Raw genomic sequence first — 56,181 nt, 5'->3', positions numbered from 1 at the left:
AGCTGGACGAGGGCCTCGGCATAAACGCGGGCCAGACGCGGGCTGCGCTCGCTCGACGGCATCTTCTTCAGGTAACCCCGCAATTGCGCCAGATCCGAACTGCGCTGGCGGACGTTCTCCTGATGCGCCTTGAGCTTGATTTCATGGGCCAGCTCCGGCACGAGCGCGTTGCGTTTTTCAAGTACGCGGGCAAGGCGCAAGACCTCGTCCCAGTTGCCGCAGCCCTGCTGGGCGCGCAATTCAAGTCGCAAGGCGGCGATGTGCCGGCCGGCCGTGGCATGCAGGCGCTTGAGAACCTCGGCCGCTTCGGCAAAACGATGCGTTTCGATGAGCATTTCGGCTTCGAGCATCAGGCAGGCCGCCTGCGCCTTCGGATCGTGAGCAACGGCCTTTTCGAGCCATTGCTTCTGCTTCTCGCTCTCGCGCAAGCGCTGGGCGGCACGGGCGGCGAGCAGCGCCGACGTCGCGGGCGCGAAACCGGCGGCAAAGGTTTCGCCAGTCCGCTTCATCGCCTGCGCATAGCGACCTTCAACCAGAAGGCGCACGCCGTCGTCGAGCACCTGCGTCATTTTTTCGCGTTGCCGACGGGCACGGAATTCGCGCACGCGACCGGGCAGCGACATCGTCAGCGCCACGCCGCGCAGCAGCCCGTACATCACGACAAAGCCGCCAACCAGCACGACAATCGCGAGATTCAACGAAATCTCGACGCGATACGGCGGATAGACGAGCAGCAGATAGCCTTCGTTGTAGTAGGCCGCCAGCGAAAGGGCGACGGCGGCGGCGAACAGCGCGAGAACCCAGAGCAGCCCTTTCATTGCTTCGGCTCCTGGCTGGCCTTGTAGCTCTTGATCGCCTCAAGACTGGCGGCGATGTCGGGCAGAGCGATGGCCACTTCCGTTGCCGACAGCTCCTTGAGCGACGCCTGCGCCGTCTGCACGGCATTGTCGCTACCGTTGAAATAGCGTCTCAGCCATTCCGTCGCCTGCCGGATTTCGCCGCGGTACGTTTCCTGATCGCGGGAGAGCAGCGCCAGCCGGGCATTGAGCAAACGCAGCTTGAGGTTTTCGCGCAGGAAGAACGCCTGCTCCGGAGCGAGCAACACCGGCGCCTCGCGGTCGAAACGCTGAACGCGAACCAAGCCGCGCACGTCCGACCAGAAGCCGGACAGCAGTTGCTGCCAGAAACTCAGCGACCCCAGTGACGGTGCCGCCGCGGCCGGAACCGGATCCTTCTTGCTTTCACGCGGCCGGGCATTGACGACGAGCGGCAGCGTATCGATGGCACTGATCACGCTTTCGATGCGCAGGTACAAGCCCTGCATGTCGACCTTCGGCACCGCGCGCAGATGGTCGAGATCGCTCACCAGTACCTTGCGCAATTCAATGAACTGCGGCCGGTTGCTGCCGGCCAGGCGGGAATCGGCGGCCTGCAAGGCCAGCACCGCGCCCGGCACGTTACCGGCCAGTTGCAGTTGCTGCGCGGCAAACATCACGTTCTGTTCGACTTCGGCCAGCACGGCTTCATCGCTGTTCCGCGCCAGGCTTTCGTAGAGGGATTGCAGCGCTTCCTGCTGGCTCTTCGCCACCTCCGCCTGCTCCTTCAGCGTGTCGACCGTCGCCTGCAGCGTCGCGAGTTGCTCCTGCGCCTGCTTGCTCTGGGCTTGCGTTTCCTCGACGACCAGTTCGCTAGCGGTCAGGCGCTTGCTTACCTCAACCCGCGTGTCGGCCAGACGCACCCGCGTTTCGAACCATTGCCAGCCGGCCAGTCCGAAGGCGGCCGCCGCGATGAACGCCCAGGGACTGATACGCATCTTGGTAAACAGCGGCGAAGAAGGCGAAGGCGCCGCGGTGTCGGTGGAAGCGGAAGATTGATCAACATTCTCGTTCATAGCCACGCCACTCAAAATTACACAAACCGTTGATGATACCGGCGTCCGCCGGCCCGGTCAGCACGACCTGCAGCAAGCCGAGCGCGTGCGCCACTTCGACGATGCGCGCATGCGGCACGAAAACGGGGAGCGTTTGCAACTGCGCACGCGCCTCGGCATCGAGCAACGCCAACAGGTTGCGCAGCCCCTCGCTCGACGAAATCGTCGCCGCGTCAAGTTGCCGACGATGCAGCAGCGCCCGAATCGACGCACCATCGGCCGGCGCCGACCGCTGGTAGCAGGTCACGCAGTCGACCTCGGCCCCGCGCTCGCGCAGGGTGTCGGCCAACAATTCCCGCCCGCCGTTGCCGCGCAGGATCAGCACTTTTTGGCCCTGCACGCGTTCGGCCTGCAACGGTGGCAGGTCGAGCAATGCCTCGGAATCGAAGCGCTCGGTCGGTGCGATGACCTTGTCGATACCGAACTGCGCCAGTTTCGCCACCGTACTCTGGCCGATCGCCGCCGCCTGCACGTTGCCCGGCCAGGCCCGCCCCCCCAGAAGCGGCGGCAGGCCATAGTCGACGGCGTTCGGGCTGATAAAGACGATCAGCGAAAATTCATCGAGCCGCGCCGCCATCGACTGTACCGCCCCCGGATCATCGACCGGCGCAATGTCGAGCAAGGGAAAACTGACCGCCTCGCCGCCCTGCGCCGCGATCAGCGCGGCCAACGCGGCCGACTGCCCGACCGGGCGCGTCACGAGGATGCGTTTTCCCTCAAGCGGTCGCATCAGAGGCACGTCGGCGAAGCCAGCGCGGCAAGAATCGCGTCCGCTCCTTGCGCGCGCAGTTGCTGCGCCAACTGCCGACCGAGCGCTTCGTCATCGACGGCGTTGCCGCGAATCTCGCCGCGCACCATCTGCTGTCCGTCAGGCGTCGCCACGAAGCCGCGCAACCACAGTTGATCACCGTCAAGCACCGCATAGCCGCCGAGCGGCACCTGGCAACTACCGCCAAGCGCACGCGAGAAGGCGCGTTCGGCACGCACGCAATGCGTCGTCGGCACATCGGCAAGCAGCGCCACTAAAGCCGCCACATCGGCGCGCCCCGCCGAAATTTCGATGCCGAGCGCTCCCTGCCCCGGCGCGGGCAGCGACTGCTCCGGCGTCAGCACAGCGCGAATCCGCTCGCCGAGCCCCAGCCGAATCAGTCCGGCGGCAGCCAGGATGATGGCGTCAAACTGCCCTTCGTCGAGCTTGCGCAGGCGCGTATCGAGGTTGCCGCGCAACGGCACGATCGTCAGTTGCGGATAGGTCGCGCGCAGGGTCGCCTCGCGGCGCAGACTCGACGTACCGACAACAGCGCCGGGCGGCAGCGCCTCCAGCCCGTCGTAGCGGTTCGAGACAAACGCGTCGCACGGGTTCTCGCGCACCGGGATAGCCGCCAGCACGAAACCTTCCGGCATCTCCATCGGCACATCCTTCATCGAATGCACGGCGAGATCAGCGCGCCCCTCCTGCATGGCGATTTCCAGCTCCTTGATGAACAGCCCCTTGCCGCCGATTTCCGCCAGCGGGCGGTCGAGAATCTGGTCGCCGCGCGTCGTCATGCCGAGGATGTCCACCGGACATTCAGGATGCAGGCCGGCCAGGCATTGCCGGACATGCTCGGTCTGCCACATGGCCAGCCGCGACTCGCGCGAGGCGATGACAAGACGGGGGGGCGAAAAGACATGAGGCTTCTTATTCACGGCAAGACCTGATCGCGGAGAAAAAACGACGGCGATAGTACCACGCAGACTTTTGCCAAGCCTCTCCAAGCCGCGCAGCTTATGGCCGGGCGGGCAAGCAGGCCTTCACCGCGGCAATGGCCTGCGCAACCCGACCGGCACCCTCGTGGGCGGCCAGTCGCAGGCGGCGTCCGCCCACCTTTGCCCGGTCCATATACGCGGCCGCCAGCCACTCCGGCGAAACAACGCTTTCGGCGGCTTCCGGGTTCCACGTATGAACATAAGCGCCGACTTTCGTGCCAACCGCCCCGCTCCCCTTCCCGGCGCGCACCAGGCTGACCGCCGGACGGGCAAAGGCTTCCGCCACGATGCGGCCATGCAGGCTCGATCCGATAAAGCCGGCGCAGCGCGACAGCAGCGCCGCGATATCCCACACATGCAGCGATTCGAAGACGCTCGCCGCAAGACCGGGCGCGACGTTCAGCAATCGCCGATAAACATCCGAACGGTCATGCCACGGAGCGCCACCCGCCCGGAACAGGACGACCCCGCACCCCAGCTTTGCCTGCAGCCGCCGCAACTGCGCGCCGAGAATGCGGAGCGTCGCATCGTCGCCGAAATCGGCGTTGAACTGCACGGCCAGATAACCATCGCCGAAGCGCTGACGAACGTTCGCCGGTTCCCCAGCGCGCGCATGGGCGCGGATAACGGCGCGGAACAGGATGGCGGTCAGCTCGGCCGGATCGGGCGCCAACCGCGGAAGGACGCCGTGACACGCCAGATGGGAACAGGTCTGCCGGTCGCGAACCCAGACAAAATCGGCCTGCCGTAGCCGGGCAATGACCGACGCCTGCGCGGCCTCCGGCAACGCCCCGAACTCGACGCCGCCGACACCGAGAAAGCCGACAAAGCACGCCCCCGCAAACAACTCGCGCGGCACGACATAAGCGATCGGCTGCGCCAGCCCGGTTTCTGCCATGGCCCAGCGCTGCGCCGCCAGAGGATCGGTATCGAAGCGGGCAATCGCCGCGGCGGCCGCCGCATCCGATTGCAGCATGACGGCGGCCTCATAGAGGGAACATGTGAGGATTTCGCCACCCACGTGAATGATTGTCGCCGGGTAGCATCCGGCTTCCCGGGCCAGCGCCGAAATCGCCCGCACCTTGCGTCCGCCATGAACGGACAAATCGCGCTCGGCCAGCCCGGCGAATACGACCGGGCACGGTGCCAGCACCGCCCGCGCCACTTCGCCGAGCAGGATGTCGCCGAAATTGTGACGGTCGAAGGCGCCGAAAAGAATCAGTGGCCTGTACTCATACGCCATGATGTCGGCCCATCGCCTCAGGCCGGGCGTTGGCGAGGCGGCAGGCAACGACCTCAAGCGAGGCCTTCATGCGCCGCCAATGCGAGCCGCGCCAGAAGACCTTCCGGCAATCGGGGCAGCGCCAGAACGCGGCAAAGCCGGCGAGCGTTCCGGGCAGCAGAAGATCCGCCACTTCGCTCCGCGCCACCGGCCGCAACAGCGCATTGCATTCGAGACAGCGACCGGGATTGCCACCCTGCAGATCGAGGCTGTAGCGCCAGGCCACGTCGAGCAACTGCTCAAGCGGGTCTTCGCCACGCACATAACACCCCGCCTGCACCGCGCGGTGCATCAGCAAATCCCGGTCGCGCGTCAGGACGATGCGCCCGTCAGCGGCGGCAAGCGCGACCAGTTCGGCGTCCCGCCAGGCGTTGTGCCAGAGCGTGTCGAACCCGGCAAAGCGCAGGTAGCGCGCCAGACGGCCAAGATGCGCATCGGCGACGAAACTCGGCGCACTGTCTCCGCACGCCGGCGGCGGGAGACAATGCAGCGTCGGCAAAACGGCCACACGGTCAGCCGGGGACAGGCGGCAGTTCAGCGCCGCCGGTTCGCCATTGATCAGCAATAACCCGATTTCCGTATGCGGCACGCCGAGCGCTTCGATCACGTGTTTTGCGGATTGATGCGCCGCCACCTCTCGCGTGAAAGACCGGCCGCGCAAGGCGGGCGGGAGAAAATCGCCGAGCTCGGCATAGAAGCGGAATTCGGGCATCAAGACACTCTCGACGGCTCGCCGCCTCAGCCTTTTTGATACGTTCCGACCAGTTGCGCTTCGGCGACGACATGCCCGCGCATGGCCTGTTCAAGCCGCTTCTTGTCCGGCTTGCCCAGGTCCGGCAGCACGACGTCGAGCGCATAGAGCTTGAAAAAGTAGCGGTGCCGTCCAATTGGCGGACACGGCCCGCCGTAACCCGTCCGCTGCCAGTCGTTCAGACCATCAAGCGTTCCGACGGGCAGCGCGGTAACCGCTTCCGGCAGGGAAGCACTCACCGGCGGCAGGTTGTACAGCAGCCAATGCACCCACGTCATCCGCGGCGCCGCCGGATCGGGCGCATCGGGATCGTCCACGATGAGAACAAGGCTTTGGGCACCGGCCGGGATGTCGCTCCAGGCGAGCGGTGGCGAAACATCCTGCCCCTGGCAGGTATAACGTTTCGGAATAGCGCCGCCGGGCACAAAAGCATCGGACAGAATCTTCATTCCCATTGCCGGATCTCCCTTCAACGCAAGACAGACAGTCCCATTCTAGGCGCCGGCCACGGAGACTGCACGAAATCAGTCCTGGCCGCAAAGGAAATCGCATGAAAACCGAATCCACCACAGAGACACCGAGGCACAGAGATTACGCAGAGAAAAACGATCTATTTTGCTTTGATTCTCCCGCTTCTCTCCGCGCCAACTCTGTGTCTCTGTGACTCTGTGGTGAGTTCTTTGGTTTTATGTGTTGCTTCATGCGATTGCCCTGCCCTGGCCGCCCGCACCCGACTGCCGCGCGTAGCTCCTGACGACCGGCCACTGCCGCCGGCTGACCGGCACGCGTTCGGAGATGCCGTGGAAAAGCGCCTGCCACTGCGCTTCGGCCTCCTCGGTCGCGCACTTTTCGAAGCCGGCGATGGCCAGCTTCGCCGCCAGCACGCTGCGGTGCAGCCGGATGAAACGGGCCGAGAATTCCTGCTCCAGATGCGTCAGCGATTCGTCGAGCAGATACTCGCGGCTGGCAGTACGGGCGACGACATACTTGAGATCGGCCTTCAGATAAAGAATGTCGGCCACCGGCACGAGCAGCAGGCGACCTCGCTCGTGGCATGACAGATGCGTGCGCGCCCCCTCCTGCAGGCTGGCCAGCACCGGTAACGGCGGCGGAAGCCGCTGCTGGCGAACCTTCTGCAGCGCCGTGGCCAGACGCTGCGCCCGGACGGGCTTGACGAGATAATCGATCGCATTGAGCTCGAAAGCCTGCACGGCATGATTCTCGTAGGCGGTCACAAAAATCACGGCCGGCGGTTGCGTCATCCCGCCGAGATGGCGTGCCAGTTCGATGCCATCCATGTCGGGCATGCGGATATCGGCCAGTACGACATCGACCGCATGCTCCGCAACGAGCTTCAACGCCAGCACACCGTTAGCCGCTTCGCCGACAACGGCGTTAGGCACCTCGGCCGCGATATCGGCCAGCAGGTCGCGCAGGCGCGCGCGGGCCGGTGCCTCGTCGTCGACAACGAGAACCGCAAGCGACGACGATACGGAAGTCATCAGCGTCATGAACGAATTCCCCGGCACGGCAGGACGATATGCACGCGAAACTCGCGCCGTCCGTCAGCGAGCGTTTCCTCGCGGACGTCGAGACGCGCTTCGAGATCGTAGTACAAGGCCAGCCGCTCGCGAACATTGTCCAGCGCCATGTGGTTGCCCTCGGAACGCCCTTTACTGGCGAAGCAGGGATTGGCCAGATCGATATGCAACTCGTCGCCGCGGCGCGCGAAGCCAATCCGCACCGTACCGGGCTCGCCGGAAGGTTCGATGCCGTGGTAGACGGCGTTCTCGAGCAGCGGCTGCAACATCAAGGGCGGCACCTTGAGGTCGGCTGGCACATCAACGATGTCCCATTCGACGTTGAGACGTTCTCCCAGCCGCAACTTTTCGAGATCGAGGTACTGGCGGCAAAGAGCAATTTCGTCGGCCAACGGCAGCAGGTCGCGATGGTCGCGCATGAGAGCGCGGAACAGCTCGGCCAGTTCTTCCAGCGCCGTCTCTGCCCGTTTCGGCTCGGCGCGAATCAGCGAGAGCACGGCATTCAGGCTGTTGAACAGGAAGTGCGGCCGGATGCGCGCCGTCAGCGCCTGCAGGCGCGCTTCGCTCAGCGCCGGCGAAAAGGCGCGCGCCCGCAGATCGAAGTAAAACAGCATGACGCCCGCCGCCGCGCCGCCGAGCAGCCCCGCCCGCCAGAGACGCGGCCCGCCGCCCTCGTCGAACCCCATGAACGCGAAAAAATCGAGCAACAGGATCGAAGCGCCCGCCGCCAGCAGCAGCACGAGCGCCTGCCCCAACCTGACGGGCAGCTGCCGCAACACGCGCCCGGACAGGGCCAGCAAGACGACGTCGAGCAGCAGCACCGGCTGCACCCAGGCGGACAGCGCGACGTAACGGTCGATCCATTCGCGCACGCTCGCGCCCTGCACCAGCGCCGCCGCCAGCGCCAGCACGTTCACGCCAAGCAGGATGCGTAGCATGACGCCGAAGTTGAGAAAGTCCGGCAGCGGCCGGGCCACCGGGTTCTGCTTTATACTTGCCATCTGTTTTTTCAAGCCATTCCTGTCGGGAAACCCTTCGACACCTCCCGCATTCTAGCCCACGAACTTGCCTTTATCATGAGCCAAACGACGCCAGCTTCTTCCCAATACACCTGGGCCGGCCGCTTCTCCGAGCCGATGTCCGATCTCGTCAAACGCTATACCGCTTCCGTCGATTTCGACAAGCGGATGTGGCGGCAGGATATCCGCGGTTCGCTGGCGCACGCCAAAATGCTGGCCAAGCAAGGCATCATTTCGGCCGCCGACCTTTCCGACATCGTGCGCGGCATGGCGCAGGTCACCTCCGAAATCGAGTCCGGCGCCTTCGAATGGTCGCTTGATCTCGAAGACGTGCACCTCAACATCGAAAAACGCCTGACCGCCCTTGTCGGCGACGCCGGCAAGCGCCTGCATACCGGCCGTTCACGCAACGATCAGGTGGCGACCGACATCCGCCTCTACCTGCGCGATGCGATCGACGACATTCTGGTGCTGCTCAAGGCTTTCCAGACCAGCCTGCTCGACCTCGCCGAACGCGAGGCGGCGACGCCGATGCCCGGCTTCACCCACCTGCAGGTGGCCCAGCCGATCACCTTCGGCCACCACCTGATGGCCTGGTTCGAAATGACCCGCCGCGATGCCGAACGCTTTGCCGACGTGCGCCGCCGCACCAACCGCCTGCCGCTCGGCGCCGCCGCGCTGGCCGGCACGACCTACCCGATCGACCGCGAATTCGTCGCCGCCGAACTCGGCTTTGACGGCGTCTGCGAAAACTCGCTCGATGCCGTGTCCGACCGCGACTTCGCCATCGAATTCTGCGCCGCCAGCGCCCTCCTGATGATGCACATCTCGCGCATGTCCGAGGAACTGGTGCTGTGGATGAATCCACGCTTCGCCTTCGTCAAGATTGCCGACAGTTTCTGCACCGGCAGCTCAATCATGCCGCAGAAGAAGAACCCGGACGTGCCCGAACTGGCGCGCGGCAAGACCGGCCGCGTCTACGGCCACCTGACCGCCCTGCTGACCCTGATGAAGGGCCAGCCGCTGGCCTACAACAAGGACAATCAGGAAGACAAGGAGCCGCTGTTCGACGCCGTCGATACGGTCAGCGACACGCTGCGCATCTTCGCCGACATGATCCCCGGCATCACCGCCCGCCCGGACAACATGCGCGACGCGCTGCGCCAGGGCTTCGCCACCGCCACCGATCTCGCCGACTACCTGACGCGCAAGGGTCTGCCTTTCCGCGACGCGCACGAAGCGGTCGGCCTTGCTGTGCGCCGTGCCGAAGAATTGGGCGTCGACCTGCCGGAACTGCCGTTCGAAACGCTGAAGAGCTTCTCGCCGCTCGTCGCGGACGACGTCTTCTCAGTGCTCACCGTGGAAGGCTCCCTCGCCTCGCGCAAGCACATCGGCGGCACGGCGCCGGAGCAGGTGCGCGCCGCCATTGCCCGCGCCCGGCAAAGGGTCTGATCGGAACGAGGGCCAAGGCGGTCGCGCTCTTGGTCAGTCATGTTGAAGCGCATGGATGAATGCTTCACCACCAAGACACCAAGGACACAAAGAATCACCAAGAAAACAGAGCGTTAGCTTGGTGCTCTCTTGGTTTCTTGGTGGTTCGCGTTTTTCGCTGACGGACCACTCCGATTTCCGCTCGAGTCGGCAGCTCAGTGGCCGCAACTTACCGGATGCCCGCCGTGGCCAACCAGTTCGGGGCGTTGCGCCGTCGTTCGGACGACGCCCGTCGTCCCATCGAACAAGACGTCGAACCAGGCGACCTGATTCCAGCTGTCGCAGAAGCGCCATTCCCAGACGAGCTCGTTACGCGCCTTGAAATAGGCGGTTTGGGTTGGATTCGACGGACCGAGCAAGCGCAGGACGGATTCCTTGTCGCTCTTGCCCGCCTCGATGCGCGCGAAATGCTCGACGTTCAACACCGGCTCGATGCGCTCCAGCCGCCCGCCTGCCGCCACGAACACCATGAACGTCTGCGTCCCCGCAGGGCCGCGCGGATAGGCCAGCTGTTCGCGCCCGTCCGGATCCTTCCAGCGCATGGCCGGCGAACCCATCGACGCCACGATTTCCGGCAGCGTACTTGCGCCCGGCTTGAGATCACGCCCCGCGTAGCTTGCACAACCGGCCAGCGTCACAAATAACGCCGAAAGCGCAAACAGGCCGATTTGCTTCAGACCCCGCCCATCACGACGTCCCGTTGCCTCGTTGATTTCCTTGTTCATGGTGTCCTCCATTTCGGACGTGGATTGATTCACGATTCATTCTTGGTATTTACATTTTAGATCGCCGCATCGCCAATTCGTTTCTCACGCGCCGGCATAGTCCCCCGAGGGACTCCTCACAGGGACCCTGCGCAGACCCGGCGAGCGGCAGCGAACTCACGGCGGCGAATCGCTCACCTCGAACACGAACTCGACGGGCGGCAAGGTCTCGACAAGCACGTGCAGGCGTCGTGGCCCGGCCGCTTCGTCAGCCGACATTGTCCACTCACCATAGATCCAGCCATCTACGGGCACCAGTTGCCGTTGACTGATCGGGCGCCGCTTCGGCGGCATGACGAAATCCAGAGCCGCCGCCGTCTCCGGCACCGACGGCGGCTCTGCCTGAACATATTCCTCGCGCACGTTCAGGCGGCGTTTCTTCGTATGCACCTCGATCGCCCAACCGTAGCGCTGCCCGGCGCGCCGGGGAACGACCCGCGCTGATTCGAAGATGACTTCACCGTCCGGCCCGGCTTTGAACACGCCAAACTCTGCATCCAGAATTCGCACGTCGTCCGAAGCCGCATACGACGCCCCCGGGAAAAGGACGGCGGCGCACAACAAGATCACTCGCAAGCAAGAAAAAGTCATTTTTTACACCTGACAAGAAACGAAGGGCAAAACGTCCATCGTTGCGGATGGTAGCGCTTCGACACCAGGAACACATTCCGCACCGACACCAACGACGCATCAAACACATCGATTTTTTCAAGGTGTTTTTCCGAAATAATCGATTTGCAAGAGGTAACTGAGTGCTCATACCATCAATCACGTCAGCAACGACAAAGGAGACCTTCTCATGCGAGTCGACATCAAGACCAGTGGAATCGATCTGACCGATGGTTTGCGCGAGCACGCCGAACGGCGCCTGACCTTCGCGCTCGACCGGGCGCGTCACGACGTCAGCAGCGTGACCGTACGCCTTTCCGATATCAATGGCCCGAAGGGCGGCAACGACAAGCGCTGCCAGATCCAGATCCCGCTGCCTCATCACCGCGACGTACTGATCGAGGACACCGCCTCCGATCTCTATGTCGCCATCGACCGGGCCATTGGCCGGATCGGCAACACGCTTGGCCGCCGCCTGTCACGACAGCGCGCCGACCGGCGCCAGCCGCGCCACACGCAGGAAACTGCCTTTGAACCTGACTGAGCGGCCGAGACGGCATCTCAACGCTTGAGAGGGGGCGTATCATGCGCCCCTTACAGAAAACCCGAGAAATCCAATGACCATAACACCCGACAGTTTCGCTACCGGCCCGATGTGGGCCGGTTTTATCGTTTTTGTTCTCGCCATGCTGGCGCTTGACCTGTTCGTCTTCGGCGGGCGCAAATCGCATCGCGTCTCCGTCAAGGAAGCGCTGGGCTGGGTCATCGCCTGGGTTTGCCTGTCCCTGGCCTTCGCGGGCCTGCTCTGGTGGTATCTGAACGATACGCATGGCGCGGAAATCGCACAGCGCAAGACGCTCGAATTCCTGGCTGGCTACCTGATCGAACAGTCGCTGTCGGTCGACAACATGTTCGTCTTCGTCATGATCTTCGGCTACTTTGCCGTGCCGCCCGAACTGCAGCGCCGCGTGCTGCTCTACGGCGTGCTCGGCGCCATCGTCATGCGGGCGGGGATGATTCTGGCCGGGGTCTGGCTGGTCAACCAGTTCGCCTGGATCCTCTATGTCTTCGGCGCCTTCCTCGTCATCACCGGCGTCAAGATGCTGATCTTTGCCGAGGATGAGCCCGATCTTGAACAAAATCCGCTCCTGCGCTGGCTGCGCGGCCATCTGCGCATCACCAGCGGCTTTCATGGCGAATCCTTTTTTGTCCGCCAGAACGGCATACTCTGGGCCACGCCGATGTTCCTCGTGCTGCTGCTGATCGAAGCCAGCGACGTGATTTTCGCGGTCGACAGCATCCCGGCCATCTTCGCGGTTACCACCGATCCGTTCATCGTCTTCACGTCGAACATCTTCGCGATCATGGGGTTACGTGCCTTGTACTTCCTGCTCGCCGACATGGCCGACCGCTTCCACCTGCTCAAATATGGGCTCGCCATCGTGCTGGTATTCATCGGCGGCAAGATGCTCGTCATGCCCTGGTTCCACATGCCGATCCAGTGGTCGCTGTCGATCGTCGGCCTCATCATCGCCGTTTCGGTGGCGCTGAGTTTGATCATGTCGAAGAAGGAAACCGCCGTCACGGGAGAGTCCGAATGAACACCCTGCAAGCGCAAGACCTGCCACAGCCGTCGAGCACCCAACGCGATGCCGATGACCGTCTGATCGCCCTCAGCATCGACGGCAGCCAAGGCTTTCCGGCCCAAGAAGAAAACTCCTGGCTGCTGGCCATCGATGGCTCGGACTACTCGCTACGCGCGGCCAGCGAGGCGCTCCGTCTCTCGTGCCAGAGCGGCGATTGCTCGTTCCATGTGGTCAACGTGCAACACTGGTTGAGCAAGGAGGCGGCGGAGTCGGAACTGCTGCATCGGGGCTGGGCCGCCACAAAGGGCGCGCGCGCCCTGCTCGATCAAGCCGGCAAGCCGTGGCGACTGCACGTCCTCATGGGCGACGCGGCCGAACACATCGTCAACCTGGCAAAACGTCTGGGCGTACGCGGCATCGTCGTCGGCAGCCGCGGCCTCGGCGCCACCGAGAACCTGCTGATTGGCTCGGTCGCCTACAAGGTCATCCACCTTAGTCCGGTATCTGTTCTGGTAGCGCGTTAATTCGTTGCCTGCCGTGTTCGGCCAGCCAATCCCTGGCCGAACACACACGAAAGGCGGACAAGACCGTCCGCCTTTCCTCCCCTCCTTCCGCAGCCGAGACACATCCCTGCGGAACTATTTTTCTCCCCGCGGGTCGATCTTCGTCGCTGTTTGTCGGCAAGGAGGGAGTCGTCGTTCCCGATGCCATGACAGGCGGCAGAACGAAACTTGAAAGCGCCCCGCCTTCTAGCGCAGAATGCACCGGCAGCGGGATTTCCTTTCAGCACGCCGATTCCTGACAACAACAAACGAGGGACTCATGAGGCACAGCGCACCAACGGAGAACGATCCCCCTCTCCACAAGCTACGACCTGCCGAATCGCTTTCATGCCGGTGCGGAGGCCGTAACTTCCCGCATCGCCAGCCCGAAATCACAAAACCAACAGGAGAAGAGTCATGATCGATCCAACGGTCGTTGAACTGTCGCGTCTACAGTTCGCGTCGACGGCGCTTTACCACTTCATCTTCGTGCCGCTCACACTGGGTCTCGTGTGGATACTGTTCATCATGGAATCGGTCTATGTCATCACCGGCAAGCCGATCTACAAGGAGATGACTCAATTCTGGGGCAAGCTGTTCGGCATCAACTTCGCCCTTGGCGTCACCACCGGCATCACGATGGAGTTCCAGTTCGGCACCAACTGGGCCTATTACTCGCATTACGTCGGCGACATTTTCGGCGCGCCGCTGGCCATCGAGGCCTTGATGGCCTTTTTCCTTGAATCGACGATGTTCGGTCTCTTCTTCTTTGGCTGGAACCGGCTGTCCAAGGGCGGCCATCTGGCGGTGACCGGTCTGCTGGCGCTGGGCACCAACCTCTCGGCGATCCTCATCCTGATCGCCAATGGCTGGATGCAGGACCCGGTCGGCGCAGTCTTCAACCCGATCACGATGCGCATGGAACTGACCGATTTTGCCGCGCTGATCTTCAATACCGGGGCACAGGCGAAGTTCGTGCATACGGTCGCCGCCGGTTATGTTGCCGGCGCGCTCTTCGTGCTCGGCATTTCGGCCTGGTACCTGCTCAAGGGACGGCACCTCGAATTTGCCCGCCGCTCGTTCCGCATCGCCGCATCGTTCGGACTGATCGGCATCATGGGGGTGATTTTCATGGGCGACGAATCCGGCTATCACGTCGCGCAGACCCAGAAATCAAAACTCGCCGCCGTCGAGGCGATGTGGGAGACGGAACCGGCGCCCGCCAGCTTCAACATCATCGCCGGCATCAACGAGGCAGAACAGAAGAACGACTGGTCGCTTCAGGTGCCACAATTGCTCGGCATGATCGCCACCCGCTCGACGACCGAAGTGTTGCCGGGCATCCGTGAAATCCGGGAAACGAACCAGGAACGCGTCAAGTCCGGCATCGAGGCAATCATCGCCCTTGAAGTCATGCGCAAGAACCCGGCCGATGAAGCGGCCAAAGCCACGTTCGAGAAACACCGCCAGGATATGGGCTACGGACTGCTCGTGCAGCGCTACAGCCCCGATGTCCGCCAGGCAACGCCGGAGATGATTGCTCAGGCAGCGCATGACACGGTGCCGAAAGTCGCACCGATGTTCTGGTCGTTCCGCATCATGGTCGGCCTCGGTGTCATGATGCTCGGCCTGTTCGCCTTCGCCTTCTACAGCGGCATCAGGGGCACGATCCAGAAAAACACGCTGTTCCTGAAGGCCTGCCTGTGGAGCATCCCGCTGCCATGGATGGCCATCATGATCGGCTGGTTCGTCGCCGAATACGGCCGCCAGCCATGGACGGTTTTCGACATGCTGCCAACCTACCTCTCGGCTTCGAGCCTGTCGGTCGCCAGCCTGCTGGGATCGATCGCCGGCTTCGTCGGCTTCTACACGCTGCTCCTGATCGTCGAGATGTACCTGATGTTCAAGTACGCCCGCCTCGGCCCGGCCGTGCTCAAACAAGACAACGCTTAAGGGAGAACCACCATGCTCGATTACATGACCCTGAAACTGATCTGGTGGCTGCTCGTCGGCGTGCTGCTGATCGGCTTTGCCATCATGGACGGCCATGACATGGGCGTCGGCACGCTGCTGCCCGTGCTTGGCAAGGACGATACTGACCGCCGCGTCATGATCAACACCATCGCCCCACACTGGGACGGCAACCAGGTCTGGTTCATCACGGCCGGCGGCGCCATATTCGCGGCCTGGCCATTCGTCTACGCCACGGCTTTCTCCGGGCTTTACTGGGCGTTGCTGCTGGTGCTCTTTGCCCTCTTCTTCCGGCCGGTCGGCTTTGAGTACCGCTCCAAGCTGCCCAACCCGGCCTGGCGCAAATCCTGGGACTGGGGAATTTTTGCCGGCAGCGCGATCCCGGCGCTCGTCTTCGGCGTCGCTTTCGGCAATCTCTTCCTCGGCCTGCCGTTCTATCTCGATGACACCATGCGCTCGTTCTATACTGGTTCGTTCTGGGCGCTGCTCAATCCCTTTGCGCTGCTGTTCGGCGCCATCAGTCTCACCCTGCTCACGTTGCAAGGCGCCACCTTCCTGTCGCACCGGACGGAGGGCGATCTGCAGGCGCGTGCAAAAAAAGCCGCCAGCATCGCCACCGTCGTCTTGCTGGTCGCCTTCTCGATCGCCGGCTTCTGGGTGTCGCGCATCGACGGCTACGTCATCCAGTCAATCCCGGATGTCGGCACGACGCTCAATCCATTGATGAAGGAAGTGACCCGCGCACCGGGCGCCTGGTTCGCCAACTACAACGCGATGCCGATCCTCTGGCTGGTTCCGGCACTGGCGTACATCGGCGGCGCGCTCGTTCTGGCCTGCCTGCGTTCCGGCAAGACGCTGATCGCCTTCGTCGGTTCCTCGCTGGCCTGCGTTTCGGTCATCCTGACCGCCGGCATCGCTCTCTTCCCGTTCGTGCTGCCCTCATCTGAATTGCCGAAAGCCAGCCTGACGGCGTGGGACGCCACGTCCAGCCACATGACGCTGAACGTCATGCTTTGGGTCGCCCTGATCTTCACGCCGATCGTCGTCGCATACACCGGCTGGGCCTATCGGGTCATGTCCGGCAAGGTGACGCGCGACTTCATCGTCAAGAACGACAAAGCCCTCTACTGATTACGAACACACGAAAAGGAAACGACCATGTGGTACTTCGCCTGGATTCTCGGCCTCGGCTTCGCCATCTGGCTCTCTGTCTTTAGCGCCCTGCGGCAGGAGGTGTACGAAAGCCGGCAGGACAATAACGGCGGGCAAAACTGAAACAGCCACGCCGCATCTGACCCAAGCGAAGGGGGCAAGGCCGCATGGCCTTGCCCCCTTCTTTTTCGCTCCTTCTTTTTCGCTTGGGAGCGTAATCCGTGGCCGCTTACGAAACCCTACGCGGCCAGTTTCTTCAACGTCTCGAGCACTGCGGCGCCGTTGAACGGCTTGACGATCCAGCCCTTGATCCCCGCCGCCTTGCCGCGCTCCTTCATGCTCGGGCTGCTTTCGGTCGTCAGCATGATCACATTGACGGTCTTGTTACCCAGTTCGCCACGGATCTTCTCGACCATCGTCAGTCCGTCCATGTTCGGCATATTGACGTCGCTCAACACGAGGCGGATGCCCGCATCGCCCTTCAGCTTGGCCAGCCCGTCCCGGCCATCGACCGCCGTCGCCACGTCAAGGCCATTGCCCTTGAGGAATCCGGCGACGTCGTCACGCACGGTGCTCGAATCATCGACTACCAGAATTTTTGCCATGTCACATCTCCCTTATTGAAAACAGATTAGAAAAGTTCCAGTTCGCCGGATGCCACCAGCTCGCTCGAATCGTGGGCAATCTCCCGAAAGTCCTCCGGCGACCAGCTGAGATTGAAAACGAAGCGCTGGTAGAGTTTGATTTCCGCTCCGCTGCGCTCGTCGGTCAGCGTGTAGCGGAAACACAGCTGCGGGTTCTCGCTACCGAACGAGATGTACTTCTGCCGGTGATTGACGATGATCGGCACCTGGATGGGGTGGCAGCATGTCGCTCCAACATCGCCGATGTAGCGATTCTTGAATGCGCCCCAGATCAGGTTGGTGATCTCGCCGAGCAGACTGTTGACCTCGCGGAAGTCCGCGTCGGGAACATGCCGATCGGCATTCAGCGCCTCAAGGACCGCCGCCTCCTCGGTCTGCAGCATCATGTAGCCGCGGCACCAGCTGCTTTCGAGCGGAATCAGGCTGAACACCTCGCCGAAGATGATACGGTCACGGACGATGTACGGCGTATGCCAGCGCGGCGTCAGCGTCTTGAACTGGGCGGCGAGGACGTTCTGCGTGATTTCGGAAATGCCGCGCACCAGGGCGTTCGGATAGACGACACTGAAAATGTATTCGTCGATGGCCCGTTGCAGCGGCGAAGTATCCTGCAGCGTGTAGGCTGCGCAGCACACGCGCCGGAGCATTTCCGGAACGTCGTCGAGCGTCGGCACCGACGTGCGGCGCAGGATGATCGGCAATTCGGGCCGCACCGTATTGATCTGCAGGGCGATCTCCGCGCTCGCCATGGCCGAGCCGCCATAGTCCTCGGCGAGCAGGATCGCGCCGAGGTCGATATTCGACCGCAGGACGGCCATCAGCCGGTTCTTGCGCACCTTGAGGCCAACCAGATGATGCGCGTCGCACAATTGTTTGATGGCGCCCTGGCACTCGGGATGGTCATCGAGCACCAGCACCTTGCTAACGGGTTGTTCTGTCATGGTTTCCCTTGCCATGTTTGATTGATTTCCGAGCCGCACTCAGAAAAGTTCCAGTTCCCCGGTCGCCTCGACGGGCGCCACCGGATCAATGCGGAAATCGAGGTCGCCGTAGGCACACAGGCAGAGCGTCGCGTGCAACGTCACACCGTCGTTGATCTGCAGGCGGTGCTGCGACAGATAGGCCGGCTTGAGTTCGCGCACGAACGGCAGGCAGTGGCGATCGAGCACGTACGGCGTCGACATGCCGGTATGCGGAAAATGCCGCCCCAGTTCGCGGTTCATCGCGCCGCAGCACATGTTGCCGAGCTCGGCGAAGACATCGAGAAAGGCACGTCCGGCCGTCGCCGCCTCGCCGCGCAGGAAATAGTCCTCGCCGGCCTGATCGTCCTCGACGTGGAAAATCGTTAGCAACCGGAACAGGTAGGACGCAATAGTCAGCACGACGATCTTCGACGCCGGCGGTTCGATGAACTGCTCGCCCGGCAGGCGGGCGATCTCGATCGTATCGCCCGGTCCCAGGCACAACGCACTGCGCGCCGCATTCGTAAAGACGAGGTCGACCGCCCGCCGGGCCTGTTCGCTGACCGCGCCCGCGGAATTCGTGAAGTTCGCGCACCGTTTTTCAGCGGCGGGGATCACGCGAGACGTGACCCCCATCACCAGCGCTCCGCGGCAAGCCGCTCTTGCAACTGCCCGATCATGGCGTCGATGCCGCTGATCGCGGAAATGATCATCTTGCCGTCGGCCTGGATCTCCTGGAAGGTCGCCGTCGTCGTCAGATCGTTCTTGTGCAGGCTGCGGCCGTAATCCTTCGACAGGCTTTCCGAGCGCACGGCCAGCCGCTGCACTTCATCGGCAACGACGCCGAAGCCACGCCCCGTTTCCCCGGCCCGCGCGGCCTCGATCGCGGCATTGAGCGACAGGATGACGACCTGTTTGACGATCGACGAGAACTCGCCGTTCTGCCGATGCATTTCGCGGTTTTGCACCATCAGCGAGTTCATCTCTTCATGCCAGTGCTCGAAGGTCTGTGCCAACTGCCGGAGCTGCACCACTTCGCCGCCGATCTTCTCCACCTGCGCGCACAGCTCCGACTGCAACGAAGCCTCCGCCCGATGCAAACTTTCCTCGCCGGCCGCGGCCTCGGCCGCCGCTTGCGCTTCCTGCCGCAAGGCATCGGCCGCCCGGGCGAAGCTATCGCGCTCGTCGCGCAGCGCCGCCAGTTCCTGCGTCAGTTCGGCGACGCGATCGGCAAGCCGTTTCGCCTCGTCGGCCAACTGCTGCTTCTCGGCGTGTACCGAATGCAACGCATCGGCATGCACCGCCGACAACTGCGAGCATTTCCGCCGGGCCGTCGCCCCGGCGCGGAAATGCCCGACAGACCACGCGACGGCAGAGAAAACGCCGCCGCCCAACAACAATTCAAGACTCATCGTAATCGCCAACTCCGCTTTGTTCGTCGCATCAGGCCGGTTTCGGCTCGGTCGCCCGCTGGCCGTTCAACGACAGCATCGCGCCCATGAGCCCGTACTGACCGGCCCGCCAACCGGGCGACACACTCCCGGCGGGAGCCGCCTGCGCCGGAACCGCTTCGCCGGCGACGGCGTCCTCCGGCAGACGGACGGCGAATTTTTCCGGCAACGAAATCACTGTTTCAAACGGTCGGAACTCCCTTCCAACCTCGCCACCGGTAAAGCGCAGCGCGATTTCGCCGCCTTCTCGGGTAATGAAGTCGCGCACCGCATCCATGCCGACGCCGCGCCCGGAAACTTCGGTCACCGCGGAAGCCGTCGAGAAGCCGGAGGCAAAGACGAGATTGGCCACCGCCTCATCGGACGAAGCGGCACAGCCCTCGATCAACCCGTTCTCCATCGCCTTGCGCCGGATATGGCCAAGCGCCAGCCCGCGGCCGTCGTCACGCAGGCGCAGCATCAATCGCCCGTCGGCCAGCGCAAGATCGAGCTCGATCCGGCCGGCCGCCGGCTTGCCCTTGGCGAGCCGCTCACTGGCGTGTTCGATGCCGTGGTCGAGCGAATTGCGATAAAGGTGCATGAAGACGTTGCGCAGCAGGTCGGACACTTGATTCCTGATGCGCAGACCGTTTTCATTGAGCACCAGCTGCGGCGCTTCCTTGCCCAGCTCGGCGGCCAGCGACGGCAGCGAAGTGAATACGCCGGCCAGCACGTCGTGCATCGATTCGGTGCCGATCAGGCGCAACTCGCGCCGCACGTCCTGCACCAGCGTGGCCAGTTGTTCAGGAGAAGCCGCCTGCACATCGACGGCGTCGAGGCCGGCGCCGATCTCTTCGATCTGCGCGCGCGGCACCATCAGGTATTTTTCCGCGCTGCCGCGCCGCCCCGGCCCCTTGCGGCCCAGCTTGACGTCGTTGAGCGAGGCGTATTGCTCGATGTGTTCCATCACGTCCTGCAATTGATCGAGCAGCACGTCCTTGTCGAACGCCATGTCCTCGTTCTTGCGCAGTTCGTCGTACGCCTGTTCGGCCTCATGCACCACGTTCGTCAAGTGCAGCAGGCCGTAGGTCCGCGCATTGCCCTTGATCGTGTGCATGTTGCGGAAGAGACGCGTCACCAGCTCGGGATGCGAATCGTCGGCCTCGCGCAGCAGCGCCTCGTTCTCGGTGACGAAGCGGCGCGCGCTATCGACGAATTCGTTGAACTTCTCCTGCTGCACGCCGAGAATCTGGCCGATCATCTCCAGCTCGCGCTTCTGCTGCTCGGCTTCTGCTTCCAGCCGGCGCAGTTCGGTCACGTCGCGCACGCAGACCATGATCTTCTCGACGATGTCGTTCTCGTCGCAGATCGGCGACCAGGCCAGTTCGAGAATCTTGCGGCGCCCATCCGGCATGGTCTTGCAAAATTCGCGGGCCAAGAGATGCGCGTTGAAGTCGTAATTCATGCGGTCCTCGCCGAGGCAGGAATCGACCGTCACGTCCATCTGCGCCAGTTCGTCGGCGCCGAGGCTGCCGTTGCCGAACACGAACGCCATCGCCGACTGCCCCTCGACCTCCTTCGTCTCGAAAATCGTTTCTAGGAACGACGAATACTCGGCATGAATCCAGCCGCCCTCGACGATGGTCAGGATGCCCTGCGGCATGTTCTGCAGCATGGTGTTGATGTCATTGGTCTTCTCCCGCAGCTGGGCGGTGCGCTCGGCAAGGTTCTGTGCCATCCGGTTGAATTGCTTGCCAACGGTGCCGAGTTCGTCGCGGGTGGTGACGTCGACGCGCGCGTCGAGATCGCCGGAGGCCATCGTCGTCACCGCGTCGGACAGGCCATTGACCGCCCGCATGATCGAGATGTACGCCGCCACGAAACTCGCGACGACAAGCGCCAGTACGGCAGCCATCGCCAGCAACACGGCGTTGCGTTGCAGTTGCAGCGCCGCCAGCCGATCGGCCAGCAGGCTGTCAGCCGACTTTTCGATCAGCGCACCGGCCGCCTGCGTCTGCCGGAACGCCGCCTCGGTCAGCGCCAGGAACGTGCCGGGCGCCATGTCGTAGTCCTGCGTGTCGAGAATCTTCGTGGTCAGCGCCTCCTGCACCGGCGCATAGGCGGTATTCAGGCGGCTGCCCGCCTCATCGAGATTCGCCGCCAGCGCCGGGCGCTCCTGCCCGACCTTTTGCAGCGCCTCCATGCTCCATGACACCAGCGAATCGAAGTTGCCGCGCCGCATCGTCAATTCGCTGCGCCGGCTGCCGCGCAAGCTCTTCTTGACCAGCGTCACGCCGCCAAGCACGGCTGTCTGCCCGGTCGTCTTCACCAGCGAGGCATAATGCCCGGTCATCGCCGCCAGCAGGCGGCTGGTCGACGCATCGCCGTCGATCAGCAGGCCGTTCTGCTCGTTGATTCGTTCCAGATCCTGCCGCAAAGCCACCAACGTTTCGCTCACCTGGACCGGATCAGCCGTCTCGATGACGCCCGCCAGCACGTTCCAGTGACCGAAGCCGGCCGGCGTTTCCTTGCTGACCGGCGCCACCGTCAACCCATGCTTTTCAAACACGAACTGCAGGTTCCGGAGCGCCTTCCGGGTATCGTCCTGCCACGACTTGACGACGCCCCCCAGTTCGGCCGCGCCCTCCAGTTCAGCCTCTTTCGCGGCCTGCAGCTGGTAGAGGCCGGCCAGCACCGCGTGCGCCGGCAGCTGCGCGGCCAGCGCCGCGCGCTCCCGCTCCAGCACCGAGACGCGGGCATTGAGCTCATAAACCAGAATGCCGGCAGCAACCAGCAGGGGCACGCCAAACACCAGCGCGGTAATTCGCAATTTACTGCGGAACGACAAGCGCCCCACAACCTTCACAATGGGTTCGAGAATACGCATCACGACCGGCTTTCAGAGGTGGAAAACCGGCGCATGTTAGACGGTTGCGATTACACGAAAATTACAGCCGGGTAACGCAACGGAAAACGCCTATTCAGCGGGCGCGCCAAACGATGCGCCCGCTGTGTGGCCTCAACGCCGCCTGAGCGGCCAGCGTACGGCAAGGCTGAGGCCGGACACCCCGATGATCGCCATGCCGAGCGTCGACACGGCGTCCGGCAGATGGTCGAACACGAGCCAGCCGAGCAGCGACACCCAGACGAGCTGCACGTACATCATCGGCGACAGCGTCGTCGCCGGCGTATCGCGATAGGCGCGGATCAGAAAGAAGTGGCCGACGCCGCCGTAAATCCCGAGCGAGACGATGAGCAGCGCCTGGAACGGCGTCGGCATCACGGTCGCCCAGAACGGCGGCACGACGATCGACAGCGCGATCGAGCCGATCAGGGCGGTGTAAAAGAGCTGACGCATCGCCGGCTCCGTGCTCGCCAGCTTGCGCGTCAGAATCTGGTACAGCGAGTAGCACGACGCGGCCGCGAGCGCGTAGGCGATCCCGGCGCCAGCCATCACCCCGCCCGGCCGCGCAATCAGGAGAACACCGGCGAAACCGCACACGGTCGCCAGCCAGCTTTTCAGGCGCAGTTTCTCGCCGAGGATCGGCCCGGCCAGCAGGGCGACGATCAGCGGCGTGACAAAGAAGATCGCCGTCGTCTCGGCGAGCGGCAGCGAACGAAAAGCGAATTGAATGAGCAAACTGGAACCTGAAAGCATCAGGCCGCGCAGGATCATCAGCCCGGGTCGTTTGGTGACGATGATCTCCCGCCCCATGCGCGGCGCCACGGCCACCAGCATGATGACGAGGTGCACGACGAAACGCGCCCAGACGAGGAACTGGGCGCTGAAGAAAGCCATCAGATACTTGGCGCTGGTATCGACGGAAGCGAAGAGAAACAGCGCGCTGAGAAAAAGTGCGACGCCCCGAATATTCCTGCCCTGTTCACTTCCGCTCACCCGGCTCCCCTGCTCCGCTTTTCCAGCTTTTAGCGCATGATGTCCTGAATCGCATCGACAACCATCGACGTGCCGACGGCGATCAGCAGGATATCGCCGGCTACCTGCACGTAGCGATGTCCCGCCGGAGGCGGCGGCATGCGTACGAGGAGATCGTGCGGCAGGTCGTAGTAGCGGACGTCATGCGGCAGGGGGCGTCCCATCGACCACTTCTTGGCCTGCCCCGGCGGCAGGCAACCGTTGTTCTTTTTGGCCAATCCGGGCGGACACTGGCCGCGACGTGCCTGGGCGCCGTAATAGTCATAGACGGCACGGCGATCCGGCTCGCCAAAGCGGATTTCGACCGAAGCGCGACCCGACCCCGAATATCCGTCCTGGGGCGCCTTCGCCTTACCGCCTTTATCGTTCCCCCCCCTATCGTTGCCGCCTTTCTCCTTGTGGCTCTTTCCCTTGTCCTGACCTTTCCCGCCCCGGTCGTCCAGGCCGTATTGTTCGTAACGGTCCTCGTTCGACGGCCCATATTCCTTGCTGCCGCCATGTTTGCCGCCTTTTTCAGCCAGCACGCTGACGGGCGCCGCCAGCAAAGCTGCCGCCAGCGCGGCGATGGTGGTTACGCGAAGTTTCATGACGCTCTCCCCGGATAAATAACGGTGCCGCCTGGCGCGGCCGACCTTCGTCATTCTAAACGAGCCAGCCGGTACCGGCGGAGACACGTCGCCATGCAACCAAGGCAGAATCGCCTACGTGGCGTTCTCGTCTGCCGGCGCGCGCCCGAGCAGCCAGGACAGCATGGGCGGCGTGATCAGCGTGGTCAGGATGACCATGATGACGATCACCGAAAACATCGATTCGCTCATCACGCCCAGCTGCTTGCCGACCATGGCGAAAATGAGTCCCACCTCGCCGCGCGGCACCATCCCCCAGCCAACCAGCCACCGCCCTGCCTTGCCGGCACACATCCCCGCCACCAGCTTGCCGACGACGGCGGCGCCGGTCACGCCGAGCGCCACCGTCACGACGTGCAGGTCGGCCAGCGTCCGCAGATCGACCTGCATGCCGGTCAGCACGAAAAACACCGGCACGAACAGGTAACCGATCGGCTCGATCATGTGTTCGTGCTGATGGCCGGTATGTCGGATCAGAATCGGCATCAGCCGGTCGATCAGCGAGCGGCTTTCCGGATCGCGGATCAGCGGCTCGATGTCCTGCACGATTTGCGGCGTCTTGAAATCCTTGAGGAAAACCGGCTCGAACAGCAGACCGGCGGCAAACGCGCCGATGATCGGCGCCAGTCCGATCGCATGCGCCAGCCAGGCGAGCCCGAGGCCGGTCGCCAGCACTTGCGCGAACAGCATCGAATGGCCGGCATCGACGCGCGCCAGCCAGCGCGCCGAATGCGGCGTGATCTTGCGCCCCAGCCAGAGGCTGCCGCCGAGGAACAGCACCGCCTCGCCGATGATCTGAGCCACTTCGCCGACGCTGACCGAGCCGGCCTGCACCAGGCTCGTCACCACGGCAAGAATGACGAGGCCGAGCACGTCGTCGATCACCGCCGCGCCGAGCACGATCCGCGCAGCCGGCATGTTGAGCTTGCCCAGATCGCGGAACACGCGGCCGGTGATGCCGACCGACGTCGCCGCCAGCGTGGCGCCAAGGAAGAGATAGGCATTCTGGTCGAGCCCCGGCAGCAGCCACGGCCCGACCACGAAACCGCCGAGCACGAACGGCACAACGATGCCGACCGTGCCGACCGAGAACGCCCGCCCGCCGACGCGGACCAGATCGGCAAAGCGCGTTTCCAGACCGATCTGCAAGAGCAGCACGATGACACCGAGTTCGGCGATGAAAGCGATGATCGGGTCCTTGGCAATCGTGTCGAACAGACCGACGCCGAACAGCGACAGATTGCCGAGCAGCACGCCCAGCAACAATTCGCCAAGTACGGCCGGAAAGCCGAAGCGCTGGGCGAACGGCGCGAAAATGCGTGCGCTCATCAGGATCAGCGCCAGCCAGAGCAGGTTTTCCCCGACGGCACCGCTGCCGGCGGCAAAAGCGGAAACAGGAAGACAAAGCAACCCCAAGGCGAGCCCGGCGCGCTGCCCCCCGCCGTTGGTCAACGCCGCATCGCCGGACAAGGGCGACCGACAGAAAGAATATGTGCGCATAGCCGTACCTAACGTTTGATCGATCCCGAATACGAGCCGGGGAAAACCGCAGAAAAATCGGCCGCATGAAGATAGCGCCAGCCTTTTTCATTTGCGGCGCCACGGCCCGACCCCATCCCCATTATTAGTCCATGATGCGCAAAACGCATCACGAATGATTTTTCGGCGCTGATTCTACATAAACTTTTATCGAACCCGTAGAAGAAAACAATCGTTTTTTACGAACAAACAGGGAACAAATTCCGATCATCGGCCGAGGACCGTTTCCGATGCAGAAACTTGCCGACGAACTTACCTGCTATTCGCCGGTCACATCCGCCATGTGCAAAATTCCGGAAACATCATTTCATGGCCAGCGTCCTCGTCATCGATGAATCGCAGCAGCGGGCCGTGCAGATCTGCGGCGGTCTGATTCAGGCCGGGCATCAGGTCGCCGCCGTGCTGCCGTCGTCGCTCGAACTCGTTTCCCGCATCGAGGAAATCAAGCCGGACATCATCCTGATCGAAACCGAATCGCCGTCGCGCGACACGCTCGAACATCTGGCCGTGATGAACCGCGACATGCCGCGCCCGGTCGTCATGTTCTCGCACGACAGCGACCAAGCGACGATCCGCTCGGCGATCCGCTCCGGCGTCGCCGCCTACGTCGTCGATGGTTTCGACATCGACCGCCTGCGCGCCGTCGTCGATGTCGCCATCGCCCGCTTCGACGAGCACCAGGCTCTGAAACGCGAGCTGGCCGAGAGCAACCGCAAGCTCTCCGAACGCAAGATCGTCGAGAAAGCCAAGGGCATCCTGATGAAAACGCGCGGCATGGACGAAGAGGCGGCTTACGGCGCGCTGCGCAAGCTGGCCATGGAACGCTCGCAACCGCTCGTCAAGGTGGCCGGCAATCTCATCGATATGGCCGAGCTGTTGCTCTGAACGTGCTCTGAGACGGTGCCAACCCGCCTCCTGTCGCACACTCACAGTGCAGAAAAGCCCGCCCCTGCAGCTCGCAAGGCTTAACAAACACTTTCTATAACAAGCTGTTTTAAAAGAGCTTTTGGCAACCAAAGAAAAATTGGCACACTAACTGCTCATTAACGGACAAGTGTTGAGCCAACGGCGGTTCAGCCCATCAGACAACGGCGTCAGATTCCTCCCCTTTTGCGGCAGGAATCAACGCCGTTTTTTATTGCCTTTTGGAGATCGAAATGACACATGAACCGACGATCCTGCCTGCCAGCAACGACTCAACCGAAACCTCGACGGAATCCTCGCGGCGCGATTTTCTGCGCCGCAGTCTGCAACTTGCCACCGGAGCCGCGCTCATGAGTTCACTTGCCCCTGGAATCCAGTCTGCCGCCTGGGCCGCTGGCTCCGACAAGCCGGAAAAGGAGGAAGTCCGCATCGGCTTCATTCCGCTGACCGACTGCGCCTCGGTGGTGATGGCCTCGGTGATGGGCTTCGACAAGAAATACGGCATCAAGATCACGGCGACCAAGGAAGCCTCGTGGGCCGGCATCCGCGACAAGCTGGTCAATGGCGAACTCGACGCCGCGCATGTGCTGTACGGCCTGATCTACGGCGTGCAGCTCGGCATCGGCGGCCCGAAGAAGGACATGGCCGCGCTGATGACACTGAACCACAACGGTCAGGGCATCACCCTCTCCAACCAGTTGAAGGACAAGGGCGTCACCGACGGGCAAAAGCTGGCCGCGCTGATCGCCAGGAAGGAAAAGGACTACACCTTCGCCCAGACCTTCCCGACCGGCACGCACGCCATGTGGCTGTACTACTGGCTGGCGACCTACGGCATCAACCCGATCAAGGACGTCAAGACCATCGTCGTGCCGCCGCCGCAGATGGTCGCCAACATGCGCATCGGCAACATGGACGGCTACTGCGTCGGCGAGCCGTGGAACCAGCGCGCCATCATCGACAAGATCGGCTTCTCGGCCGCCACCTCGCAGGACGTCTGGGCCGACCACCCGGAGAAGGTGCTCGGCACCACCGCCGATTTCGTCAAGAAGTACCCGAACACCGCCCGCGCCATGATCATGGCCGTGCTCGAAGCCTCGATGTGGATCGACGCCTCGCCGGCCAATCGCAGCAAGACGGCCGAGACGATCGCCGCCAAGGCCTACGTCAATACCGACGTCGACGTCATCCGCAGCCGCATGATCGGCCAGTACGAGAATGGCCTCGGCAAGAGCTGGTCGGAAAAGAATCACATGAAGTTCTACAACGACGGCGCGGTGAATTTCCCCTACCTCTCGGACGGCATGTGGTTCATGACGCAGCACAAGCGCTGGGGCCTGCTCAAGGATCACCCGGACTACCTCGCCGTGGCGAAGAAGGTGAACCAGACCGCGCTGTACAAGGAAGCCGCCGCGCAGGTGAAGGCGCCGATCCCGAAGAGCGAACTGCGCGAATCGAAGCTGGTCGACGGCACCGTCTGGAACGGCAAGGACCCGAAAGCCTACGCCGACGGCTTCAAGGTCAAGGGATAGCAGAACGTCATGAAAACAAACAACGACATTGCTTCACCACCAAGACACCAAGAACACAAAGTTTCACCAAGAGAAACAAGGGTTTTACTTGGTGCGACCTTGGTGCACTTTGTGCCTTGGTGGTTCGCTTTTTCGCTGCCTGACTAACAAAACACGGCTGCCCCAAAACACTGAGCAATCAACGAACCCACAAAGGAACCTGCGATGACCACCCTCTCCGCTACCGCACTTCCAGCCGGCCCGTACGCTGGCGCCCTTGGCGCCAATGCGACGCACACCAAGGAGCACGCCATGGAAACCAGAAAGGAGCCGGCCAAGGCCTCGGCCCCGAGCGACACCACGCAACAGGCCGCCGCCATGCGCGCTTTCTTCGCCAAGGTGCTGCCGCCGATCCTTGGGCTGGCGCTGCTGATCGGCCTCTGGCACCTCGCCACCGCCAAGGGCGGCAGCATTCCGACTCCGGCACAGACCTGGGAGGCGGCCGCCAAGCTGTTCGCCGACCCGTTCTACCGCAACGGTCCGAACGACCAGGGCATCGGCTGGAACATCCTGTCGTCGTTGCAGCGCGTCGCCATCGGCTTTGGCTTCGCGGCGCTGGTCGGCATCCCGGCCGGCTTCCTGCTCGGCCGCTTCGCCCTGCTCTCGAGCATCGTCAATCCGATCATCAGCCTGCTGCGCCCGGTTTCACCGCTCGCCTGGCTGCCAATCGGCCTCTTGGTCTTCAAGCGCGCCGACCCGGCGGCGACCTGGACGATCTTCATCTGCTCGATCTGGCCGATGATCATGAACACGGCGCAAGGCGTGCAGCGCGTACCGCAGGACTACCTCAACGTGGCGCGCGTGCTCAACCTCTCGGAATGGAAGATCGTCACCAAGATCCTCTTCCCGAGCGTGCTGCCCTACATGCTGACCGGCATCCGCCTCTCCATCGGCACCGCCTGGCTTGTCATCGTCGCTGCGGAAATGCTCACCGGCGGCGTCGGCATCGGCTTCTGGGTATGGGACGAATGGAACAACCTCAAGGTCGAACACATCATCATCGCCATCTTCATCATCGGCATCGTCGGCCTGATCCTCGAACAACTGCTCGTTTTTCTCGCCAAGCAACTGCGCACGGAGGCATGATCATCATGGAAAAATTCGTCAGCATCGAAAACGTCGGCATGACGTTCGACACCAAGAAGGGCAAGTTCGTCGCCCTGCGCGACGTCAATCTCGGCATCCGCCAAGGCGAGTTCGTCTCGCTGATCGGGCACTCGGGCTGCGGCAAATCGACGCTGCTCAACCTGATCGCCGGCCTGACCCTACCAACGACCGGCGCGATGATCTGCGCCGGCCGCGAAATCCCCGGCCCCGGGCCGGAACGCGCCGTCGTCTTCCAGAACCACTCGCTGCTGCCCTGGCTGACCTGCTTCGAGAACGTCTATCTGGCCGTCGAGCGCGTCTTTTCGGAGACCGAAACCAGGGTCCAGCTCAAGGCGCGCACGCAGAGCGTGCTCGAACTCGTCGGCCTCGCTCACGCCATGCACAAGTACCCCGGCGAAATCTCCGGCGGCATGAAGCAGCGCGTCGGCATCGCCCGCGCCCTGGCCATGGAGCCGAAAGTGCTGCTCATGGACGAGCCGTTTGGCGCCCTCGACGCGCTGACCCGCGCCCGCCTGCAGGACGAACTGATGGCGATCTGCGAGAAGACGCAGGCGACGACGGTGATGGTCACCCACGACGTCGACGAAGCCGTGCTGCTGTCCGACCGCATCGTGATGATGACCAACGGCCCGGCGGCGACGATCGGCGAAGTCCTCGAAGTCAAGCTGCCACGCCCGCGCGACCGCCTGAGCCTCACGCAAAACGCCGATTACATGGCCTACCGCTCGGCGGTGATCGAGTTCCTCTACACGAAGCAAAGCCATCCGCTGGCGGCGTAAGGCAGAACGTGAATTGAACAACCCGTCATTCCGGCGAAGGCCGGAATCCAGGATTTCGGAGCACGAGCTGGATCCCGGCTTTCGCCGGGATGACGGAGACACTGGCCAAAGAGGTACGCAACATGACCAAGCAAAAACTCGTGATGGTCGGCAACGGCATGGCCGGGTGCCGGACGCTGGAGGAGTTGCTCAAGCTGGCGCCGGAGACATATGAGATCACCGTCTTCGGTGCCGAGCCGCATCCGAACTACAACCGCATCCTGCTCTCGCCGGTGCTGGCCGGCGAAATGACGATTCCCGAAATCGTGCTCAACGACCACGACTGGTACCGCCAGCACGGCATCACGTTGCACACGGGGAAGACGGTCGTAGCCATCGACCGGACGGCGCGGCAGGTCATCGCCGATGACGGCTCGGTCGCCGACTACGACCGCCTGCTGCTTGCCGTCGGCTCTTCCGCCTATGTGCTGCCGGTGCCGGGCAACAACCTGCCGGGCGTCATTGCCTACCGCGACATCGCCGACACCGAGGCGATGATCGAGGCGGCGCGGACGCACAGCCACGCGGTGGTCATCGGCGCCGGCCTGCTCGGGCTCGAAGCGGCCAACGGCCTCGCCCTGCGCGGCATGGACGTGACCGTCGTGCATCGCGGCAAATGGATCATGGAACGCCAGCTCGACCGCGCCGCCGGCGAGATGTTGCAGCAATCGCTGGAGCAGCGCGGCCTGCGCTTCCGGCTCAACGCCCAAACGGCGGCGCTGACCGCCGATGACAGCGGCCGCGTCGGCGCCGTGCATTTCGGCGACGGCAGCTCGATCCCCGCCGATCTCGTCGTGATGACGGCCGGCATCCGCCCGAATAGCGCGCTGGCCGAGGCGGCCGGCCTCGCCTGCGAACGCGGCATCGTTGTCGACGACACGCTGCGAACCAGCGATCCGGCGATCTACGCCGTCGGCGAATGCGCCGCCCACCGCGGCATCGCCTACGGTCTGGTGGCGCCGCTGTTCGAGCAGGCGAAAGTCTGCGCCCGCCACCTGGCCGACCCGGAGGCCAATGAGGCGGCGCGCTATGGCGGTTCGGTCACCTCCACCAAACTCAAGGTCACCGGCATCAAGGTGTTTTCGGCCGGCAACTTCATGGGCGGTGGCGACACTGAGGAAATCCTGCTCGCCGACCCGGATGCCGGCATCTACAAGAAACTGGTCGTGGAGAACGACACGCTGGTCGGCGCCGTGCTCTACGGCGACACCGACGACGGCGCCTGGTATTTCCAGCTGCTCAAGGACAGGCAGCGCCTCGATAACCTGCGCCCGCACCTGATGTTCGGCCCGCCGCCGGCAACCGCCTGAGCGCTACGCATCGCAGACGAGACCGATCATGAACGCCCCGCTCACGCCAGAACGATTCACGGAAACGCGCAGCACCTGCTGCTACTGCGGCACCGGTTGCGGTGTCATTATCCAATCGGCTGGCGAGCGCATCGTCGGCGTCGCCGGCGACCCGACGCATCCGGCCAACTTCGGACGCCTGTGCACCAAGGGCAACACGCTACACCTCGCCGCCGTACGTACCGGCCGCGCCACCGCGCCGATGCTGCGCGAAACACGCGGTCAGCCGCGCCGCGCAGTCGGCTGGGAGCAGGCACTCGATACCGCCGCCGAGCGCTTCGCCGCCATCATCGACGAACACGGCCCGGACGCCGTCGGCTTCTACGTTTCCGGCCAGTTGCTGACCGAGGACTACTACGTTTTCAACAAACTGGCGCGCGCGCTGATCGGCACCAACAACATCGACTCGAATTCACGCCTGTGCATGTCCTCGGCGGTGGCCGCCTACAAAGCGACGCTCGGTTCCGACGCCGTGCCGTGCAGCTATGAGGATTTCGACCACGCCGACCTGATGCTGATCACCGGCGCCAACCCGGCTTTCGCGCATCCGATCTTGTTCCGCCGCATTGAGGCGGCGCGCGCCGCCAATCCCGAGCTCAAGCTGATCGTCGTCGACCCGCGCCGCACCGACACCGCCGCCGAGGCCGACCTGCATCTGGCCATCACGCCGGGCAGCGACGTGCTGCTCTATTCGGCAATGCTCAACGTGATGCTCGCCGAAGGACTGGTCGATCACGCTTTCATCACCGTCCACACCACCGGCTTCCATGCGCTGCGCCGGCAGATCGCCGACAGCACGCCACAGGCCGTCGCAGTGGCCTGCGGCGTCAGCTCGGAGGACATCATCACCGCCGCCCGCTGGTTCGGCCAGGCCAAGGCACCACTCTCGTTCTGGTGCCAGGGCCTCAACCAGTCGATTCACGGCACGGCCAACGGCGCCGCGCTGATCCACTTGCACCTGGCCACCGGCACCATCGGCAAGCCGGGTATGGGGCCGTTCTCGCTAACCGGCCAGCCGAACGCGATGGGCGGCCGCGAAGCCGGCGCGATGGCCAATCTGTTGCCCGGCCACCGCAACCTCGCTAACGCCAACGACCGCGCCGAACTCGCCTGCCTGTGGGGCATTCCCGCCCTGCCCGTGCAGCCGGGAGCGACGGCGGTCGAGCTGTTCGATGCCGTGCATGAAGGCCGCATCAAGGCGATCTGGATTGCCTGCACCAACCCGGTCCAATCGATGCCCGACCTCGACCGCGTGCGCGAGGCGCTGGCCAAGGCCGAATTCGTCGTCGTCCAGGACGCCTGGGCCGACACCGAGACGGCGGCGCTCGCCGACCTGCTGTTGCCCGCCGCCACGTGGGGCGAAAAGGAAGGCACGGTAACCAACTCCGAGCGGCGCATCAGCCGCGTGCGCGCCGCCGTCCCGCCGCCCGGCGAGGCACGTCAGGACTGGCGCATCGCCCGCGATTTCGCGCTGGCGCTGGGCGGAAAAATTGGCGCCAAGGCCGAGGCCGAAGCCCTGTTCGCCTTCGCCACATCGGCTGACGTCTACGCCGAACACGTCGTTACGACCGTTGGCCGCGACCTCGACATCGGCGGCCTGTCGCACACCGCGCTCGACCGGCTCGGCCCGCAGCAATGGCCGTTCCAGGCGAACGCCAGCGCCGGCACGCCGCGCCTCTACGCCGACCACCGCTTCGCGCACGCCGACGGCAAGGCCCGCTTTATCGCTCTCGAAACAACACTGACCGCCGAAGCCCCCGACGCCGATTACCCGTTCCGCCTCGTCACCGGCCGCCTGCGCGACCAGTGGCACGGCATGAGCCGCACCGGCCGCATCCCGCGCCTGTATGCGCACGAGCCGGAGCCGAACGTCCGCCTGCATCCGTCCGACATGGAAAAACACGGATGGACGGTAGATACCCTGCTGCGCCTGAGCAGCGCCCGCAACAGCATCGTTCTACCCGTCGCCGCCAGCGAGGATGTGCGTCCGGGCCAGGCTTTCGTCGCCATGCACTGGGGGCGGCGCAGCCTGTCGCACGATGGCGTCAATGCACTGACCGTGTCGGCCTTCGATCCGATTTCCAAGCAGCCCGAGCTCAAGCACGCCGCCGTGCGCATCGAAGCCGCCGATTTGCCCTGGCGGCTAACGGCGCTGCGCTCGGCCGGCGACGGCGGCGATGCGGCCGAAATCGCGCTGGCCTGGCGCGCCAAACTTGAGCCACTGCTCGGCGAGTTCGCCTTCGCCGCGCTGACCCTTGATGGCCGCGAGCGCCCGCTCGTCGCCCTACGCATCGCCAGCCGGGAACCGTTCGCGGCCGACCGCGTCGAGGCCATCGCCAGCGCGGTCGATCTACCAGAAGCGGGCAACCTCGGTTACCACGACCGCGCCCGTCACGTCACGAAACGGGCGCGCATCGACGACAGCCGCCTGACCGGCGTCCTGCTCGCCGGTGAGGACATCGCCGCGCCGTGGCTGCGCGCCGCGCTACGCGACGGCATCGCCATCGACGTGCTGCGCCGCTGGATATTCGCCCCGCGCGCAACGCCGCCCGTGGCTACTGCCGCTCCGCGCCGTGTCGTCTGCAACTGCTTCGACGTCAGCGCCGACGCCATCGCGACCGAAATCCGCGCCGGCCAGACGCTGCCGCAGATTCAAGAAAAGCTGAAATGCGGCACCTCGTGTGGCTCCTGCCTGACGGAAGTCCGACGCATGCTGTCCGCATCGCAAAAACATTGATACCGATCAGAACATTTTCGAGTGCCACAACAACCCTCATTACACAAAGGATCGCCATGAATAAAACTCGCCTCGTCATCATCGGCAACGGCATGGTCGGCCACCGCTTTATCGAGACCTTGGTCGACAAGGGTGCCATCGCCCAGTACGACATCACTGTTTTCGGTGAAGAACCACGCGTCGCCTACGACCGCGTGCATCTGTCGTCGTTTTTCTCGCACCATACGGCCGAGGAGCTGTCGCTCGTCAAGGATGGCTATTACGAGCAACACGGCATCAGGGTCCTGCTCGGCGAACGCGCCATCCTGATCGACAGCGAAAACAAATCGGTCTCGTCGGTCAACATCGACGCCTTGCCGTACGACAAACTGATCCTCGCCACGGGTGCTGTGCCGTTCATTCCGAACATCAAGGGCGCGCAGACAGAACAGAACCCGCATTGCTTCGTCTATCGCACCATCGAAGACCTGCACGCCATCGAAAACTGCGCCCACCACAGCAAGCGCGGCGTCGTCATCGGCGGCGGCCTGCTCGGACTGGAAGCGGCCGGCGCACTCAAGGCGCTCGGCGTCGAAACGCACGTCGTCGAGTTCGCGCCGGTGCTGATGGCCGAGCAGCTCGACCCGGCCGGCGGCGACCAGTTGCGCCGCAAGATCGAGGCGCTCGGCGTGCATGTGCATACCAGCAAGAACACACTCGAAATCCTGCCGCACGGCACGGAGGCCAAAAATACGCTGGTGTTTGCCGACGGCGGCACGCTCGAAACCGATTTCATCGTCTTCTCGGCCGGCATCCGCCCGCAGGACGCGCTGGCCCGCCAGTCGGGCCTGACCATCGCTCCGCGCGGCGGCATCGTCATCGACGATCATTGCCAGACCTCGCAGCCGGACATCTACGCAATCGGCGAATGCGCGTCGTGGAACGGCCGTTTCTTCGGTCTCGTCGCGCCCGGCTACAAAATGGCGCAGGTCGCCGCCGACCACCTGCTCGGCAATGAAAACGCCTTCACCGGCGCCGACATGAGCGCCAAGTTGAAGCTGCTCGGCGTCGACGTCGGCAGCATCGGCGATCCTCGCGGCACGACGCCGGGCAGCCGCAGCTACGTTTATCTCGACGGCGCCGAAGGCATCTACAAGCGCATCAACGTTTCGGAAGACGGCAAGCACCTGCTCGGCGCCGTGCTCGTCGGCGATACCGAGGACTACGGCCAGCTCCTGCAACTGGCAAGCAACCGTATCGAACTGCCGGAGCATCCGGACAGCCTGATCCTGCCCGGTCATGCCGGCTCGGCCAAGCACGCCATCGGCGTCGAGGCGCTGCCCGACACCGCGCAGATCTGCTCGTGCTACGACGTCACCAAGGGCCGCCTGATCGAAGCCGTCGCCGACGGCCACACGACGCTCGGCGCGCTGAAAACCGAAACCTGCGCCGGCACCGGCTGCGGCGGCTGCCTGCCGCTGGTCACGCAGGTACTGAACAGCGAACTGAAAAAACACGGCATCGAGGTCAAGAACCACCTTTGCGAACACTTCCCCTATTCGCGGCAAGAAATCTATCACCTGATTCGCACCGGCAACTTCCGCAGCTTCGACGCCTTGCTCGCCAAGCACGGCAGCGGCTACGGCTGCGAAGTCTGCAAGCCAGCCGTCGGTTCGATCCTCGCCTCGTGCTGGAACGAATACGTACTGAAACCCGAGAACGCGCCCCTGCAGGACACCAACGACATCTTCCTCGGCAACATGCAGAAGGACGGCACCTACTCGGTGATCCCGCGCATGGCCGGCGGCGAAGTGACGCCAGACGGCCTGCTCGCCGTCGCCCAGGTCGCCAAGGAGTACGGTCTGTACACCAAGATCACCGGCGCCCAGCGCATCGGCCTGTTCGGCGCGCACAAGGACGACCTGCCGGAAATCTGGGCCAAACTGATCGCCGCCGGCTTCGAGACCGGACAGGCCTACGCCAAGGCGCTGCGCATGGTCAAAACCTGCGTCGGCAGCACTTGGTGCCGCTACGGCGTGCAGGACAGCACCGGCCTCGGCGTCTTCCTGGAGAACCGCTACAAGGGGCTGCGCTCGCCGCACAAGATGAAGTTCGGCGTTTCCGGCTGCACGCGCGAATGCGCCGAAGCGCAGGGCAAGGACGTCGGCATCATCGCCACCGACAAGGGCTGGAACCTCTACGTCGGCGGCAACGGCGGCATGAAGCCGCGCCATGCCGACCTGCTCGCCGCCGACCTCGATCGGGAAACGCTGATCCGCACCATCGACCGCTTCCTGCTCTTCTACATCCGCACCGCCGACAAGCTGCAGCGCACGGCGGGCTGGATCGACAACATGGAAGGCGGCGTTGATTACCTGCGCCGCGTCCTGCTCGAAGACAGCCTCGGCATCGGCGCCCAGCTCGACAGCGAACTCGCCGACCACCTCGCCACCTTCCAGTGCGAATGGACGCGCACGCTGCAGGAGCCTTCGCAGTTCCCGCGCTTCCATCACTTCATCAACAACGAAGAGAAGGATCCGCTGGTGCAGTTCGTCCCCGAACGCGACCAGGTGCGTCCGGCCCGCCCGGCCGAACGCCGGGTCATCGAAATCAAGCCTCTACCGAACGACGCCGCGCAGTGGACCGACGTCTGCGCGCTCGCCGACATCGTGCCGGGCACCGGCCTGTGCGCGCAGGTCAACGGCGAAGCGGTGGCCCTTTTCCGCCCGCGCGCCGACGAGCAGATTTACGCCCTCGACAACGTCGATCCGTTCGGCCAGGCCAGCGTGCTCTCGCGCGGCCTGATCGCCGAGCACGACGGCGAGCTGTGGGTCGCCAGCCCGCTCAAGAAACAGCGCTTCCGCCTGCGCGACGGGCTGTGCGCCGACAACGAGGCGAAATCGCTCCGCACCTACGCCGCGCAGGTCGACAACGGCCGGGTGCTCGTCGCCAGCGGCGCTTGACCAGCATCACCGCACGGCCGTCATCACGGCGGCCGTGCCCGCCATACGGACCCTGGCGACGATGGTGCAACAGACTGTGCTATACATACGCCTGTCTGTCGTCTTCACTCAATAATCCAACAAACAGTCAGGGTCATGGAAAAAACAGAAAATTCCGTCGTCTTCGGCACCGAAGACCTGCTCGTCAGCCTGTGCAACTCCGTCACCAAGGTGCTGACCGTCGCCACCCACAGCCAGATTCACTACTCGGCGATGGTGCAGCGGATCACCAAAACGTGCCTGAAACCCGACATCGGCTGCTTCGTCCTCTTCGACGGCGGTTTCTCCGGCCTCGTCATCCTCAACTTCTCGGCGCAAGCGGCGATGGAGCTGTACGAAAGCTACATGCTGAACATGGGCATGGCGAAAAGCGATCTGGCCAGCGCCTTCACCTCCGACGAAGTGAGCAACGTCATGGGCGAGCTGATGAACCAGATCGTCGGCGACTTCACCGGCAAGATCGGGCGCGAGTTGCAGACCCACATCACGCAGAACCAGCCGAAGATGCTGGCGCTCAACAAGCAGGTGATGCTGAGCGTCGACACCCACCTCGACCAGCCCGAGGCGCGCCGCGTAACCTTCTATACCGGCCGCAACAACGTGTTCTATCTCGAACTGGCGATCGACCGCACCGAGTTCATCAAGGTCCGCGACTTCGAACCGCTCGAGGCACCGGACCCGGACGAGCTGATTGCCCAGGCGAACGGTGCGACCACCGCAGCAGCCACGGCGCCCGTCAACGACAGCCAAAGCGAGCACGACGAGTTGCTCAAATCGCTCGGCATGTAAGCCCGACCAGACGGAAAACAGCCGTAAGGCGGCGCGCCCGCCTTACGCTGAAGGGCTGTAAAAGCGCACCACATTGCGCCCGGCGTCTTTCGCCTCATACATCGCGGCGTCGGCCCATTTGAGGATGTCGTCCGGCGTCGCGTCGTGGTTGATGAAGACGAAGACCCCGATACTCACCGTGCAGTGATGCTCGATGACAAACCGCTCCCCCTCCCCGCGCTGGACGAACAGCCGGTAGGGTTCCGACAGCGAAGCGCGGATTTTCTCGGCAACCGCGTGCGCCTTTTCTACGGAAACGTCGCGATCGGTATCCAGATCGTTCAGGATCACGACGAACTCGTCGCCGCCGAAGCGGGCGACAGTATCCATCTCGCGCACGCATTTTTTCAGCCGGACGGCGACGTCGAGCAGCAGAAGATCGCCGACGGCGTGCCCGTGCGTATCGTTCAACGGCTTGAAATTGTCGAGATCGAGGAACATCAGGGCGCCATAAAAACCAGTGCGCTTGCTCGTCAGCATGGTCTGCAACAAGCGGTCGTTGAGCAGGTGCCGGTTCGGCAACTGGGTCAGCGGATCGAAAAAGGCCATCTCACGGATCTGCTCTTCCATCTGCTTGCGCTCGGTGATATCGCGGGAAATCCCGTACATACCGAACAGGCGGCCTTCCGCGTCGCAGAGCGGCCCCTTCGTAGCAAGGAAAATGCGCTCGCCATCGACGGTGTCGAGCTTTTCCTCGTAGGTATTGATGCGATTCTCGGCAATCACGCGCCGATCGTTGGCGCGGATCAACTCGGCCTGCTGCGCCGGGAAGAGCGCACGGTCGTCGTGCCCCAGGGCCTCCTCCGGCGTTTTCCCCGTCACCCGTGCCGTTTCGCGATTGAAGAGGATGTAGCGCCCTTCCAGATCCTTGGCGAATACGGCATCGCTTGAGCTATCGACAATCGCCGCCAGCAACTGATGCGTACGCTGCTTCTCGGTCAGCGCCGCCTGCTCACGCGCCGAATGCGCCAGCGCCTGCTCGATCAATCGCCGCACCAGCACATACAACATGAGCGAAGTGACGCCGACAAAAAACCAGCCTTTCAAGAGGCTGAGCAGCGTGATCGTATCCGGCTCCCTGAACAGCCAGCCGACCGCCTTGTCGGACAGCAGAATCCATAGCGCGGCGAAAACGGCATAGATCGCCACCAGGCGCACAGCGCCTCTCTTCGCCTGCCTTTCGGCTGGCCGAGGAGGCACCGCCCCGCCAGACGGGGGGCCCAACGATGATGGCTGCACTTCCTGCCGCTCAGGCGGCGGCGAAGGTTTTTCTTCCGTGAGCAACGCCATTCTCCCTTTTTGCCGACAATTTCTCTTTTTTAGAACCAGCGCTCCTGTCTCCGCTCGTCTGACGCCGGTCTGGCCTGAAAATTCCCGACGACGCCAAAATCAACGTTCCCCGTTTCAACGGTCCCAGTCGTCCGCCACGGCTGCATTTCCAGCATAGCCGGGCGCTTACAGGAAAAACAACCGCAACCCGCCGCGCACCGCAGCGCGCACCGGCAAAAACGCCACACCTTCGCCGCCACCGGCAAGCACATCAGCATACCCACCCCAGCCAGATTGAATTTTTTGAGAAAAATCAAAAATTTACTTGCACAACGCGGCAATCGCGTGCATAGTGCGCGCCAGCGATTTTCAAGTCCGTGGTGCTGTTTTCCGGTTCAGTTTTTTCCGGTCCGCTGCACCTTCTTGATCCTCGCTTTACCTAAGGGCACGCCCCTTTATTATTTTTTTGGAAATACAAGATATGGCAACAGGTACTGTTAAGTGGTTTAACGATTCCAAGGGTTTTGGCTTCATTGCTCAGGATCAAGGCGGCGAGGATCTCTTCGCGCATTTCTCGGCGATTCAGTCGAAAGGCTTCAAGACCTTGAAAGAAGGTCAGCGCGTCACCTTTGACGTCACCACGGGCCCGAAGGGTCAACAGGCATCGAACATCGTCCCGGTCGAATAAGCGACCTGCGACGTATCAGGGCAGACCTTCGTCTGTCCCTCTCCAAGAACCCGGCTTCTGCCGGGTTTTGTTTTTTCGGCGACAAAAAAACGGCCCCCGCGCCGGCATTCAATCAGGCGCCAGCGGCCACTCCTTGAGCATCCGGTAGACCGATCCGTGCTCGGTCAATTGCGATTCGACGAGCGCGAAGCGGGCGCAAGACCAGAGAATCGGCTTGATCACCGGCAACGACCCGGCCACCCGGGCTTCGGGCACTTTGCGCACGAGCGTCACATGCGGCACGAAACGCCGCTTGGCGTCATCGAAAGCGATGCCGGCCTCGGTCAGCGCCTGCCGCAAATCATCGACCAATGACTGTAGCTCCGGCGGCATGGTCGTGCAGCCCGCCCAGAGCAAGCGGTTGTGGCGCCAGTAGCCGAGCTGGTCGATGCGCAGTTCGAACGGCGCCGACCGAACCCTCTCCCCCGCCGCCAGCACCAGCGGAAGTTGCGCCTCGGCCACCTCGCCGAGGAAGACCAGCGTCAGATGGATCGTCTCGACGCGCGTCGCTCGGCCGCCCAACAGCCGCGCGCCACTCGTGGCGCCAGCCGCCAGCCGCCGGCGCGCGTCGGCCGGTGGCCACAGGGCGAAGAAGAGACGCATGAAGGCTCCTCCTGCTACCCCTTGGCCTTGGCATGCGCCGGCCGGAAGGCCTGGCAAAAGGCGTCGTTGCTTTCGAGATACGCGCCTTCGATCAGATCGATACAGTAGGGAATGGCCGGAAAAGCGGCTTGCAGGCAGTCGTCGATGGCCGATGGCTTACCGGGCAGATTGACGATTAGACTCCGGCCGCGCACCCCGGCCGTCTGGCGCGAGAGGATCGCCGTCGGAACGAACTTCAGCGACGCCGAGCGCATCAGCTCGCCGAAGCCGGGCAGCATTTTCGTGCATACCGCCTCGGTCGCTTCCGGCGTCACGTCACGCAAGGCGGGGCCGGTGCCGCCGGTGGTCACGATCAGACTGCAGCCTTCGACGTCGGCCATGTCGATCAGCGCCGCTTCGATCAACGGTTGTTCGTCGGGAATCACCCGCGCCACCGCGACCCACGGGCTGACGAGCGCCTGCGCCAGCCAGTCGCGGATTGCCGGACCGCCCTTGTCTTCATAGACGCCCTGGCTGGCGCGGTCGGAAATGGTCAGGATGCCGATACGTGCGGTCTTCATGCGTCCTCCGTAAAACCTGAAAGATTCTGAAACGCGGTGCCGTCGAGCAGTTGCACCTGCACCACATCGCCGGCGGCAAGGCCGGCGCAGTCGTCGGGCACGACCAGCAAGGCATCGGCGCGCGCCATCGACAGCAAATCGCCGCTGCTCTGCGAGCCAGTCGAAGCCGCCACGTAGCCGCCCACCGTGTCGGGGGTCAGCGTCACGCGGATGAATTCGGTGCGCCCCGGCCGTGTCTTGAGCGGATGCGCGAGACGCGCAGCAATGGTGCGGCGGAACAGCCGCGCCTGCCCCATCAAGCGCCGCAGTACCGGTGCGACGAACTGCTCGAAGCAGACCATGCTCGACACCGGATTGCCCGGCAGTCCGAACACCCATCCCCGCTCGGTGGTGCCAAAGGCGACCGGATGCCCCGGCTTCATTTCGACGCGCCAGAAATGCATCGTCACGCCAAGTTTTTCCAAGGTCGGCCGGACATGATCGTGCACGCCGACCGAGGTGCCGCCTGAGACCAGAAGCACTTCGAAATCGGCCGGATTCAGGCCGCGCCGGAGAAAGGAGGCCAGTTCGTCGGGATCGTCGCGGGCGATGCCGAGCCGCACCGGCTCGATGCCGAGCGCCTGCACCTGCGCCATCAGTGCATAGCTGTTCGAGTCTGGAATCCTATCCGGGTCGAACGGCGCATCGAGCGCCTCCAGTTCATCGCCGCTCGACAGGATAGCGACGCGCGGCCGTCGGACGACCTTCACCCGGGCGCGCTTGACCGTCGCCAGCACGCCGACAACGCCCGGCGTGATTTCCGTTCCCGCCGCCAGCACCACGTCGCCCTCGCGCATGTTTTCGCCGCGCACGCGGATGTCGTTACCGGCCTTCACCAAGGAAGCGAACTCGACACGGCCATCGGCCAGCGGACGCGAATCCTCGACGCGAATCACCGCATCGGCGCCGACCGGCACCGGTGCGCCGGTCATGATGCGCGCGCACTGACCGGATTGCACGGCGAGCTGTGGCCGATCGCCGGCCTTGATGTCTTCGATCACCGTCAGGGCGACCGCCCCCGCGGCCAGATCGGCGCTGCGCACGGCGAAACCGTCCATCGCCGACACGTCGCACGGTGGCAGATCGCGGTTGGCGCGCACGTCCCCGGCCAGCACGCGGCCGAGCGAGCGCTCGAGCGGCACCTCCTCGGCACCGAGCGGCGATACGTGCTGCAGGACGCAGGTCTGCGCCGCCCCCACGGAAAGATTCGTCTTATGGGTCATTGCGCTCAAAGAATTTCCTTTCGCTGATTGTTCCTCGCCACGGCCACATCGGCCGGCGTATCGAGGTCGACAAAGCTGGCGAGTTCCGGATCGGCCGCCAGCAGGCTTTTTTCATCGACACGGCAAACGAGCAACCGTTCCAGCGCCGCGCGCAGACTGTGCTTGCCCGGCCCGGCCAGCGTCGCGCGGAGCGAAGGCAACGCCGCCACCGCATAAAACGCGGCCAGCGGCTGCGGACAACCACCTACAACCGGCACAACCGCCTCAAAGCCCTCGCGCCGCGCCGCCAGTTGTTCGACCAGCGCCGGACTCACGAAAGGCATGTCGGCGGCCACGGCGAAGACCCAGCCGGTTTTTGCTTCAGCAAGCCCGGCACACAAGCCGGCCAACGGCCCGGCGTCGGGGAATGCGTCGAACACCTGCGGCACGTCGACGTCGGCACGCGGCTGGCGCACGCTGACCAGCACCCGAGGAAACACCGCCTGCATGCGCTCAATGGCGCGTTGCAGCAAGGTCTGCCCGTCCAATGTCAGCGCCGTCTTGTCGAATCCCATGCGGCGCGAATCGCCGCCGGCGAGGATCAGCGCCGTGCAGTCTTCAATCATGGCTGCCTATAGTGGAGCAGAAAATCGGCCAGCCCGGCCACATCGTCGAGCGCGAAATGCGGCAATTCCGGATAGACCTCGGCACAATCGGTGAAGAGGGCGATCAGCCCGTCCGCCAACGTGCACCGCGGTGGCTTGGCGCAGGCGCGGCGCAACACCTCGATCTTCGGCCCCGCCGCCTGCGAGAAGCCCTCGGCCAGCACAAGGTCGGCTTCGCCGAGGAATCGTTCGGCCAGTTGCTGCGGCTCGCGCCGGTCGACGGCATCGGCGACCAGCTGCAGCGCGGTGGTCGTCACCAGCATGCTCATCGCCGCACCCGCCTGCTTGTGACGCCAGCTGTCCTTGCCCTCGGTGTCGAGGGCAACCTTGTGGTGCGCATGCTTGATCGTCGCCACGTTGACGCCGCGCCCGGTCAATTCCGGAATGAGCTTCTCGACGAAAGTCGTTTTACCAGCATTGGAGTGGCCGACAAAGATGAAGACGGGCGGTGTCATGCGCGAACCTTAGAGGCGTCAACACCTCCCCCTTCAAGGGGGAAGGTCGCGACAGCGACGTTTGCGATTGGACGGCTGGGTGGGGAATGGGGTTGATCGGAGGATGAGCCGCGCGTTGCCCCGAAATCCGCCCCCATCCCCCTCCTGACCTCCCCCTTGAAGGGGGAGGAATGGTTATGCACAGCGTTCAGCGCTTCCAGAATCACATCAAGTACCGCATCGGTCTCTTGCAGGACTTCGTGATTCCAGAAGCGCAACACGCGCAACCCAGCTTCGGCTAACCGCTGATCGCGCAAACGATCGCTCTCGCTTTCCAGATGCTGGCCGCCGTCGACCTCGACAACCAGCGACTTTTCGAGACAAACGAAATCAAGAACATAATCGAGAAACGGATGCTGCCGCCGGAACTTGCAGCCGGCGAGCTGGCGGCCGCGCAGACGGTGCCACAGACGTTGCTCGGCATCTGTCATGCGGTTACGCAGCGTTTTCTGCAGCGAATTCCCTACGATTGACGGATTCGTCAGCCCTTTCATGGATGCGGCGTCACCCACGCTTCGCCACTCGGCGTGATTTCCTTCTTCCAGATCGGTACGCGCGCCTTGAGTTCGTCGATCAGCCAGCGGCAGGCGTCGAGCGCCGGGGCGCGGTGTTCGGCGCCGGTGGCAATGAAGACGATGTTATCGCCGGCGCGCACGGCGCCCAGCCGATGAACGATACGCGCCTCGATCAGGGCAAAGCGGGCGATGGCCTCGGCGCGCAGCTTTTCGAGTTCGGCGAGAGCCATCGGGCGGTAGGCATCGAAGCCGATCTCGCACACTTCGCGCCCCTCGGAAAAATCGCGCGCGCAGCCGAGAAAAGTGGCGATGCCGCCGATGCGTTGCGAGGTAGCGCGCAGGGCGCGGATTTCCTCGTCCTGCGAAAAATCTTCCAATTGGAGACGAACGGCAGCGCCCATTTCAACCTCCCGAAAAGCTCGACATGAAGACGACTTCCGCGCCGTCGGCCAGCGGCGCCCCTTCCTCGTCGCGCACACGCTCGCCGTTGACGGCCACAATCGACACCAGCGCAAACGCCTCCGGATGTCGCGGCTGCAGCTCGTTGCGCACGTCCTGCCAGCGCAGGCCATCACGATACGGCAGCTCGATCTGCCGCGCACCGATGCAATCGGCCACCGGCCCGAAGAACAACACCCGGATCATTTGTACTCCCCGCGCAACCACACGCCGCTCTTGCCGCCGCGCTTTTCTTCGAGCTGGACGTTCTCGATGCGCATGCCGCGGTCGATCGCCTTGCACATATCGTAGATGGTGAGCAGCGCGGCGCTCACCGCGCACAGCGCCTCCATCTCGACGCCGGTCGGGCCGACGCAACTGGCGGTCACCGTCGCCCGGATGCCGAGGCAGCCCTCCTTGTCGGCGTCGAGGATTTCCTCGAACTGGACGTCCACCCCGGACAGAGGCAGCGAGTGGCACATCGGGATCGTCTCCGGCGTGCGTTTGGCGGCCATCACGGCGGCGACGTCGGCCACCGCCAGCACGTTGCCCTTGGCGACGGTGCCGGCACGGATGCGCTCCAGCGTCGCCGGCCGCAGGCGCAAAACGCCGCTCGCGATGGCGACGCGATGGCTGTCCGGCTTCGCCGACACATCGACCATGCGCGCCCGGCCGGCGAGGGAAAAATGCGTCAAGTCGTTGCTGTCACTCGTATGGCTCAAGGGTGCTCCCGCTCGGAAAAGTCAGCCGCCAATATACGACATCTCGATACGCTTCACGGGTTGCACCGTCGCCGCATGACGCAACTGCGAATAGCGGTCGGTGCGCCTCGCCCAAACCTCGGCAATCCGCTGGCGCAGGGCCGCGTCGCTCTCGCCGCCACGCAACGGACCGCGCAGGTCGCTGCCGGCGGTGGCGAACAGGCAGGTGTAGAGCTTGCCGTCGGTCGACAGGCGCATCCGGCTGCAGTCGTGGCAAAACGCCTGCGTCACCGAGGCGATAACGCCGATTTCGCCGCCGCCGTCGATGAACGACCAGCGTTTGGCCACTTCGCCGGCGTAGTTCGGATCGACCGGCCGCAACGGGTATTCACGATCGATCCGATTCAGAATTTCCCGCGCCGTCACCACATCGTCGAGTCGCCAGCCATTGGTCGTACCAACGTCCATAAATTCGATGAAGCGCAGGATGACGCCGTTGTGACGGAAATGGCGAACGAGCGGCAGGATTTCGCCCTCGTTGACGCTGCGCTTGACCACCGTATTGACCTTGAGCGGCGCCAGGCCGACCGCCTGCGCGGCGGCGATGCCTTCGAGCACCTGCGCCACCGACGCCGTCGAATCGCTCATGCGCCGGAAGGTCGCTGCGCTCAACGCGTCGAGGCTGACGGTCAGGCGCGTCAGACCGGCATCCTTCAACGACTGCGCCTTCTTCGCCAGCAAGGTGCCGTTGGTGGTCATGGCGATTTCCAGCGGCTGGCCGTCCGTCGTCGGCAAGCCCGCGAGTTGCTCGATCAGGCGTTCGACGCCGTGGCGCAACAGCGGCTCGCCGCCGGAAAGGCGGATCTTGCGTACGCCAAGATCGATGGCCAAGCGGGCCAGACGGGTGATTTCCTCGAAGCTCAGCAGCTCGACGCGTTGCAGGAAGATGAAGCCCTTGCCGAACACCTCGCGCGGCATGCAGTAGGTGCAGCGCAGGTTGCAGCGGTCGGTGACCGAAATGCGCAGGTCACGCAACGGTCGCTGCAGGGTATCGGTTACGGCGGACTTCAGCGGATTTGCGTCATTCACACGGAGCTCCAAGAAGGCGACGAGGAAAAACCTGGCTCGCACGCTCAACGCCCTACCCAGGCAATCGCAACGTTCCGGAAACGGCAGGCATGCCACGGCCACATGCCCACGAACCAGCTAAAAGGACCCCACGGACGGACGGCAGTTCCCTACGCCACCTGTCACAGAAAAAATGTCCCAAACACGCCAAAAGCGGGCGACAAAAAAACGGCGCGCCTTGACAGCTCGGCAATTCCGAAACCGGCGCTGTTTTTGCTTCACGTTTCTCATGACCCCACGGCACGCCCCCTCCGACAACACACGACCGCCGCACCTGCACGACTGGCTCGATTCGCTGTTGCACCAACAACACGCCAACCCGCCATCCGGCGGTTTTACGCCTCGCCAGCTGGGCAAGGGAGAGCTACTCTCCACCCCGTCCGCCACTCGGGATCAGGTGTTCATCGTCCATGCGGGGCGCCTGCGTGTTTACCTGACCGACACCAATCGCGAACTCACCCTGTGCTTTCTCGAACCGGGCGAGATTTTCACCACCCACACGCCGACCTATCTGCAAGCCGTAGTGCCGAGCAGCATTTTCGTCACCGACACAACCAGCTTCTCGCACCGTTTGGCACGCGACGCCTCGATCACGCCGGTCATGATGCGCGTGCTCGGCCGGATTCTCTCCAACTCGGTCGATCTCATCGCCGATCTCGCCTTTCGCGAAGTACCGCAGCGCCTCGCCCGCTTCCTGCTCGGCCGCGTTCACCGCTGCGGCCAGCCTTGCGACGAAGGCTGGCTGATCGAACTCGAACTCTCGACCGAGGACATCGCCAGCTTGCTCGGCACGACCCGCCAGACCGTCTCATCGCTGATCAACCAATGGGAGCGCGACGGCCTTCTCGCACGGCGCGGCCGCCGCACGCTGGTCATTCCAGCGCCGGACGCGCTCAGCCGACACATCGGCGATGGCGATGCCGCGAATTGTCGGCCAGCCGACAGACTCGGCTAGACGCCTGCCCTAAACTGCGTCGAACCATTTGATTTGCAAGGAGCCACCATGAGCTGCAGCTGCCAACAGAAAACCGACCGCTACAAAACCTTCGACGGAATCGACTGTGACGGGAACGCGCGAAAAGTCATGGAACTGATCGAAAAGAACATGCAACTGGTCGAGCATGATCTACCGTTCTGGACTTACTTCATGAAGAAGCGCCAGCCGCGCAGCGGCCCCAAACCGGACGACCTGTTCCTGATCCATTGCCATATCAACCAGGTGCGCGACCTGTTCGACAAGACCGGCGACAAAGAGGCCCAGGGCCTGCTCGTCCAGCTGGAAGAAGAGTGCTGCTGAGGCCAGTAAAACAAGAAAATTTTGCAAATAATCATGGCCTTGGCGAGACTTCACAGGTACAATCCGGCCCTCCTGAATTTGTGGTTATTGCGCGGCGGCCAAGCGGCCTCCTGCAATATTCGCTAACCTTTTATTTTTTCAAGGAGTTCCAATGTCTCACCCGACCGGCAACCCGGCCAATCCCGCACCTCTCGGCCTTCTCGGCTTTGGTCTGACCACCATCCTGCTGAACTTGCACAACGCGGGGTTCTTTCCGCTGACCAGCTCGATCCTGGCCATGGGCATCTTCTTCGGCGGCATCTCGCAAATGATCGCCGGCGTGCAGGAATGGAAAATCGGCAACACCTTCGGCGCTACCGCCTTCACCTCCTACGGCGCTTTCTGGCTGACGCTGGTTGGTCTGATCGCCCTGCCGAAGATGGGCTTTGCGCCGGAAACCGGCACCTCCTTCGCCGCCTACCTCGGCGTCTGGGGCATCTTCAGCTTCTTCATGTTCATCGGCACCTTCAAGCTCTCGCGCTGCCTGCAACTGATCTTCGGCACGCTGGTCATCCTCTTTGCGTTGCTGACCATCGAAAAAGCCACCGGTAACGAAGCGATCGCCCACATCGCCGGCTACGAAGGCATCGTTTGCGGCAGCCTGGCGCTCTACTGCGCCGTTGCCCAGGTGCTGAACGAAGTTTACGGCCGCATCGTGCTGCCGCTCGGCGCACCGAAGTAATCCGGATTCTTCGCCCAAAAAAGCCGGCCGCTGCAATGTGGCCGGCTTTTTTTCGTCCGCACATCAGACATCGGCACCGCTAAAATGCGGCCGTTACACCCACCAAACATCGTCAAAACGGAAATCTCATGGAATGCAAAGTCAAATGGATTGATGGCGGAATGTCGTTTGTCGCCGAGACCGGCAGCGGCCACGCCGTCGTGATGGATGGCGCGCCGGAAGCGGGCGGCCGCAATCTGGCGCCGCGGCCGATGGAAATGCTGCTCGCGGGCGCAGGCGGCTGTACGGCATTCGACGTCGTCATGATCCTCAAAAAAGGCCGTCACGCCATCACCGCCTGTGAAGTCAGCCTGCAAGCCGAACGCGCCGAGGTCGATCCGAAGGTATTCACCAAAATCCACTTCCACTTTGTGGTCAAGGGCAAACAGTTGAAGCCGGAAGCGGTGGAACGCGCCATTGAACTCTCAAAGGGGAAGTACTGCTCGGCCTCGATCATGCTCGGCCAAACCGCTGAAATCACGCACGATTTCGAGATCATTGAAGGCTAAAATAGCCAGCACTTCACGCGCCTTTGGGCACCCACAAAAGCCGCCAGCATTTGGCGGCTTTTTTACATCCGTCAGACGTAATAGGTCAGACTCGTCATGACCTTTGCGGCCGCGCGCATCCCTTGCCGGACAACCGACGGCAACGGGCGCGCCCCGAGTTGCTCGGCCTTCTCGGCATGCGCCACTTCGTCGGCTTTCATCTGCTCGACGATCGCCCGTGACTTGGCATCGGCGGTCGGCAGTTCCGACAGATGGTGATCCAGATGCGCTTCGACCTGACGTTCCGTCTCGGCAAGAAAACCCAGACTCCAGTCATCGCCGCACTTGCCGGCCACCACGCCAAAGGAGAACGCGCCGGCATACCAGAACGGGTTGAGCAAGCTCTTGCGTCCGCCCAGCTCCGAGATACGGTGCTCGGTCCAGGCCAGATGCTCGGTTTCCTCCTGGCCGGACTTCTTCAACTCGTCCCGGACATGCGGATCACGGCAGGCCAGAGCCTGCCCCTGATAGAGTGCTTGCGCGCAGATTTCACCGACGTGGTTGATACGCATCAGCGCCCCGGCATGCGTCCGCTCGGCTTCAGTCAACTCGTTGCCGGGAGCCGCGCCGCCCGGAACGGGGCGCACCGTCGGCGCGGGAACGAAAAGAGTACGCAGCGCCTTGTCAAATTCGATGATCAGCGAATCAATCATGCCAGAGCCCCTTTCTTTTCAGGGTCGCATTTCGGATGTCGCCCCACCACTCCGCAACACCCGCCGCACATCCTCAGCGTCGCGAAGCGTCGGCGCATCGATGATGCAAAAGAAGTTTGCAAATAGATCAATCCGGTAATCATTGGTTCCGCCCCGGATCTTCGTCCATGCATTGCTGCGCGCCCTGGACCACGTCTTGTCGCTGCGACCGAAAGCATAGACGCGTCGCTCGCCCGTCAGGCAGCGCATACCCTCATAACTGATGTTCTGCGCCCCCGAGTCGCTGACAATGACGAGGGTGTAGCGGATCACCCCATCCGCACCGACGGAAATCGAGTTGCCGTCGACCATGAATTTCTTGTCGCTGACCGAGCCGACCTTGAACGGGATCAGGTTCGCCGATTCGGGAAACGTCGGCAACTGCACTTCGATTTCACGCCAGGGTTTCTCTTCCTCATCGAAATCGCTGTCGAACCCAACCGCGCCCACCTGCGCCGAGAACCATACCAGCGCAACAATGGACAGAACCGCCCTTCTGAAAAACCCCGTTCGGATCATCGGCACCTTACCCTTATAAATGAAAAGTAACGCCGGACGCCTGATTACTTTCCCGAGAGCCCGGCAGCCCCGTGCGATTTTTCCCGATCGCGCCGTACACGGCGATGGTCGGCATCGAGATAGCGCGCAAGTTCATTGAGCGCCTGCTCATAAACATGACGCTTGAATTCAATTACCGAGTCAAGCGACACCCAATAGGTGTTCCAGCGCCAGGCATCGAATTCTGGGTGGTCGCTGGCGCGCAGGCAGACATCGCTGTCGCGCCCGACGAGGCGCAACAGAAACCAGATCTGCTTTTGCCCCCGGTAACTTCCACGCCATTCGCGTTTGACCCAGTGGGTCGGCACATCGTAACGCAACCAGTCTTTTGTGCGGCCAAGGATGGAGACATGCTCGGGACGTAACCCAACCTCTTCGTAAAGCTCCCGATACATCGCCTGCTCGGGAGTCTCTCCCCGATTGATTCCGCCCTGCGGAAACTGCCACGAATGCTCCCGGATACGCTTTCCCCAAAAAACCTCGTTTTTTGCGTTACATAGAATGATGCCGACGTTCGGGCGATAGCCTTCGCGATCGAGCATTTTGATAACCTGCCAAGAATGTTAGTTGGTCGATATTCTTTCATATTTCAGGGGCCAAGGAAAGTTTGGCGCCTTGCCGGAAGCCCTGCCGAAGGGCAATAGAGAGCCCGATCGGAACAACAAAAAACACACCGAATCAACCTGTTTTCGCGCCACAGACAATCGCGCGCATCGCGTTCGGCAGGTCAGTCTTGTAGAATCCGTTTCTTTTCACGAACACATAAGCCAACCCCATGCGCACCTCGAAATTCTTCATTTCCACGCTCAAGGAAGCCCCGTCCGACGCCGAAATCGTCAGTCACAAACTGATGATGCGTGCCGGCCTGATCAAACGCCTCGCCGGTGGCATCTATACATGGATGCCGTTGGGCCTGCGCGTACTGCGCAAGGTCGAAAACATCGTCCGCGAGGAAATGAACACTGCCGGGGCCATCGAACTCTCCATGCCGGCCGTGCAACCGGCCGAACTCTGGCAGGAATCCGGGCGCTGGGAGAAATACGGCCCCGAGCTGCTGCGCCTGAAAGACCGCCACCAGCGCGAATTCGTCATCGGCCCGACGCACGAGGAAGTCGTGACCGACGTCGTGCGCAAGGAAGTGAAGAGCTACCGCCAGTTGCCGCTGCACTTCTACCAGATCCAGATGAAGTTCCGCGATGAAATCCGGCCGCGCTTCGGCGTCATGCGCGGCCGCGAATTCCTGATGAAGGACGGTTACTCCTTCCACACCAGCTTTGAAGACCTGCAGCGCGAATACGCCAACATGTACGACACCTACACGCGGATATTCCAGCGCCTCGGCCTGCAATTCCGCGCCGTTGCCGCCGACACGGGATCGATCGGCGGCACCGGCTCACATGAATTCCACGTCCTCGCCGACTCGGGCGAAGACGCGCTCGCCTATTGCCCCGCCTCCGGCTATGCCGCCAACGTCGAACTGGCCGAAGCCTTGGCACCGACTCAGACGCGTGCCGCCGCAACCGCAGCGATGACCAAGGTCGCCACGCCAAACAAGACCAAGTGCGAAGATGTCGCTGCCTTCCTCAATGCGCCGCTGACGCAGATGGTGAAAGCCATTGCCATCATGCGCACACCGGAAGAAGACACGGCCCCGCAATTCGCCCTGCTCCTGCTGCGCGGCGACCATGATCTCAACGAAATCAAGGCGCAGAAGGTTGTCGGCGATTTCCGCTTTGCCCGCGACGAGGAAATCGTCGAGGCGCTCGGTTGCAAGCCGGGTTACATCGGCCCGGTCGGCATCGGCAACATTCCGGTCTATACCGACCGCGCTGTCGCCGTGATGAGCGACTTCATCTGCGGCGCCAACGATGCAGGCCATCACCTGACCGGTGTCAACTTCGGTCGCGACCTGCCGGAACCCACAGCCGTCGCCGACCTGCGCGATGTCGTCGCCGGCGACCCGTCGCCGGACGGCCAGGGCACGCTCGAACTCTGCCGCGGCATCGAAGTCGGTCACATCTTCCAGCTGCGCAAGCGCTACGCCGAAGCCCTCAAGTGCGCCTACCTCGACGTCAACGGCCAGAGCCAGACCATGGAAATGGGCTGCTATGGAATTGGCGTCTCGCGCATCGTCGGCGCCGCCATCGAACAGAATCACGACGAGCGCGGCATCATCTTCCCGAAGGCGATCGCCCCGTTCGAGGTCTGCATCGTGCCGATGGGCTACGCCAAAAGCGAAGCGGTCAAGGAAGCCACCGACAAGCTCTATGCCGACCTCAAGGCGGCCGGCGTCGACGTGCTGCTCGATGACCGCAACGAACGCCCCGGCTCCATGTTTGCTGACATGGAGCTGATCGGCATCCCGCACCGCGTCGTTGTCGGTGAGCGCGGCCTTGGCGAAGGCAAGCTGGAATACAAGGGTCGCACCGATGCCGAAGCGCAGATGGTGTCGGCCGAGACGGTTGTCGAGTTCCTCAAAGCGAAACTGTGCGCCGCCTGAGCTTTCTCCTCGTTTTGCTGCTCCCGGCCATGGCACTGGCCGGGGCACAGAAATACGAGCCGCTGTCGGCCAGCGTGCGAGCCGCGCTCTCACGCTCGCTGGCCGATCAGGCGCCGCCGAAAAGCTCGTTCCGCGACCCGATCGAAGGCATCGAATGGCTCACCGAGATGTCGCGGCGACTCGAAAAACGCATCCCCGACCGGGACAACCGCCTCGAATTCCTGCGCGCCGTGCACTATGAGGCGACGCGCGCCGGACTCGACCCGCAGCTGGTCCTCGGACTGATTCAGGTGGAAAGCGGCTTCAAGAAATACGCTGTCTCATCGGCCGGCGCCCGCGGCTTCATGCAGGTCATGCCGTTCTGGATGAAAGTGATCGGCGGCACCGAGGACAACCTGTTCCACCTGCGCACCAACCTGCGTTACGGCTGCACGATCCTGCGCCACTATCTCGACATCGAGAAGGGCGACCTGTACCGCGCGCTCGGCCGCTACAACGGCAGCCTCGGTAAGCCGCAGTACCCGAACCTTGTCCGGGGCGCCTGGCACGGCCAGTGGCTTTACAACAGCCGCCGTCTGGCGGCGGCCAACGAGGGGAAACGGGCGACGCCGTAACCCCCGGCAGGCTCGTCAGCGCATGCCCGGCATCATGCCCTTCATGCCGCGCATCAGCTTGCCGATACCGCCCTTGGAAAACTGCTTCATCACTTTCTGCGTCTGCTCGAACTGCTTGAGCAGACGATTGACTTCCTGCACCTGAACGCCAGCCCCGGTGGCAATGCGCCGCTTGCGCGACGCCTTGATCAATTCCGGCTTGCTGCGCTCGTCCGACGTCATCGAATTGATGATGCCTTCGATGCGCCGGATCATTTTATCCTCGGTCCCGACCGGCAACTGGCCCGCCGCCTGGGCAAACTGCGCCGGCAGCTTGTCGAGCATCGACGTGATGCCGCCCATCTTGCGCATCTGGCCGATCTGGTCCTTGAAATCGTTCAGATCAAAGCCCTTGCCCGACTTCAGTTTCTTGGCGAACTCGACGGCCTTCTGCTCATCGATCCCCTTGCGCGCATCCTCGATCAGCGACAGCACGTCGCCCATGCCGAGGATTCGAGACGCCATCCGCTCCGGATGGAACGGTTCGATGCCGCCCAGCTTCTCGCCGACGCCGGCGAACTTGATCGGCTTGCCGGTGATATGGCGCACAGACAGCGCCGCGCCGCCGCGCGAATCGCCGTCGAGTTTGGTCAGGATGACGCCAGTCAGCGGCAGCGCATCGCTGAACGCCTTGGCCGTGTTGATCGCGTCCTGACCGAGCATGGCATCGACGACAAACAAGGTCTCGATCGGTTTGAGCGCCGTATGCAACTCGGCGATTTCCTTCATCATCGCCTCGTCGATCGACAAGCGGCCGGCCGTGTCGACGAGCAGAACATCGTGGTAGTGGCGCTTGGCCCAATCGACCGCATTGCGTGCGATATCGAGCGGCTTGTCGGTCGGCAACGAGGGGAAAAAGTCGACGCCGGCCTGTTCGGCCACCGTCTTCAACTGCTCGATCGCGGCGGGACGATAAACGTCGCAGGAAACGACCAGCACTTTCTTCTTCTGCGTCTCGCGCAGCAGCTTGGCGAGCTTGCCGACGGTGGTGGTTTTACCAGCCCCCTGCAAACCGGCCATGAGCACGATGGCCGGCGGCGTCGTCGCCAGATTGAGGCCGGTGTGCGCCTCGCCCATCAGCGCCGTCAGTTCCCGATGCACCACACCGATCAGCGCCTGCCCCGGGCTCAACGAACCGATCACCTCCTCACCGACCGCCTTTTCCTTGACGGCAGTGATGAAGGCCTTGACCGCCGGCAGCGCGACGTCGGCCTCCAGCAGCGCCAAACGAACCTCGCGCAGGGCATCGGCAATATTGTCTTCAGTCAGGCGCGCTTCGCCGCGCAGCGTCTTCATTACGCGGGCAAGGCGTTGGGTCAGGTTGTCGAGCATTTGATTTCCGGCTTGGTGTAAACTCAAAAAATGCCGGATATTCTACTGCACCTTCTGCCGATGATTGCGCCGATTGCGGCGAGCGTGCTTTACGCCGCGCTCGCCTTCCACTTCTGGCGCTCCCGCTGGCAAGCCCCCGGCTTCACGAAGAAAACACCGGCTGCCTGGGAACGCCCGGCGACCCTCACCGCCCTGGCAGTGCACGCGCTCCCGCTTGCCGACAGCCTGTTCGACGCAGACGGCATGCATTTCTCCTTCAGCCTGGCCTTCTCGCTAATGCTCTGGCTCGCGGTAGCCATTTACTGGCTCGAGGGACGGCACTCACGCGTCGACGGACTGCAGCCGCTGGTACTGCCGCTGGCCGCCGCCAGCGTTCTCTTGCCCCTCATCTTCCCGCAACGACACCCGATTGCCCACGCCAACGCCTGGGGCTTCATGCTGCACTTCCTGACCGCCATGCTGGCTTACAGCCTGTTCACCCTCTCGGCGCTGCACGCCATCTTCATGGGGCTCGTCGAGCGCAGGCTGCATCACAAGAACCTGTCGCCATGCCTCGACCACCTGCCGCCGCTGATGACGCTCGAAACGATGTTGTTCAGGATGATCGGCGTCGCCTTCACCCTGCTGACCGCCGCACTCGCCAGCGGCCTCATCTTCTCGGAAGCCATTTTCGGCAAGGCCATCACGCTCGACCACAAGACGCTGTTTGCCTTTGCTTCCTGGGGAATCTACGCTGCCCTGTTGCTTGGCCGGCACATCTACGGGTGGCGCGGCCGGGTAGCGCTGCGCTGGACGCTGGCGGGATTCGCGCTGCTTTTCCTGGCCTACATCGGCAGCCGTTTCGTGCTCGAAGTCCTGCTTGGGCGGATCGGCTGATCAGGCACGGCATAATTGACGACTTGCGTTGACAACGGCAGGTTTAGCGCTAAGAATATCAGCCCCCTTGATACAACCCGCACGGAAAGATCATGCAGAGAAGGATGCTGAAGTCGAAGCTGCACCGCGTAACCGCCACTCATTCGGAGTTGCACTACGAAGGTTCCTGCGCCATCGACGAAAACTTGCTCAGAGCCGCCAACATTCTCGAAAACGAAGAAGTCGACATCTGGAACATCAACAACGGCGAGCGGTTTACGACCTACGCCATCCGCGCCGAAGCAGGATCGGGCATCATCTCGGTCAATGGCTCTGCCGCGCGCCGCGCGGCCCCCGGCGACCTGCTGATCATTGCCACCTTCGGCATTTTCGACGAGCAGGAAATCGCCGAACACAAGCCGTCGCTGATCTACGTCGACGAGAAGAACAACATCGTTCGTACGAGCAACGCCATTCCGGTCCAGTCCGAAGCCTGCTGAGCCACACCGCGCAACGCACCTGCGAGCGATCCTCAAAGCCTCGGCCGCCTCTCCAGCCGAGGCTTTTTACTTTAGTCTGCCGGGAAAAACCGCCCCCAGACCGAATCATCCTTGCAACTTCATTGCCCACCCTTACACGGAACACCGCCATGACACGCATCTACAACTTCAGCTCCGGTCCCGCCATGCTGCCGCAGGCGGTCTTCGAACAAGCCCGTGACGAACTGCTCGACTGGCACGGTTCGGGCATGTCGGTCATGGAGATGTCGCACCGCGGCAAGGAATACATGAGCATTCAGGCCGAC

58 protein-coding genes and 1 pseudogene (1 of these 59 only partly in view) are annotated in these 56,181 nt (G+C 63.2%); 25 read left to right on the top strand and 34 right to left on the bottom strand.

Translation table 11 applies throughout. The annotated features are described in order from the left end of the window. The 9 genes from GH659_RS02280 to GH659_RS02240 form a co-directional block, all read right to left on the bottom strand. Positions 1–818, bottom strand: the 5' portion of a protein-coding gene (locus GH659_RS02280) for a heme biosynthesis HemY N-terminal domain-containing protein (RefSeq protein WP_153109134.1). 361 nt of this gene lie to the left of the window's left edge; only the first 818 of its 1,179 coding nucleotides appear in the window; it begins with the start codon at positions 816–818; its stop codon lies off the left edge, out of view. Then, complete coding sequence (locus GH659_RS02275) at positions 815–1,891, bottom strand: uroporphyrinogen-III C-methyltransferase (protein ID WP_153109132.1); 1,077 nt, start codon at positions 1,889–1,891, stop codon at positions 815–817. The genes GH659_RS02280 and GH659_RS02275 overlap by 4 nt, the downstream gene beginning before the upstream one ends. Further along, positions 1,875–2,660, bottom strand: coding sequence for a uroporphyrinogen-III synthase (locus tag GH659_RS02270; protein WP_170285801.1), 786 nt, complete (start codon positions 2,658–2,660; stop codon positions 1,875–1,877). The genes GH659_RS02275 and GH659_RS02270 overlap by 17 nt, the downstream gene beginning before the upstream one ends. Next, on the bottom strand, positions 2,660–3,619 hold the full coding sequence (hemC, locus tag GH659_RS02265; RefSeq protein WP_281349698.1) for a hydroxymethylbilane synthase: 960 nt from the start codon (positions 3,617–3,619) through the stop codon (positions 2,660–2,662). The genes GH659_RS02270 and hemC overlap by 1 nt, the downstream gene beginning before the upstream one ends. Before the next feature lie 79 nt (positions 3,620–3,698). Then, the gene (locus GH659_RS02260) at positions 3,699–4,922 is read right to left on the bottom strand and encodes a polysaccharide pyruvyl transferase family protein (protein ID WP_153109130.1); all 1,224 of its coding nucleotides are present in this window, start codon (positions 4,920–4,922) and stop codon (positions 3,699–3,701) included. Continuing rightward, positions 4,912–5,673, bottom strand: a complete 762-nt coding sequence (locus GH659_RS02255; RefSeq protein ID WP_153109129.1) for a Mut7-C RNAse domain-containing protein — start codon at positions 5,671–5,673, stop codon at positions 4,912–4,914. Before GH659_RS02255 ends, GH659_RS02260 begins: the two co-directional genes overlap by 11 nt. A 26-nt stretch (positions 5,674–5,699) precedes the next feature. Beyond that, positions 5,700–6,167 (bottom strand): YbhB/YbcL family Raf kinase inhibitor-like protein, encoded by a 468-nt coding sequence (locus tag GH659_RS02250; RefSeq protein ID WP_153109127.1) that lies wholly within the window; start codon positions 6,165–6,167, stop codon positions 5,700–5,702. Positions 6,168–6,410: 243 nt separating this feature from the next. Beyond that, complete coding sequence (locus GH659_RS02245; protein WP_425499973.1) at positions 6,411–7,223, bottom strand: LytR/AlgR family response regulator transcription factor; 813 nt, start codon at positions 7,221–7,223, stop codon at positions 6,411–6,413. Next, a complete protein-coding gene (locus GH659_RS02240) occupies positions 7,220–8,254 on the bottom strand; it encodes a sensor histidine kinase (protein ID WP_170285800.1) in 1,035 nt (344 codons plus the stop codon). The genes GH659_RS02245 and GH659_RS02240 overlap by 4 nt, the downstream gene beginning before the upstream one ends. A 75-nt stretch (positions 8,255–8,329) precedes the next feature. Between GH659_RS02240 and argH the strand changes: the two genes are divergently transcribed. Beyond that, on the top strand, positions 8,330–9,724 hold the full coding sequence (gene argH / locus GH659_RS02235; protein WP_153109126.1) for an argininosuccinate lyase: 1,395 nt from the start codon (positions 8,330–8,332) through the stop codon (positions 9,722–9,724). A 194-nt stretch (positions 9,725–9,918) separates the two neighbouring features. Here argH and GH659_RS02230 read toward each other — a convergent pair whose 3' ends face one another. Together GH659_RS02230 and GH659_RS02225 are read right to left on the bottom strand one after the other, a co-directional pair. Further along, positions 9,919–10,521: a hypothetical protein gene (locus GH659_RS02230; protein WP_211364076.1), complete on the bottom strand. Its 603-nt coding sequence runs from the start codon at positions 10,519–10,521 to the stop codon at positions 9,919–9,921. A gap of 123 nt (positions 10,522–10,644) precedes the next feature. Further along, the gene (locus GH659_RS02225; protein WP_153109124.1) at positions 10,645–11,118 is read right to left on the bottom strand and encodes a hypothetical protein; all 474 of its coding nucleotides are present in this window, start codon (positions 11,116–11,118) and stop codon (positions 10,645–10,647) included. A 208-nt stretch (positions 11,119–11,326) separates the two neighbouring features. On the opposite strand from GH659_RS02225, the gene GH659_RS02220 reads away from it, so the two are divergent. The 6 genes from GH659_RS02220 (at position 11,327) to cydX (ending at position 16,510) form a co-directional block, all read left to right on the top strand. After that, positions 11,327–11,680, top strand: a complete 354-nt coding sequence (locus GH659_RS02220) for an HPF/RaiA family ribosome-associated protein (RefSeq protein ID WP_153109122.1) — start codon at positions 11,327–11,329, stop codon at positions 11,678–11,680. A gap of 73 nt (positions 11,681–11,753) precedes the next feature. Continuing rightward, positions 11,754–12,737: a TerC family protein gene (locus GH659_RS02215; protein WP_153109120.1), complete on the top strand. Its 984-nt coding sequence runs from the start codon at positions 11,754–11,756 to the stop codon at positions 12,735–12,737. Continuing rightward, positions 12,734–13,246 carry a universal stress protein gene (locus GH659_RS02210; RefSeq protein ID WP_153109119.1) on the top strand — a complete coding sequence of 171 codons (513 nt, stop codon included), beginning with the start codon at positions 12,734–12,736 and terminating at the stop codon, positions 13,244–13,246. Before GH659_RS02215 ends, GH659_RS02210 begins: the two co-directional genes overlap by 4 nt. 435 nt (positions 13,247–13,681) lie before the next feature. After that, complete coding sequence (locus tag GH659_RS02205) at positions 13,682–15,217, top strand: cytochrome ubiquinol oxidase subunit I (protein WP_153109118.1); 1,536 nt, start codon at positions 13,682–13,684, stop codon at positions 15,215–15,217. Between the two features lie 12 nt (positions 15,218–15,229). Beyond that, the gene (gene cydB, locus GH659_RS02200) at positions 15,230–16,366 is read left to right on the top strand and encodes a cytochrome d ubiquinol oxidase subunit II (protein ID WP_153109117.1); all 1,137 of its coding nucleotides are present in this window, start codon (positions 15,230–15,232) and stop codon (positions 16,364–16,366) included. 27 nt (positions 16,367–16,393) lie between these two features. Beyond that, positions 16,394–16,510, top strand: a complete 117-nt coding sequence (cydX, locus tag GH659_RS02195) for a cytochrome bd-I oxidase subunit CydX (RefSeq protein ID WP_153109116.1) — start codon at positions 16,394–16,396, stop codon at positions 16,508–16,510. 116 nt (positions 16,511–16,626) lie between these two features. On the opposite strand, the gene GH659_RS02190 is transcribed toward cydX, so the two are convergent. From GH659_RS02190 to GH659_RS02155, 8 genes are all read right to left on the bottom strand, one after another. Beyond that, complete coding sequence (locus GH659_RS02190; protein ID WP_153109115.1) at positions 16,627–16,992, bottom strand: response regulator; 366 nt, start codon at positions 16,990–16,992, stop codon at positions 16,627–16,629. A 26-nt stretch (positions 16,993–17,018) separates the two neighbouring features. Further along, the gene (locus GH659_RS02185; RefSeq protein WP_153109114.1) at positions 17,019–17,972 is read right to left on the bottom strand and encodes a chemotaxis protein CheX; all 954 of its coding nucleotides are present in this window, start codon (positions 17,970–17,972) and stop codon (positions 17,019–17,021) included. A gap of 39 nt (positions 17,973–18,011) precedes the next feature. After that, the gene (locus GH659_RS02180; RefSeq protein ID WP_153109113.1) at positions 18,012–18,629 is read right to left on the bottom strand and encodes a hypothetical protein; all 618 of its coding nucleotides are present in this window, start codon (positions 18,627–18,629) and stop codon (positions 18,012–18,014) included. After that, positions 18,629–19,405 carry a methyl-accepting chemotaxis protein gene (locus GH659_RS02175; protein WP_153109112.1) on the bottom strand — a complete coding sequence of 259 codons (777 nt, stop codon included), beginning with the start codon at positions 19,403–19,405 and terminating at the stop codon, positions 18,629–18,631. The genes GH659_RS02180 and GH659_RS02175 overlap by 1 nt, the downstream gene beginning before the upstream one ends. Before the next feature lie 31 nt (positions 19,406–19,436). Further along, positions 19,437–22,310 carry a HAMP domain-containing protein gene (locus GH659_RS02170; RefSeq protein ID WP_153109111.1) on the bottom strand — a complete coding sequence of 958 codons (2,874 nt, stop codon included), beginning with the start codon at positions 22,308–22,310 and terminating at the stop codon, positions 19,437–19,439. Between the two features lie 132 nt (positions 22,311–22,442). After that, positions 22,443–23,321: a DMT family transporter gene (locus tag GH659_RS02165; protein WP_246167648.1), complete on the bottom strand. Its 879-nt coding sequence runs from the start codon at positions 23,319–23,321 to the stop codon at positions 22,443–22,445. 29 nt (positions 23,322–23,350) lie between these two features. After that, on the bottom strand, positions 23,351–23,947 hold the full coding sequence (locus GH659_RS14990) for an RcnB family protein (protein WP_153109110.1): 597 nt from the start codon (positions 23,945–23,947) through the stop codon (positions 23,351–23,353). Between the two features lie 114 nt (positions 23,948–24,061). After that, a complete protein-coding gene (locus tag GH659_RS02155) occupies positions 24,062–25,486 on the bottom strand; it encodes a cation:proton antiporter (RefSeq protein ID WP_153109109.1) in 1,425 nt (474 codons plus the stop codon). Between the two features lie 348 nt (positions 25,487–25,834). On the opposite strand from GH659_RS02155, the gene GH659_RS02150 reads away from it, so the two are divergent. The 8 genes and pseudogenes from GH659_RS02150 to GH659_RS02115 all read left to right on the top strand — a co-directional run bounded on the left by GH659_RS02150 (position 25,835) and on the right by GH659_RS02115 (position 37,801). Further along, positions 25,835–26,410 carry an ANTAR domain-containing response regulator gene (locus tag GH659_RS02150; protein ID WP_153109108.1) on the top strand — a complete coding sequence of 192 codons (576 nt, stop codon included), beginning with the start codon at positions 25,835–25,837 and terminating at the stop codon, positions 26,408–26,410. Positions 26,411–26,682: 272 nt separating this feature from the next. Then, positions 26,683–27,981, top strand: coding sequence for a CmpA/NrtA family ABC transporter substrate-binding protein (locus tag GH659_RS02145; protein WP_153109107.1), 1,299 nt, complete (start codon positions 26,683–26,685; stop codon positions 27,979–27,981). 204 nt (positions 27,982–28,185) lie between these two features. Beyond that, on the top strand, positions 28,186–29,106 hold the full coding sequence (gene ntrB / locus GH659_RS02140; protein ID WP_153109105.1) for a nitrate ABC transporter permease: 921 nt from the start codon (positions 28,186–28,188) through the stop codon (positions 29,104–29,106). Between the two features lie 5 nt (positions 29,107–29,111). Continuing rightward, positions 29,112–29,906: an ABC transporter ATP-binding protein gene (locus GH659_RS02135; RefSeq protein WP_153109104.1), complete on the top strand. Its 795-nt coding sequence runs from the start codon at positions 29,112–29,114 to the stop codon at positions 29,904–29,906. Positions 29,907–30,028: 122 nt separating this feature from the next. Then, a pseudogene (locus GH659_RS02130) lies at positions 30,029–31,234 on the top strand (NAD(P)/FAD-dependent oxidoreductase); the annotation flags it as partial. A 49-nt stretch (positions 31,235–31,283) separates the two neighbouring features. Continuing rightward, positions 31,284–34,031 carry a nitrate reductase gene (locus GH659_RS02125; protein ID WP_153109101.1) on the top strand — a complete coding sequence of 916 codons (2,748 nt, stop codon included), beginning with the start codon at positions 31,284–31,286 and terminating at the stop codon, positions 34,029–34,031. A gap of 56 nt (positions 34,032–34,087) precedes the next feature. Continuing rightward, a complete protein-coding gene (gene nirB / locus GH659_RS02120; RefSeq protein ID WP_153109099.1) occupies positions 34,088–36,973 on the top strand; it encodes a nitrite reductase large subunit NirB in 2,886 nt (961 codons plus the stop codon). A 135-nt stretch (positions 36,974–37,108) separates the two neighbouring features. Continuing rightward, on the top strand, positions 37,109–37,801 hold the full coding sequence (locus tag GH659_RS02115; RefSeq protein WP_153109097.1) for a DUF3334 family protein: 693 nt from the start codon (positions 37,109–37,111) through the stop codon (positions 37,799–37,801). Positions 37,802–37,843: 42 nt separating this feature from the next. Here GH659_RS02115 and GH659_RS02110 read toward each other — a convergent pair whose 3' ends face one another. Further along, entirely contained in the window at positions 37,844–38,989 is a 1,146-nt protein-coding gene (locus GH659_RS02110; RefSeq protein WP_170285799.1) for a GGDEF domain-containing protein, read from the bottom strand. Between the two features lie 601 nt (positions 38,990–39,590). Here GH659_RS02110 and GH659_RS02105 point away from each other — a divergent pair. Next, positions 39,591–39,797 carry a cold-shock protein gene (locus GH659_RS02105; protein WP_153109094.1) on the top strand — a complete coding sequence of 69 codons (207 nt, stop codon included), beginning with the start codon at positions 39,591–39,593 and terminating at the stop codon, positions 39,795–39,797. A 108-nt stretch (positions 39,798–39,905) separates the two neighbouring features. On the opposite strand, the gene thpR is transcribed toward GH659_RS02105, so the two are convergent. From thpR to moaA, 10 genes are read right to left on the bottom strand one after another with little or no spacing between them, the layout of a single operon-like run. After that, entirely contained in the window at positions 39,906–40,439 is a 534-nt protein-coding gene (thpR, locus tag GH659_RS02100) for an RNA 2',3'-cyclic phosphodiesterase (RefSeq protein ID WP_153109092.1), read from the bottom strand. A gap of 14 nt (positions 40,440–40,453) precedes the next feature. Further along, entirely contained in the window at positions 40,454–40,999 is a 546-nt protein-coding gene (mog, locus tag GH659_RS02095; RefSeq protein ID WP_153109091.1) for a molybdopterin adenylyltransferase, read from the bottom strand. Then, a complete protein-coding gene (locus GH659_RS02090; RefSeq protein ID WP_153109428.1) occupies positions 40,996–42,261 on the bottom strand; it encodes a molybdopterin molybdotransferase MoeA in 1,266 nt (421 codons plus the stop codon). The genes mog and GH659_RS02090 overlap by 4 nt, the downstream gene beginning before the upstream one ends. Before the next feature lie 5 nt (positions 42,262–42,266). Continuing rightward, the gene (mobA, locus tag GH659_RS02085) at positions 42,267–42,866 is read right to left on the bottom strand and encodes a molybdenum cofactor guanylyltransferase (protein WP_153109089.1); all 600 of its coding nucleotides are present in this window, start codon (positions 42,864–42,866) and stop codon (positions 42,267–42,269) included. Beyond that, the gene (mobB, locus tag GH659_RS02080) at positions 42,863–43,360 is read right to left on the bottom strand and encodes a molybdopterin-guanine dinucleotide biosynthesis protein B (RefSeq protein ID WP_153109087.1); all 498 of its coding nucleotides are present in this window, start codon (positions 43,358–43,360) and stop codon (positions 42,863–42,865) included. The genes mobA and mobB overlap by 4 nt, the downstream gene beginning before the upstream one ends. Then, a complete protein-coding gene (locus GH659_RS02075) occupies positions 43,357–43,893 on the bottom strand; it encodes an endonuclease domain-containing protein (protein ID WP_153109085.1) in 537 nt (178 codons plus the stop codon). Before GH659_RS02075 ends, mobB begins: the two co-directional genes overlap by 4 nt. Continuing rightward, positions 43,890–44,315, bottom strand: coding sequence for a molybdenum cofactor biosynthesis protein MoaE (locus tag GH659_RS02070; protein WP_153109083.1), 426 nt, complete (start codon positions 44,313–44,315; stop codon positions 43,890–43,892). Before GH659_RS02070 ends, GH659_RS02075 begins: the two co-directional genes overlap by 4 nt. A 1-nt stretch (position 44,316) precedes the next feature. Then, positions 44,317–44,559 carry a MoaD/ThiS family protein gene (locus tag GH659_RS02065; RefSeq protein ID WP_153109082.1) on the bottom strand — a complete coding sequence of 81 codons (243 nt, stop codon included), beginning with the start codon at positions 44,557–44,559 and terminating at the stop codon, positions 44,317–44,319. Beyond that, positions 44,556–45,074 (bottom strand): cyclic pyranopterin monophosphate synthase MoaC, encoded by a 519-nt coding sequence (moaC, locus tag GH659_RS02060; RefSeq protein WP_211364075.1) that lies wholly within the window; start codon positions 45,072–45,074, stop codon positions 44,556–44,558. Before moaC ends, GH659_RS02065 begins: the two co-directional genes overlap by 4 nt. Positions 45,075–45,095: 21 nt before the next feature. Beyond that, the gene (gene moaA / locus GH659_RS02055; RefSeq protein WP_281349697.1) at positions 45,096–46,142 is read right to left on the bottom strand and encodes a GTP 3',8-cyclase MoaA; all 1,047 of its coding nucleotides are present in this window, start codon (positions 46,140–46,142) and stop codon (positions 45,096–45,098) included. Positions 46,143–46,410: 268 nt separating this feature from the next. Here moaA and GH659_RS02050 point away from each other — a divergent pair, with 268 nt between their 5' ends. From GH659_RS02050 to GH659_RS02035, 4 genes are all read left to right on the top strand, one after another. Beyond that, a complete protein-coding gene (locus tag GH659_RS02050; RefSeq protein ID WP_153109080.1) occupies positions 46,411–47,136 on the top strand; it encodes a Crp/Fnr family transcriptional regulator in 726 nt (241 codons plus the stop codon). 48 nt (positions 47,137–47,184) lie between these two features. Further along, positions 47,185–47,478, top strand: coding sequence for a N(2)-fixation sustaining protein CowN (gene cowN, locus GH659_RS02045; RefSeq protein WP_153109078.1), 294 nt, complete (start codon positions 47,185–47,187; stop codon positions 47,476–47,478). Positions 47,479–47,629: 151 nt separating this feature from the next. Then, the gene (locus GH659_RS02040; RefSeq protein WP_153109076.1) at positions 47,630–48,199 is read left to right on the top strand and encodes an acetate uptake transporter; all 570 of its coding nucleotides are present in this window, start codon (positions 47,630–47,632) and stop codon (positions 48,197–48,199) included. Between the two features lie 128 nt (positions 48,200–48,327). After that, positions 48,328–48,747, top strand: coding sequence for an OsmC family protein (locus GH659_RS02035; RefSeq protein WP_153109075.1), 420 nt, complete (start codon positions 48,328–48,330; stop codon positions 48,745–48,747). A 71-nt stretch (positions 48,748–48,818) separates the two neighbouring features. On the opposite strand, the gene coq7 is transcribed toward GH659_RS02035, so the two are convergent. Genes coq7 through GH659_RS02020 form a run of 3 tightly spaced genes read right to left on the bottom strand, consistent with a single transcriptional unit; the run spans position 48,819 to position 50,578 of the window. Further along, complete coding sequence (coq7, locus tag GH659_RS02030) at positions 48,819–49,439, bottom strand: 2-polyprenyl-3-methyl-6-methoxy-1,4-benzoquinone monooxygenase (RefSeq protein ID WP_153109073.1); 621 nt, start codon at positions 49,437–49,439, stop codon at positions 48,819–48,821. Positions 49,440–49,457: 18 nt separating this feature from the next. Continuing rightward, entirely contained in the window at positions 49,458–49,997 is a 540-nt protein-coding gene (locus tag GH659_RS02025; protein WP_153109071.1) for a CNP1-like family protein, read from the bottom strand. 44 nt (positions 49,998–50,041) lie between these two features. After that, a complete protein-coding gene (locus GH659_RS02020; RefSeq protein WP_153109070.1) occupies positions 50,042–50,578 on the bottom strand; it encodes an RNA pyrophosphohydrolase in 537 nt (178 codons plus the stop codon). A 233-nt stretch (positions 50,579–50,811) separates the two neighbouring features. Here GH659_RS02020 and GH659_RS02015 point away from each other — a divergent pair, with 233 nt between their 5' ends. Beyond that, the gene (locus GH659_RS02015; RefSeq protein WP_153109068.1) at positions 50,812–52,536 is read left to right on the top strand and encodes a proline--tRNA ligase; all 1,725 of its coding nucleotides are present in this window, start codon (positions 50,812–50,814) and stop codon (positions 52,534–52,536) included. A 29-nt stretch (positions 52,537–52,565) separates the two neighbouring features. Then, positions 52,566–53,150 (top strand): lytic transglycosylase domain-containing protein, encoded by a 585-nt coding sequence (locus tag GH659_RS02010; RefSeq protein ID WP_153109425.1) that lies wholly within the window; start codon positions 52,566–52,568, stop codon positions 53,148–53,150. 15 nt (positions 53,151–53,165) lie between these two features. Here GH659_RS02010 and ffh read toward each other — a convergent pair whose 3' ends face one another. Next, positions 53,166–54,521, bottom strand: coding sequence for a signal recognition particle protein (gene ffh / locus GH659_RS02005; protein ID WP_153109066.1), 1,356 nt, complete (start codon positions 54,519–54,521; stop codon positions 53,166–53,168). A 30-nt stretch (positions 54,522–54,551) separates the two neighbouring features. On the opposite strand from ffh, the gene GH659_RS02000 reads away from it, so the two are divergent. The 3 genes from GH659_RS02000 to GH659_RS14985 form a co-directional block, all read left to right on the top strand. Then, positions 54,552–55,397: a cytochrome C assembly family protein gene (locus tag GH659_RS02000; RefSeq protein WP_153109064.1), complete on the top strand. Its 846-nt coding sequence runs from the start codon at positions 54,552–54,554 to the stop codon at positions 55,395–55,397. A gap of 104 nt (positions 55,398–55,501) precedes the next feature. Then, on the top strand, positions 55,502–55,876 hold the full coding sequence (gene panD, locus GH659_RS01995; protein WP_246167645.1) for an aspartate 1-decarboxylase: 375 nt from the start codon (positions 55,502–55,504) through the stop codon (positions 55,874–55,876). A gap of 149 nt (positions 55,877–56,025) precedes the next feature. After that, on the top strand, positions 56,026–56,181 hold a 156-nt coding region (locus tag GH659_RS14985; protein ID WP_153109060.1), incomplete at its 3' end, for an aminotransferase class V-fold PLP-dependent enzyme.

It is taken from the genome of Propionivibrio limicola (genome assembly GCF_009469695.1).
Lineage (GTDB): Bacteria > Pseudomonadota > Gammaproteobacteria > Burkholderiales > Rhodocyclaceae > Propionivibrio > Propionivibrio limicola.
The sequence above is the reverse complement of the archived record's forward strand: the minus strand, read 5'-3'. Positions and strand labels throughout refer to the sequence as shown.

Excerpts from the sequence above, each read along its gene's own strand:
- GH659_RS02105 (WP_153109094.1), top strand. The coding sequence starts at position 39,591 with ATGGCAACAGGTACTGTTAAGTGGTTTAACGATTCCAAGGGTTTTGGC.
- GH659_RS02145 (WP_153109107.1), top strand. The coding sequence starts at position 26,683 with ATGACACATGAACCGACGATCCTGCCTGCCAGCAACGACTCAACCGAA.
- mobA (WP_153109089.1), bottom strand. The coding sequence starts at position 42,866 with ATGATTGAAGACTGCACGGCGCTGATCCTCGCCGGCGGCGATTCGCGC.
- GH659_RS02075 (WP_153109085.1), bottom strand. The coding sequence starts at position 43,893 with ATGAAAGGGCTGACGAATCCGTCAATCGTAGGGAATTCGCTGCAGAAA.
- GH659_RS02115 (WP_153109097.1), top strand. The coding sequence starts at position 37,109 with ATGGAAAAAACAGAAAATTCCGTCGTCTTCGGCACCGAAGACCTGCTC.
- GH659_RS02170 (WP_153109111.1), bottom strand. The coding sequence starts at position 22,310 with ATGCGTATTCTCGAACCCATTGTGAAGGTTGTGGGGCGCTTGTCGTTC.
- ntrB (WP_153109105.1), top strand. The coding sequence starts at position 28,186 with ATGACCACCCTCTCCGCTACCGCACTTCCAGCCGGCCCGTACGCTGGC.
- GH659_RS02150 (WP_153109108.1), top strand. The coding sequence starts at position 25,835 with ATGGCCAGCGTCCTCGTCATCGATGAATCGCAGCAGCGGGCCGTGCAG.
- GH659_RS02275 (WP_153109132.1), bottom strand. The coding sequence starts at position 1,891 with ATGAACGAGAATGTTGATCAATCTTCCGCTTCCACCGACACCGCGGCG.
- GH659_RS02215 (WP_153109120.1), top strand. The coding sequence starts at position 11,754 with ATGACCATAACACCCGACAGTTTCGCTACCGGCCCGATGTGGGCCGGT.
- coq7 (WP_153109073.1), bottom strand. The coding sequence starts at position 49,439 with ATGATTGATTCGCTGATCATCGAATTTGACAAGGCGCTGCGTACTCTT.
- cowN (WP_153109078.1), top strand. The coding sequence starts at position 47,185 with ATGAGCTGCAGCTGCCAACAGAAAACCGACCGCTACAAAACCTTCGAC.
- GH659_RS02225 (WP_153109124.1), bottom strand. The coding sequence starts at position 11,118 with ATGACTTTTTCTTGCTTGCGAGTGATCTTGTTGTGCGCCGCCGTCCTT.
- GH659_RS02050 (WP_153109080.1), top strand. The coding sequence starts at position 46,411 with ATGACCCCACGGCACGCCCCCTCCGACAACACACGACCGCCGCACCTG.
- GH659_RS02035 (WP_153109075.1), top strand. The coding sequence starts at position 48,328 with ATGGAATGCAAAGTCAAATGGATTGATGGCGGAATGTCGTTTGTCGCC.
- GH659_RS02065 (WP_153109082.1), bottom strand. The coding sequence starts at position 44,559 with ATGATCCGGGTGTTGTTCTTCGGGCCGGTGGCCGATTGCATCGGTGCG.
- GH659_RS02255 (WP_153109129.1), bottom strand. The coding sequence starts at position 5,673 with ATGCCCGAATTCCGCTTCTATGCCGAGCTCGGCGATTTTCTCCCGCCC.
- nirB (WP_153109099.1), top strand. The coding sequence starts at position 34,088 with ATGAATAAAACTCGCCTCGTCATCATCGGCAACGGCATGGTCGGCCAC.
- GH659_RS02010 (WP_153109425.1), top strand. The coding sequence starts at position 52,566 with ATGGCACTGGCCGGGGCACAGAAATACGAGCCGCTGTCGGCCAGCGTG.
- GH659_RS02260 (WP_153109130.1), bottom strand. The coding sequence starts at position 4,922 with ATGGCGTATGAGTACAGGCCACTGATTCTTTTCGGCGCCTTCGACCGT.
- GH659_RS02155 (WP_153109109.1), bottom strand. The coding sequence starts at position 25,486 with ATGCGCACATATTCTTTCTGTCGGTCGCCCTTGTCCGGCGATGCGGCG.
- GH659_RS02250 (WP_153109127.1), bottom strand. The coding sequence starts at position 6,167 with ATGGGAATGAAGATTCTGTCCGATGCTTTTGTGCCCGGCGGCGCTATT.
- ffh (WP_153109066.1), bottom strand. The coding sequence starts at position 54,521 with ATGCTCGACAACCTGACCCAACGCCTTGCCCGCGTAATGAAGACGCTG.
- GH659_RS02190 (WP_153109115.1), bottom strand. The coding sequence starts at position 16,992 with ATGGCAAAAATTCTGGTAGTCGATGATTCGAGCACCGTGCGTGACGAC.
- cydB (WP_153109117.1), top strand. The coding sequence starts at position 15,230 with ATGCTCGATTACATGACCCTGAAACTGATCTGGTGGCTGCTCGTCGGC.
- GH659_RS02135 (WP_153109104.1), top strand. The coding sequence starts at position 29,112 with ATGGAAAAATTCGTCAGCATCGAAAACGTCGGCATGACGTTCGACACC.
- cydX (WP_153109116.1), top strand. The coding sequence starts at position 16,394 with ATGTGGTACTTCGCCTGGATTCTCGGCCTCGGCTTCGCCATCTGGCTC.
- panD (WP_246167645.1), top strand. The coding sequence starts at position 55,502 with ATGCTGAAGTCGAAGCTGCACCGCGTAACCGCCACTCATTCGGAGTTG.
- GH659_RS02270 (WP_170285801.1), bottom strand. The coding sequence starts at position 2,660 with ATGCGACCGCTTGAGGGAAAACGCATCCTCGTGACGCGCCCGGTCGGG.
- GH659_RS02015 (WP_153109068.1), top strand. The coding sequence starts at position 50,812 with ATGCGCACCTCGAAATTCTTCATTTCCACGCTCAAGGAAGCCCCGTCC.
- GH659_RS14990 (WP_153109110.1), bottom strand. The coding sequence starts at position 23,947 with ATGAAACTTCGCGTAACCACCATCGCCGCGCTGGCGGCAGCTTTGCTG.
- GH659_RS02185 (WP_153109114.1), bottom strand. The coding sequence starts at position 17,972 with ATGACAGAACAACCCGTTAGCAAGGTGCTGGTGCTCGATGACCATCCC.
- GH659_RS02125 (WP_153109101.1), top strand. The coding sequence starts at position 31,284 with ATGAACGCCCCGCTCACGCCAGAACGATTCACGGAAACGCGCAGCACC.
- GH659_RS02220 (WP_153109122.1), top strand. The coding sequence starts at position 11,327 with ATGCGAGTCGACATCAAGACCAGTGGAATCGATCTGACCGATGGTTTG.
- mog (WP_153109091.1), bottom strand. The coding sequence starts at position 40,999 with ATGAAGACCGCACGTATCGGCATCCTGACCATTTCCGACCGCGCCAGC.
- GH659_RS02000 (WP_153109064.1), top strand. The coding sequence starts at position 54,552 with ATGCCGGATATTCTACTGCACCTTCTGCCGATGATTGCGCCGATTGCG.
- GH659_RS02025 (WP_153109071.1), bottom strand. The coding sequence starts at position 49,997 with ATGATCCGAACGGGGTTTTTCAGAAGGGCGGTTCTGTCCATTGTTGCG.
- GH659_RS02210 (WP_153109119.1), top strand. The coding sequence starts at position 12,734 with ATGAACACCCTGCAAGCGCAAGACCTGCCACAGCCGTCGAGCACCCAA.
- GH659_RS02070 (WP_153109083.1), bottom strand. The coding sequence starts at position 44,315 with ATGGGCGCTGCCGTTCGTCTCCAATTGGAAGATTTTTCGCAGGACGAG.
- GH659_RS02245 (WP_425499973.1), bottom strand. The coding sequence starts at position 7,223 with ATGACGCTGATGACTTCCGTATCGTCGTCGCTTGCGGTTCTCGTTGTC.
- GH659_RS02090 (WP_153109428.1), bottom strand. The coding sequence starts at position 42,261 with ATGACCCATAAGACGAATCTTTCCGTGGGGGCGGCGCAGACCTGCGTC.
- GH659_RS02240 (WP_170285800.1), bottom strand. The coding sequence starts at position 8,254 with ATGGCAAGTATAAAGCAGAACCCGGTGGCCCGGCCGCTGCCGGACTTT.
- thpR (WP_153109092.1), bottom strand. The coding sequence starts at position 40,439 with ATGCGTCTCTTCTTCGCCCTGTGGCCACCGGCCGACGCGCGCCGGCGG.
- GH659_RS02175 (WP_153109112.1), bottom strand. The coding sequence starts at position 19,405 with ATGAGTCTTGAATTGTTGTTGGGCGGCGGCGTTTTCTCTGCCGTCGCG.
- GH659_RS02180 (WP_153109113.1), bottom strand. The coding sequence starts at position 18,629 with ATGGGGGTCACGTCTCGCGTGATCCCCGCCGCTGAAAAACGGTGCGCG.
- GH659_RS02020 (WP_153109070.1), bottom strand. The coding sequence starts at position 50,578 with ATGCTCGATCGCGAAGGCTATCGCCCGAACGTCGGCATCATTCTATGT.
- GH659_RS02040 (WP_153109076.1), top strand. The coding sequence starts at position 47,630 with ATGTCTCACCCGACCGGCAACCCGGCCAATCCCGCACCTCTCGGCCTT.
- mobB (WP_153109087.1), bottom strand. The coding sequence starts at position 43,360 with ATGACACCGCCCGTCTTCATCTTTGTCGGCCACTCCAATGCTGGTAAA.
- GH659_RS02205 (WP_153109118.1), top strand. The coding sequence starts at position 13,682 with ATGATCGATCCAACGGTCGTTGAACTGTCGCGTCTACAGTTCGCGTCG.
- argH (WP_153109126.1), top strand. The coding sequence starts at position 8,330 with ATGAGCCAAACGACGCCAGCTTCTTCCCAATACACCTGGGCCGGCCGC.